At 70.1% G+C, this 57671-nt stretch carries 50 protein-coding genes (1 of these 50 cut by a window edge); 36 read left to right on the top strand and 14 right to left on the bottom strand.

Annotated elements, in window-relative coordinates; all coding sequences use genetic code 11:
- From ACFWZ2_RS11900 to ACFWZ2_RS11920, 5 genes are all read right to left on the bottom strand, one after another.
- Window positions 1-624, bottom strand: partial view of an LLM class flavin-dependent oxidoreductase gene (locus ACFWZ2_RS11900; RefSeq protein WP_384544923.1) — the 5' portion only. Its footprint begins 441 nt before the window's first position; 624 of the gene's 1065 nt are visible here — the first part of the coding sequence; the start codon lies at window positions 622-624; its stop codon lies beyond the left edge, outside the window.
- A gap of 117 nt (window positions 625-741) precedes the next feature.
- Complete coding sequence (locus tag ACFWZ2_RS11905) at window positions 742-2352, bottom strand: FAD-dependent oxidoreductase (RefSeq protein WP_384544924.1); 1611 nt, start codon at window positions 2350-2352, stop codon at window positions 742-744.
- Window positions 2353-2356: 4 nt separating this feature from the next.
- Entirely contained in the window at window positions 2357-3901 is a 1545-nt protein-coding gene (gene glpK, locus ACFWZ2_RS11910; protein ID WP_384544925.1) for a glycerol kinase GlpK, read from the bottom strand.
- A 68-nt stretch (window positions 3902-3969) separates the two neighbouring features.
- The gene (locus ACFWZ2_RS11915; RefSeq protein WP_384544926.1) at window positions 3970-4761 is read right to left on the bottom strand and encodes an MIP/aquaporin family protein; all 792 of its coding nucleotides are present in this window, start codon (window positions 4759-4761) and stop codon (window positions 3970-3972) included.
- Window positions 4762-5027: 266 nt separating this feature from the next.
- On the bottom strand, window positions 5028-5792 hold the full coding sequence (locus ACFWZ2_RS11920) for an IclR family transcriptional regulator (RefSeq protein ID WP_384544927.1): 765 nt from the start codon (window positions 5790-5792) through the stop codon (window positions 5028-5030).
- A gap of 267 nt (window positions 5793-6059) precedes the next feature.
- Here ACFWZ2_RS11920 and metH point away from each other — a divergent pair, with 267 nt between their 5' ends.
- The 4 genes from metH to ACFWZ2_RS11940 all read left to right on the top strand — a co-directional run bounded on the left by metH (window position 6060) and on the right by ACFWZ2_RS11940 (window position 14051).
- Window positions 6060-9596 (top strand): methionine synthase, encoded by a 3537-nt coding sequence (metH, locus tag ACFWZ2_RS11925; RefSeq protein ID WP_384544928.1) that lies wholly within the window; start codon window positions 6060-6062, stop codon window positions 9594-9596.
- A 145-nt stretch (window positions 9597-9741) separates the two neighbouring features.
- Window positions 9742-10437, top strand: coding sequence for an HAD-IA family hydrolase (locus ACFWZ2_RS11930; protein WP_384544929.1), 696 nt, complete (start codon window positions 9742-9744; stop codon window positions 10435-10437).
- A gap of 346 nt (window positions 10438-10783) precedes the next feature.
- Window positions 10784-12391, top strand: coding sequence for an ABC transporter substrate-binding protein (locus ACFWZ2_RS11935; protein WP_384544930.1), 1608 nt, complete (start codon window positions 10784-10786; stop codon window positions 12389-12391).
- 73 nt (window positions 12392-12464) lie between these two features.
- Complete coding sequence (locus ACFWZ2_RS11940) at window positions 12465-14051, top strand: ABC transporter substrate-binding protein (protein ID WP_384544931.1); 1587 nt, start codon at window positions 12465-12467, stop codon at window positions 14049-14051.
- 115 nt (window positions 14052-14166) lie between these two features.
- Here ACFWZ2_RS11940 and ACFWZ2_RS11945 read toward each other — a convergent pair whose 3' ends face one another.
- The gene (locus ACFWZ2_RS11945; protein WP_098241447.1) at window positions 14167-14838 is read right to left on the bottom strand and encodes a response regulator transcription factor; all 672 of its coding nucleotides are present in this window, start codon (window positions 14836-14838) and stop codon (window positions 14167-14169) included.
- A gap of 15 nt (window positions 14839-14853) precedes the next feature.
- Complete coding sequence (locus tag ACFWZ2_RS11950) at window positions 14854-15735, bottom strand: RecB family exonuclease (protein WP_384544932.1); 882 nt, start codon at window positions 15733-15735, stop codon at window positions 14854-14856.
- A gap of 129 nt (window positions 15736-15864) precedes the next feature.
- On the opposite strand from ACFWZ2_RS11950, the gene ACFWZ2_RS11955 reads away from it, so the two are divergent.
- From ACFWZ2_RS11955 to ACFWZ2_RS11965, 3 genes are all read left to right on the top strand, one after another.
- Window positions 15865-17430, top strand: a complete 1566-nt coding sequence (locus tag ACFWZ2_RS11955) for a site-2 protease family protein (protein ID WP_384544933.1) — start codon at window positions 15865-15867, stop codon at window positions 17428-17430.
- A 58-nt stretch (window positions 17431-17488) separates the two neighbouring features.
- Entirely contained in the window at window positions 17489-18391 is a 903-nt protein-coding gene (locus ACFWZ2_RS11960; RefSeq protein ID WP_384544934.1) for a tRNA (adenine-N1)-methyltransferase, read from the top strand.
- A gap of 216 nt (window positions 18392-18607) precedes the next feature.
- Complete coding sequence (locus ACFWZ2_RS11965; RefSeq protein WP_384544935.1) at window positions 18608-19186, top strand: hypothetical protein; 579 nt, start codon at window positions 18608-18610, stop codon at window positions 19184-19186.
- A 19-nt stretch (window positions 19187-19205) separates the two neighbouring features.
- Here ACFWZ2_RS11965 and ACFWZ2_RS11970 read toward each other — a convergent pair whose 3' ends face one another.
- A complete protein-coding gene (locus tag ACFWZ2_RS11970) occupies window positions 19206-19520 on the bottom strand; it encodes a ferredoxin (RefSeq protein WP_384544936.1) in 315 nt (104 codons plus the stop codon).
- A gap of 254 nt (window positions 19521-19774) precedes the next feature.
- Here ACFWZ2_RS11970 and arc point away from each other — a divergent pair, with 254 nt between their 5' ends.
- From arc to prcA, 5 genes are all read left to right on the top strand, one after another.
- Window positions 19775-21541: a proteasome ATPase gene (arc, locus tag ACFWZ2_RS11975; protein ID WP_384544937.1), complete on the top strand. Its 1767-nt coding sequence runs from the start codon at window positions 19775-19777 to the stop codon at window positions 21539-21541.
- Between the two features lie 213 nt (window positions 21542-21754).
- Window positions 21755-23266 carry a depupylase/deamidase Dop gene (gene dop, locus ACFWZ2_RS11980; protein ID WP_384544938.1) on the top strand — a complete coding sequence of 504 codons (1512 nt, stop codon included), beginning with the start codon at window positions 21755-21757 and terminating at the stop codon, window positions 23264-23266.
- Between the two features lie 119 nt (window positions 23267-23385).
- Window positions 23386-23604: a ubiquitin-like protein Pup gene (locus ACFWZ2_RS11985; protein WP_384544939.1), complete on the top strand. Its 219-nt coding sequence runs from the start codon at window positions 23386-23388 to the stop codon at window positions 23602-23604.
- 147 nt (window positions 23605-23751) lie between these two features.
- Window positions 23752-24597: a proteasome subunit beta gene (prcB, locus tag ACFWZ2_RS11990; RefSeq protein ID WP_384544940.1), complete on the top strand. Its 846-nt coding sequence runs from the start codon at window positions 23752-23754 to the stop codon at window positions 24595-24597.
- A gap of 53 nt (window positions 24598-24650) precedes the next feature.
- A complete protein-coding gene (prcA, locus tag ACFWZ2_RS11995; protein WP_384544941.1) occupies window positions 24651-25406 on the top strand; it encodes a proteasome subunit alpha in 756 nt (251 codons plus the stop codon).
- A gap of 89 nt (window positions 25407-25495) precedes the next feature.
- On the opposite strand, the gene ACFWZ2_RS12000 is transcribed toward prcA, so the two are convergent.
- Window positions 25496-26521, bottom strand: coding sequence for a LacI family DNA-binding transcriptional regulator (locus ACFWZ2_RS12000; RefSeq protein ID WP_384544942.1), 1026 nt, complete (start codon window positions 26519-26521; stop codon window positions 25496-25498).
- Between the two features lie 129 nt (window positions 26522-26650).
- On the opposite strand from ACFWZ2_RS12000, the gene ACFWZ2_RS12005 reads away from it, so the two are divergent.
- The 12 genes from ACFWZ2_RS12005 to ACFWZ2_RS12060 all read left to right on the top strand — a co-directional run bounded on the left by ACFWZ2_RS12005 (window position 26651) and on the right by ACFWZ2_RS12060 (window position 38706).
- On the top strand, window positions 26651-27910 hold the full coding sequence (locus ACFWZ2_RS12005; RefSeq protein WP_384544943.1) for an MFS transporter: 1260 nt from the start codon (window positions 26651-26653) through the stop codon (window positions 27908-27910).
- 9 nt (window positions 27911-27919) lie between these two features.
- On the top strand, window positions 27920-29281 hold the full coding sequence (pafA, locus tag ACFWZ2_RS12010; RefSeq protein WP_384544944.1) for a Pup--protein ligase: 1362 nt from the start codon (window positions 27920-27922) through the stop codon (window positions 29279-29281).
- A 139-nt stretch (window positions 29282-29420) separates the two neighbouring features.
- Window positions 29421-30419, top strand: a complete 999-nt coding sequence (locus ACFWZ2_RS12015) for an FKBP-type peptidyl-prolyl cis-trans isomerase (RefSeq protein ID WP_384544945.1) — start codon at window positions 29421-29423, stop codon at window positions 30417-30419.
- 58 nt (window positions 30420-30477) lie between these two features.
- On the top strand, window positions 30478-30852 hold the full coding sequence (locus ACFWZ2_RS12020; protein ID WP_055567247.1) for an FKBP-type peptidyl-prolyl cis-trans isomerase: 375 nt from the start codon (window positions 30478-30480) through the stop codon (window positions 30850-30852).
- A 137-nt stretch (window positions 30853-30989) separates the two neighbouring features.
- Complete coding sequence (locus ACFWZ2_RS12025) at window positions 30990-31967, top strand: helix-turn-helix transcriptional regulator (protein ID WP_384544946.1); 978 nt, start codon at window positions 30990-30992, stop codon at window positions 31965-31967.
- A 17-nt stretch (window positions 31968-31984) separates the two neighbouring features.
- A complete protein-coding gene (locus ACFWZ2_RS12030; RefSeq protein WP_384544947.1) occupies window positions 31985-32971 on the top strand; it encodes a helix-turn-helix transcriptional regulator in 987 nt (328 codons plus the stop codon).
- 11 nt (window positions 32972-32982) lie between these two features.
- Window positions 32983-33246: a hypothetical protein gene (locus tag ACFWZ2_RS12035; RefSeq protein ID WP_384545051.1), complete on the top strand. Its 264-nt coding sequence runs from the start codon at window positions 32983-32985 to the stop codon at window positions 33244-33246.
- A 9-nt stretch (window positions 33247-33255) separates the two neighbouring features.
- Window positions 33256-33453 (top strand): hypothetical protein, encoded by a 198-nt coding sequence (locus ACFWZ2_RS12040; RefSeq protein WP_384544948.1) that lies wholly within the window; start codon window positions 33256-33258, stop codon window positions 33451-33453.
- A gap of 209 nt (window positions 33454-33662) precedes the next feature.
- Window positions 33663-33947: a Sec-independent protein translocase subunit TatA gene (tatA, locus tag ACFWZ2_RS12045; protein WP_384544949.1), complete on the top strand. Its 285-nt coding sequence runs from the start codon at window positions 33663-33665 to the stop codon at window positions 33945-33947.
- Between the two features lie 92 nt (window positions 33948-34039).
- The gene (tatC, locus tag ACFWZ2_RS12050; protein WP_384545052.1) at window positions 34040-34933 is read left to right on the top strand and encodes a twin-arginine translocase subunit TatC; all 894 of its coding nucleotides are present in this window, start codon (window positions 34040-34042) and stop codon (window positions 34931-34933) included.
- Between the two features lie 17 nt (window positions 34934-34950).
- Window positions 34951-35841 carry a diacylglycerol kinase gene (locus tag ACFWZ2_RS12055; protein WP_384544950.1) on the top strand — a complete coding sequence of 297 codons (891 nt, stop codon included), beginning with the start codon at window positions 34951-34953 and terminating at the stop codon, window positions 35839-35841.
- A gap of 54 nt (window positions 35842-35895) precedes the next feature.
- Window positions 35896-38706, top strand: coding sequence for a DEAD/DEAH box helicase (locus ACFWZ2_RS12060; RefSeq protein ID WP_384544951.1), 2811 nt, complete (start codon window positions 35896-35898; stop codon window positions 38704-38706).
- A gap of 130 nt (window positions 38707-38836) precedes the next feature.
- On the opposite strand, the gene ACFWZ2_RS12065 is transcribed toward ACFWZ2_RS12060, so the two are convergent.
- A complete protein-coding gene (locus ACFWZ2_RS12065) occupies window positions 38837-39931 on the bottom strand; it encodes an LLM class flavin-dependent oxidoreductase (RefSeq protein ID WP_384544952.1) in 1095 nt (364 codons plus the stop codon).
- 555 nt (window positions 39932-40486) lie between these two features.
- On the opposite strand from ACFWZ2_RS12065, the gene ACFWZ2_RS12070 reads away from it, so the two are divergent.
- The 5 genes from ACFWZ2_RS12070 (at window position 40487) to ACFWZ2_RS12090 (ending at window position 45088) form a co-directional block, all read left to right on the top strand.
- Window positions 40487-42115 carry an ATP-binding protein gene (locus ACFWZ2_RS12070; protein ID WP_384544953.1) on the top strand — a complete coding sequence of 543 codons (1629 nt, stop codon included), beginning with the start codon at window positions 40487-40489 and terminating at the stop codon, window positions 42113-42115.
- Window positions 42112-42519, top strand: coding sequence for a roadblock/LC7 domain-containing protein (locus ACFWZ2_RS12075; protein WP_098241423.1), 408 nt, complete (start codon window positions 42112-42114; stop codon window positions 42517-42519). Before ACFWZ2_RS12070 ends, ACFWZ2_RS12075 begins: the two co-directional genes overlap by 4 nt.
- The gene (locus ACFWZ2_RS12080) at window positions 42516-42944 is read left to right on the top strand and encodes a DUF742 domain-containing protein (protein ID WP_384544954.1); all 429 of its coding nucleotides are present in this window, start codon (window positions 42516-42518) and stop codon (window positions 42942-42944) included. The genes ACFWZ2_RS12075 and ACFWZ2_RS12080 overlap by 4 nt, the downstream gene beginning before the upstream one ends.
- Window positions 42925-43548 carry an ATP/GTP-binding protein gene (locus tag ACFWZ2_RS12085; RefSeq protein ID WP_384544955.1) on the top strand — a complete coding sequence of 208 codons (624 nt, stop codon included), beginning with the start codon at window positions 42925-42927 and terminating at the stop codon, window positions 43546-43548. Before ACFWZ2_RS12080 ends, ACFWZ2_RS12085 begins: the two co-directional genes overlap by 20 nt.
- Window positions 43549-43609: 61 nt before the next feature.
- Entirely contained in the window at window positions 43610-45088 is a 1479-nt protein-coding gene (locus ACFWZ2_RS12090) for a cytochrome P450 (protein ID WP_384544956.1), read from the top strand.
- Here ACFWZ2_RS12090 and ACFWZ2_RS12095 read toward each other — a convergent pair.
- Window positions 45082-46056 carry an RluA family pseudouridine synthase gene (locus ACFWZ2_RS12095; RefSeq protein WP_384544957.1) on the bottom strand — a complete coding sequence of 325 codons (975 nt, stop codon included), beginning with the start codon at window positions 46054-46056 and terminating at the stop codon, window positions 45082-45084. The two genes, ACFWZ2_RS12090 and ACFWZ2_RS12095, sit on opposite strands and share 7 nt — an antisense overlap.
- Window positions 46057-46185: 129 nt before the next feature.
- Between ACFWZ2_RS12095 and ACFWZ2_RS12100 the strand changes: the two genes are divergently transcribed.
- Window positions 46186-46785, top strand: coding sequence for a GNAT family N-acetyltransferase (locus ACFWZ2_RS12100; RefSeq protein WP_384544958.1), 600 nt, complete (start codon window positions 46186-46188; stop codon window positions 46783-46785).
- An 82-nt stretch (window positions 46786-46867) separates the two neighbouring features.
- On the opposite strand, the gene ACFWZ2_RS12105 is transcribed toward ACFWZ2_RS12100, so the two are convergent.
- Both ACFWZ2_RS12105 and ACFWZ2_RS12110 read right to left on the bottom strand, forming a co-directional pair.
- Entirely contained in the window at window positions 46868-47704 is an 837-nt protein-coding gene (locus ACFWZ2_RS12105; RefSeq protein ID WP_384544959.1) for a siderophore-interacting protein, read from the bottom strand.
- Window positions 47705-47756: 52 nt separating this feature from the next.
- The gene (locus ACFWZ2_RS12110; RefSeq protein WP_384545053.1) at window positions 47757-48695 is read right to left on the bottom strand and encodes a 5'-3' exonuclease H3TH domain-containing protein; all 939 of its coding nucleotides are present in this window, start codon (window positions 48693-48695) and stop codon (window positions 47757-47759) included.
- 299 nt (window positions 48696-48994) lie between these two features.
- On the opposite strand from ACFWZ2_RS12110, the gene ACFWZ2_RS12115 reads away from it, so the two are divergent.
- The 5 genes from ACFWZ2_RS12115 to ACFWZ2_RS12135 all read left to right on the top strand — a co-directional run bounded on the left by ACFWZ2_RS12115 (window position 48995) and on the right by ACFWZ2_RS12135 (window position 55259).
- Window positions 48995-50110, top strand: a complete 1116-nt coding sequence (locus ACFWZ2_RS12115) for a glycine betaine/L-proline ABC transporter ATP-binding protein (protein WP_384544960.1) — start codon at window positions 48995-48997, stop codon at window positions 50108-50110.
- Window positions 50103-52712, top strand: coding sequence for an ABC transporter permease/substrate binding protein (locus ACFWZ2_RS12120; protein ID WP_384544961.1), 2610 nt, complete (start codon window positions 50103-50105; stop codon window positions 52710-52712). Before ACFWZ2_RS12115 ends, ACFWZ2_RS12120 begins: the two co-directional genes overlap by 8 nt.
- Window positions 52713-52852: 140 nt before the next feature.
- Window positions 52853-53842: a hypothetical protein gene (locus ACFWZ2_RS12125; RefSeq protein ID WP_384544962.1), complete on the top strand. Its 990-nt coding sequence runs from the start codon at window positions 52853-52855 to the stop codon at window positions 53840-53842.
- A gap of 105 nt (window positions 53843-53947) precedes the next feature.
- Entirely contained in the window at window positions 53948-54523 is a 576-nt protein-coding gene (locus tag ACFWZ2_RS12130; protein WP_384544963.1) for a helix-turn-helix domain-containing protein, read from the top strand.
- A 1-nt stretch (window position 54524) separates the two neighbouring features.
- Complete coding sequence (locus ACFWZ2_RS12135; RefSeq protein WP_384544964.1) at window positions 54525-55259, top strand: helical backbone metal receptor; 735 nt, start codon at window positions 54525-54527, stop codon at window positions 55257-55259.
- Between the two features lie 14 nt (window positions 55260-55273).
- On the opposite strand, the gene ACFWZ2_RS12140 is transcribed toward ACFWZ2_RS12135, so the two are convergent.
- Entirely contained in the window at window positions 55274-56398 is a 1125-nt protein-coding gene (locus ACFWZ2_RS12140; protein ID WP_384544965.1) for a TDT family transporter, read from the bottom strand.
- Between the two features lie 70 nt (window positions 56399-56468).
- Between ACFWZ2_RS12140 and ACFWZ2_RS12145 the strand changes: the two genes are divergently transcribed.
- Window positions 56469-57464, top strand: a complete 996-nt coding sequence (locus ACFWZ2_RS12145) for a LysR family transcriptional regulator (protein WP_384544966.1) — start codon at window positions 56469-56471, stop codon at window positions 57462-57464.
- Window positions 57465-57671 lie beyond the last annotated feature (207 nt).

Here is a 57671-nt window from a genome sequence, read left to right on the forward strand (position 1 = left end):
GTACGCCGAGCGCGGCTGGATGGCGTTGGCCGTGAACAGCGGATCACCGTGCTTCGCCGCGAGTTCGGGCGAGTTGAGGGAGGTCGCGGAGCCGTGCCAGACGCGCGGCGCCCCGGCGTACGGCCGCGGCACCGTCGTCACGTTCTTCAGCGGCGGCCTGAACTCGCCCTCCCAGTCGACGTTCTCCTCGCGCCACAGTCGGCGAAGCAGCTCGTACTTCTCGCGCTGGAGGTCCCACTGCCGCTCCTCGTCGAGCCCGAAGAGATCGAAGTGCCCGGCCTCCGCGCCCTTGCCGACGACGAGTTCGACGCGGCCGCGCGAGATCTGGTCGAGTGTCGCGTAGTCCTCGGCGACCCGCACCGGGTCGAGGATCGCGACGACGGTGACGCCGGTGAGGAGCCTGATCCGGGTGGTGCGCGCGGCCACGGCGCCGAGCACGACCGTGGGGCTCGACGACAGGAACGCGCCCGCGTGCCGCTCGCCCACGGCGTACGCGTCGTAGCCGAGCCACTCCGCCGCCACACCGACCTCGATGACCTCCTCGAACCGGTCGGCGGGGGAGGGGAGTCGTCCTGTCAGCGGGTGCGGGGCGTGGGAAATGAGGGAAAGCACCTGAAACTTCATGCCTTCAAATGTGCGCGCGGAACATTGCGGCGCTGTGGCGGCGGTGTGGCGCCCCGCACCGCGCACGCGTGAGGGGCGGCCCCCAACGGGAGCCGCCCCTCAGCCACTTCAGACGTGTCAGGCCTTCTTGCCCAGCAGGTCCTCGACCTTGCCGCGGACCTCGTCCGTGGCGAGACCGCGGATCGTCAGCGTCGTACGGCGGCGCAGCACGTCGTCGGCCGTCTCGGCCCACTCGTTGTCCCGCGCGTAGACGACCTGCGCCCAGATCTCCGGGGCGTCCGGGTGGACGCGCTCGGCCAGCTCCGGGTTCTCGTTCGCCAGACGGGCGATGTCGAAGGAGAGCGAGCCGTAGTGCGTCGCCAGGTGCTTGGCGGTGTCGGCCGACATGCGCGGCCCGGGCGCCGGGCCGTCCACCAGAAGGCGGTGGGCGACGGCGCGCGGGTTGGCGATGCCGGGCAGCGGCAGCTTCTTCGGCAGCGAGGAGACCGGCTCGTAGTCGTCGCCGAGCGGGTGGCCCGGCAGCGCCTCGAGCTTCTTCATGATCGTCCGGCCGATGTGGCGGAACGTCGTCCACTTGCCGCCCGCGACCGACAGCATGCCGCCCGCGCCCTCGGTGACGACCGTCTCGCGCTTGGCCTTCGAGGTGTCGCCGGGACCGCCGGGCAGCACGCGCAGACCCGCGAAGGAGTACGTGATCAGATCGCGCGACAGCTGCTGGTCGCGGATGGAGAACGCGGCCTCGTCCAGGATCTGCGCGGTGTCCGCCTCGGTGACGCGCACGTCCGCCGGGTCGCCCTCGAACTCCTCGTCCGTCGTACCGAGCAGGAGCATGTCCTCCCACGGCAGGGCGAACGTGATGCGGTACTTGTCGATCGGCGTGGCCAGCGCGGCCTTCCACGGGGCGGTGCGCTTGAGGACCAGGTGCGCGCCCTTGGAGAGCCGGATGGAGGGGGCCGCGTCCGGGTTCTCCATCTTGCGCAGGTGGTCGACCCAGGGACCCGTCGCGTTCAGCACCAGGCGGGCGCTGACGCCGAACTCGGTGCCGTCCATGCGGTCCTTGAGCTCCGCGCCCGTGACCCGGCCCTTGGTGAAGCGCAGGCCCGTGACCTCGGCGTGGTTGAGGACGGCGGCACCGGCCTCGACGGCCGCGCGGACCGTCATCAGGGCCATGCGGGAGTCGTTCATCTGGTCGTCGCCGTAGACCGCGACGGCCTTCAGGTTGTCCGTGCGCAGCTCCGGCACGTCCTGCGCGGCCTTCGACGGCGAGAGCAGGTGGCCGACGCCGTCGCCGAACGCGGAGAGCGCGCTGTACGCGAAGACACCCGCGCCCAGCTTGGCCGCGCCGTGCGGGCCGCCCTTGTACACGGGCAGGTAGAAGGTGAGCGGGTTCGCCAGGTGGGGGGCCACCTGACGGGACACCGCGCGACGCTCGAAGTGGTTCTCCGCGACCAGCTTCACCGCGCCGGTCTGCAGGTAGCGCAGACCGCCGTGGAGGAGCTTGGAGGAGGCGGAGGAGGTGGCGCCGGCGAAGTCACCGGCGTCCACCAGGGCCACCCGCAGTCCCGACTGCGCGGCATGCCAGGCGGTGGAGATGCCCAGGATCCCGCCGCCGATCACCAGGAGGTCGTACGTCGCCTTGGAAAGCCGCTCCCGGGTCTCGGCGCGGCTCGGGTTGGAACCGGCAGCCGGATGCGTCCCGAGGGCAGGGACGCTCTGCAGGGTGGTCATTGTCTTACTCCTCGCCACTCTCATCGAGCCAACCCATGGACCGCTCGACGGCCTTGAGCCAGCTCTTGTACTCACGGTCGCGGGTGCCCGCGTCCATGTGGGGGGTCCATTCCGCGGCCCGGCGCCAGTTGGCGCGCAGCTCGTCGGTGGAAGACCAGAAGCCGACGGCGAGACCGGCGGCGTAGGCGGCGCCGAGGCAGGTCGTCTCGGCCACCATCGGGCGCACCACGGGCGCGTCGAGGAAGTCCGAGAGGGTCTGCATCAGCAGGTTGTTGGAGGTCATGCCGCCGTCGACCTTGAGGGCCGCGAGCTCGACGCCGGAGTCCTTCGTCATGGCGTCGGTGATCTCACGGGTCTGCCAGGCCGTGGCCTCCAGGACGGCGCGCGCGATGTGCGCCTTGGTCACGTACCGGGTGAGGCCCGCGATCACACCGCGGGCGTCGGAGCGCCAGTACGGGGCGAACAGGCCGGAGAAGGCCGGCACGAAGTAGGCGCCGCCGTTGTCCTCGACCGACGACGCGAGGGTCTCGATCTCCGCGGCGGAGTTGATCAGGCCCATCTGGTCGCGCATCCACTGCACCAGCGAACCGGTGACGGCGATGGAACCCTCCAGGGCGTAGACCGGCTTCTGGTCGCCGATCTGGTAGCCGACCGTGGTCAGCAGGCCCGAGTAGGAGTTGATGGCCTTGTCACCGGTGTTCATCAGCATGAAGGTGCCGGTGCCGTAGGTGGACTTGGCCTCGCCCTCGTCGAAGCAGGTCTGGCCGAACAGGGCCGCCTGCTGGTCGCCGAGCGCGGAGGCGACGGGGATGCCGCCGAGCAGGTCGCCGAGCTTGCCGCCGGAGACCTCGCCGTAGACCTCGGCGGAGGAGCGGATCTCGGGGAGCATCGCCGTGGGGACGCCGATGGACTCGCAGATCTTCTCGTCCCACTGCATGGTGTGCAGGTTCATGAGCATGGTGCGCGAGGCGTTGGTGACGTCGGTGACGTGCTTGCCGCCGTTGACACCACCCGTCAGGTTCCAGATGACCCAGGAGTCCATCGTGCCGAAGACGATGTCGCCCGCCTCGGCGCGCTCGCGCAGGCCCTCGACGTTGTCGAGCAGCCAGCGGGCCTTGGGCCCGGCGAAGTAGGAGGCCAGCGGGAGGCCGGTCTCGCGGCGGAAGCGGTCCTGGCCGACGTTGCGCCCGAGCTCCTTGCAGAGCGCGTCGGTGCGGGTGTCCTGCCAGACGATGGCGTTGTGCACCGGCTCGCCGGTGTTCTTGTCCCACAGCAGCGTGGTCTCACGCTGGTTGGTGATGCCGATCGCCTTGATGTCGTCGCGGGTGATGCCGGCCTTGGAGACGGCCCCGGCGACGACCTGCTGGACATTGGTCCAGATCTCGGTCGCGTCGTGCTCGACCCAGCCCGGCTTCGGGAAGATCTGCTCGTGCTCCTTCTGGTCGACGGAGACGATCCGGCCGTCCTTGTCGAAGACGATGCAGCGGCTCGAGGTGGTGCCCTGGTCGATGGCCGCGATGAAGGGGCCTGCGGTGTGTGCGTCGGTCACGGTGTGCTCCAGAAGTTCTTGCTTGGCGGTCTCGGCGTCTGAGGCGGTCATCGGTCGCTGTCGCGGATCTACTTGAACGCGACGTTGTACAGACCGCCGGCGATGGCGCCGCCGATCAGCGGACCGACGACCGGCACCCAGGCGTACGACCAGTCCGAGCTGCCCTTGTTCGGCAGCGGGAGCACGGAGTGGATGATGCGCGGACCGAGGTCACGGACGGGGTTGATCGCGTAGCCCGTGGGGCCACCGAGCGAGAGGCCGATGCCGACCACGACGAGCGCGGTGATCAGGGCGCCGAGCACGCCGAGGCCGTTGCCGCCGTCGTTCAGGCCCTGGGTCAGGATCGCGAGGACCAGGACGACCGTGGCGATGACCTCGGTGAGCACGTTCTGCACGGCGTTCCGGATCTCGGGGCCGGTCGAGAAGATGCCGAGCACGGGGCCCGCCTTGGGCGCGGACTTCTGGTCGACCATGCCCTCCTCCGCCGGCTGCGCCGCGAGGATCTCGGGGTCGGTCAGGTGGGCCTTGAACTGGCCCATGTAGGTGACCCACACCAGGAAGGCGCCGATCATCGCGCCGAGCAGCTGCGAGCCCAGGTAGAGCGGTACGTCGCTCCACTTGGTGCCGCCCTCGATCGCGAGGCCGAGCGTCACCGCCGGGTTGAGGTGGGCGCCGGAGACGCCACCCGCGAGATAGGCGCCGGTCAGCACGGCGAAGCCCCACCCGAAGGTGATGGCGAGCCAGCCGGCGTCCTTGGCCTTTGAGCGCTTGAGCGTGACGGCGGCGCACACGCCACCACCAAGCAGGATGAGCACGGCGGTACCGATGGTCTCGCCGATGAAGATGTCGGAGCTGGACACCCGCGACTCCTTTGTCCTTCGTCCAGGGGAAGGCGAACCCCGGGTCCCTCCGGTGGTCCGCGACCTCAGGTGAGGTCGTTGCCGGCCCTTGGCCTTGCCACACTCTAGCGCGTAATGCCGGTAGGTGTTCGACAATGCCGACCGATGGACGCGAGTCTCGCCCTGGTGTTACTTGCCCGTCAAGACTTCTGTTATTGAAAACACGATCGTTATTGATCGTTCCGGGTTATTGACGATCTCGCAGCCCGAGAGGGCACGGCCGCAGGTCAGAAACGTCCCGCGCCCAGATCCCTGGAGACGGCGCGCGCGCAGTCCCGCACGGCGGCGATCAGCTCCGGCCGCAGCTCCCCGTCCTTGCAGACGCGCTCCACGGCGCCGGTGACACCGACCGCGCCGACCGGCATGCGGCGCCGGTCGTGGATGGGGGCCGCGACGGAGGCGATGCCCTCCCAGGTCTCCTCGACGTCGGCCGCGTACCCGCGCGCGCGGGTCAGATCGAGAACGCCCTCGAACCCATCGGCGTCGGTGACGGTGCGCGTGGTGAAGGTCTTGCGCTCGGCCTCGACGGCTTCGTTGTGCGCGACCGGGTCGTAGGCGGAGAGGACCTTTCCCAGGGCGGTGGAGTGCAGCGGCTGCATGGCCCCCACCTCCAGGACCTGGCGGCTGTCGTCGGGCCGGAAGACATGGTGGACGATGAGTACGCCCTGCTGGTGCAGTACGCCGAGGTGCACGCTCTCGCCGCTGGAGCGGGCCAGGTCGTCGGTCCACACCAGGGCGCGGGCCCGCAGCTCGTGCACGTCCAGATAGCTGTTGCCCAGGCGGAGCAGCTCGGCGCCCAGCTGGTAGCGGCCCGACGCGGAGTCCTGCTCGACGAAGCCCTCGGCCTGGAGGGTGCGCAGGATGCCGTGGGCCGTGCCCTTGGCCAGGCCGAGCGCGGAGGCGATCTCCGAGAGGCCGAGCCGTCGCTCGCCGCCCGCGAGCAGCCGCAGCATCGCCGCGGCACGTTCGAGCGACTGGATGTTGCGTGCCATCGCAGTCCCGACCTCCGTCCCCTCGCACCACATTCGTCGTTCGACAATGCTGAACACTATCGGTCGTTGTCGACCTCCCGCTAATGCGCGGACGGCCCGTGTTGCACCCCTCTCCCTTGTCAAGAGCGCACTTGAGCCAGACTCGACCCGCACGTCCGTCCCGTGGACGACTTCACAACGGGACCTTGGTCCCGGCTACCCTGGCCGAGTGCGCCCTCCAACAGAAGGCGCAAAGCCGACAGCCGTCGCACTCCAGGGAGCTCTTTCATGGCCTCGTTGCCAACCCCGTCGTCGCAGTCCACGCCCTTCCCGCCCGAGAGCAGGGCCCGAGTCGACGCCTTCCGCGAGGCCCTCGCCACCCGCGTGGTGGTGGCCGACGGCGCGATGGGCACGATGCTCCAGGCGCAGGACCCCACGCTCGAGGACTTCCAGAACCTCGAAGGCTGCAACGAAGTCCTGAACATCACCCGCCCGGACATCGTCCGCTCGGTGCACGAGGAGTACTTCGCGGTCGGCGTCGACTGCGTGGAGACCAATACGTTCGGCGCGAACTTCGCGGCCCTGAGCGAGTACGACATCCCGGAGCGCAACTTCGAGCTCTCCGAGGCCGGCGCCCGCATCGCCCGCGAGGTCGCCGACGAGTTCACGGCGAGCACCGGGCAGCAGCGCTGGGTGCTCGGCTCGATGGGCCCGGGCACCAAGCTGCCGACCCTCGGCCACGCCCCCTACACCGTGCTGCGCGACGCCTACCAGACCAACGCCGAAGGCATGATCGCGGGCGGCGCCGACGCCCTCCTGGTGGAGACCACCCAGGACCTCCTGCAGACCAAGGCCGCCATCCTCGGCGCCCGCCGCGCCCTGGACGCCACCGGCGCGAACCTCCCGCTGATCTGCTCGGTCACCGTCGAGACCACCGGCACGATGCTCCTCGGCTCCGAGATCGGCGCGGCGCTGACCGCCCTGGAGCCGCTCGGCATCGACATGATCGGCCTGAACTGCGCCACCGGACCCGCCGAGATGAGCGAGCACCTGCGCTATCTCGCCCGCCACTCGCGCGTCCCGATCTCCTGCATGCCCAACGCGGGACTGCCCGTCCTCGGCAAGAACGGCGCGCACTACCCCCTGACGGCGCCCGAGCTGGCCGACGCCCAGGAGACCTTCGTCCGCGAATACGGCCTGTCCCTGGTGGGCGGCTGCTGCGGTACGACCCCCGAGCATCTGCGCCAGGTCGTCGAGCGGGTGCGCGGCGTCGAGACGGCCGCCCGCGAGCCGCGCCCCGAGCCCGGTGCCGCCTCGCTCTACCAGACCGTGCCGTTCCGCCAGGACACCTCGTACATGGCGATCGGCGAGCGCACGAACGCCAACGGCTCCAAGAAGTTCCGCGAGGCCATGCTGGAGGGCCGCTGGGACGACTGCGTGGAGATGGCGCGCGACCAGATCCGCGAGGGCGCGCACATGCTCGACCTCTGCGTCGACTACGTGGGCCGCGACGGCGTCAAGGACATGGAGGAGCTGGCGGGCCGCTTCGCCACCGCCTCCACCCTGCCCATCGTCCTGGACTCCACCGAACTCCCCGTCCTCCAGGCCGGGTTGGAGAAGCTGGGCGGCCGCGCCGTCATCAACTCCGTCAACTACGAGGACGGCGACGGCCCCGAGTCGCGCTTCACCAAGGTCACCGCGCTCGCCAAGGAGCACGGCGCCGCGCTGATCGCGCTGACCATCGACGAGGAGGGCCAGGCCCGCACCGCCGAGAACAAGGTCGCCATCGCCGAACGCCTCATCGAGGACCTGACCGGCAACTGGGGCATCCACGAGTCGGACATCCTCATCGACACCCTGACCTTCACCATCTGCACCGGTCAGGAGGAGTCCCGCGGCGACGGCATCGCCACCATCGAGGCGATCCGCGAACTCAAGCGCCGCCGCCCCGACGTGCAGACCACGCTCGGTCTCTCCAACATCTCCTTCGGCCTCAACCCGGCCGCCCGCGTGCTGCTCAACTCCGTCTTCCTGGACGAGTGCGTCAAGGCGGGCCTCGACTCGGCGATCGTGCACGCCTCCAAGATCCTGCCGATCGCGCGCTTCGACGACGAGCAGGTCACCGTCGCCCGCGACCTGATCTACGACCGCCGGGCCGAAGGCTACGACCCCCTGCAGAAGCTCATGGAGCTCTTCGAGGGCGTCTCCACCAAGTCGATGAAGGCGGGCAAGGCCGAGGAGCTGCTCGCCCTGCCGCTGGACGAGCGCCTGCAGCGCCGCATCATCGACGGCGAGAAGAACGGCCTGGAGGCCGACCTCGACGAGGCACTCCAGGACACGCCCGCCCTCGACATCGTCAACAACACCCTCCTTGAGGGCATGAAGGTCGTCGGCGAGCTCTTCGGCTCCGGCCAGATGCAGCTGCCGTTCGTGCTCCAGTCCGCCGAGGTCATGAAGACCGCGGTGGCGCACCTGGAGCCGCACATGGAGAAGTCCGACGCCGAGGGCAAGGGCACCATCGTCCTCGCCACGGTCCGCGGCGACGTCCACGACATCGGCAAGAACCTCGTCGACATCATCCTGTCCAACAACGGCTACAACGTGGTCAACCTCGGCATCAAGCAGCCCGTGGCCGCGATCCTGGACGCCGCCGAGGAGCACCGCGCCGACGTCATCGGCATGTCGGGCCTCCTGGTCAAGTCCACCGTGATCATGAAGGAGAACCTGGAGGAGCTCAACCAGCGCGGCATGTCCGCCGACTTCCCGGTGATCCTCGGCGGCGCCGCCCTCACCCGTGCGTATGTCGAGCAGGACCTGCACGAGATCTACGAGGGCGAAGTGCGCTACGCCCGCGACGCGTTCGAGGGCCTGCGCCTGATGGACGCCCTCATCGCCGTCAAGCGCGGCGTGCCCGGCGCGACCCTGCCCGAGCTGAAGCAGCGCCGCGTGCCCAGCAAGGCCTCCGCCGCCGTCCTCGAGGTCAACGAGGAGGAGGGGCCCGCCCGTTCGGACGTCTCCACCGACAACCCGGTCCCCACGCCGCCGTTCTGGGGCACCCGTGTCGTCAAGGGCATCCAGCTCAAGGAGTACGCCTCCTGGCTCGACGAGGGCGCGCTCTTCAAGGGCCAGTGGGGCCTCAAGCAGGCGCGGACCGGCGACGGACCCTCGTACGAGGAACTCGTCGAGACCGAGGGCCGCCCACGCCTTCGCGGCTGGCTGGACGAGCTGCACACCAAGAACATGCTCGAAGCGGCCGTCGTGCACGGCTACTTCCCCTGTGTGTCCAAGGGCGACGACCTGATCATCCTGAACGACGACGGCTCGGAGCGGACCCGCTTCTCCTTCCCGCGCCAGCGCCGCGGCCGCCGCCTGTGCCTCGCGGACTTCTTCCGCCCCGAGGAGTCCGGCGAGACCGATGTCGTCGGCCTCCAGGTCGTCACCGTCGGCTCGAGGATCGGCGAGGCCACCGCCGAGCTCTTCGCCGCCGACTCCTACCGCGACTACCTCGAACTGCACGGCCTGTCCGTGCAGTTGGCCGAGGCCCTCGCCGAGTACTGGCACGCGCGCGTGCGCTCCGAACTCGGCTTCGGCGGCGAGGACCCCTCCGACGTCGAGGACATGTTCGCCCTGAAGTACCGCGGCGCCCGCTTCTCGCTCGGCTACGGCGCCTGCCCCGACCTGGAGGACCGCGCGAAGATCGCCGAGCTGCTCCAGCCGGAGCGGATCGGCGTGCAGCTCTCCGAGGAATTCCAGCTGCACCCCGAGCAGTCCACGGACGCGATTGTCATCCACCACCCCGAGGCGAAGTACTTCAACGCCCGCTAACGGCGCGTACAGGTACGGCAACGCCTGCTAAGGCCGCGTTTAACTGAAGCGCGCGTTCCTGGGACGAGTCGTACACTGGTCGGTCCAGCTCAGGCCGGTTCCCTTCGGGGAACCGGCCTTCTCGTCCCTCATGGAGGTGTGTCGGATGACCAGTACGGTCCCCGCGCTCGGTACACGTACGGCCGAAGGGTCCGCCCTTCAGGGCGTCCTCCTGGACATGGACGGCACGCTCGTCGACACCGAGGGCTTCTGGTGGGACGCCGAGGTCGAGGTCTTCGCGTCGCTCGGCCACGCCCTCGACGAGGCCTGGCGCGACGTGGTCGTCGGCGGACCCATGACGCGCAGCGCGGGCTTCCTCATCGAGGCCACCGGCGCCGACATCACCCTGCCCGAGCTGACCGTGCTGCTCAACGACGGCTTCGAGGACCGCATCAGCCGCTCCCTGCCGCTGATGCCGGGCGCCGCGCGCCTGCTCGCCGAACTCGCCGCGCAGCGCGTGCCGATGGCCCTCGTCTCCGCCTCGCACCGGCGCATCATCGACCGCGTCCTCGGCTCGATCGGCGCCCACCACTTCGAACTCACCGTCGCGGGCGACGAGGTGACCCGCACCAAGCCGCACCCCGACCCCTACCTCCTCGCGGCCGCGGGCATCGGCGCGGACCCGGCCAGATGCGCCGTCATCGAGGACACCGCCACCGGTGTGGCCGCCGCGGAGGCCGCGGGCTGCCGGGTGGTGGCCGTGCCGTCCGTCGCCCCCATCGCACCGGCCGCGGGCCGCACCGTCGTGCCCTCCCTCGAACACGTCAACCTGCCTTTCCTGCAAGGGCTGATGAGTTTCTGAGGTTCCGCCAGTTCCCTCATCGACCCCGTTGAAGGTGTGACGTTTCCCACTTCAAGTGGGGTCGACAGTGGGGCCCGTGTGTGCCCTGACCCCTCTTGGGGGGTGTGGGGGCGTGACGTTGTGTCCCGATTGATGGGAGCGTGCACGAAACCTTCCACTGTTGGGTTATCGGTGCGTCCGCGCCCGGTTTCGCAGCGTGATTGGCGACCGGGTCCCACCCTCTCCGGCGCCCGACTGGTGCGGACTAATCTCGTCGCGAGAACATCGCCCCACCCCCCGTGCCCCATCAACCCTCACCCCGCGTTGCGGGATTCACGGGATTCAAGAGCTCTGGAGAACGTCGAGCATGAACCGCAAGATTTTGGTGCTGCCGGCTGTCATAGGTCTGCTCGCCCCCGCGCTCGCCGCGTGCGGTGGTTCGGGCAGCGGAGACGGCGATGACGCGATCACTGTCGGCACCACGGACGCGTTCGCCATCTCGAAGGAGGTCCCGGCGCCCTTCGACCCGGCGTACGCCTACGACGCCGGCTCCTGGAACATCCTGCGCCAGACCGTGCAGACGCTGATGGCCCTGCCGCGCGGCGACGGTGAGCCGCAGCCCGAGGCCGCCGAGCAGTGCGGCTTCACCGACACGGGCAACGAGCGCTACGCCTGCACCCTGCGCAAGGGGCTGAAGTTCTCCGACGGTTCGTCGCTGACGGCCGCCGATGTGAAGTTCTCCATCGAGCGGGTCCGTGACATCAAGATCAAGGACCCCAGCGGTTCGGACGGTCTGGTGTCGAACGTGGAGGAGATCGAGACGCAGGGCGACCGCGAGGTCGTCTTCCACCTCAAGACCCCCGACGCGACGTTCCCGTACAAGCTGGCCACGCCCACCGCCGGCATCATCAGCAAGGACCACTACAGCAAGAACAAGCTGCGCGACGGCTTCGAGGTGTCGGGCTCCGGCCCGTACACGGCCAAGCCGGAGGTCAAGGGTGACCGCCTGGTCAAGACGGTGTTCACCAAGAACCCCGAGTACAAGGGGCAGTTCAAGCCGCAGAGCGACAAGGTTGAGCTGCGCAACTTCGCGGACACCGACGCCATGGGCGCGGCGCTCAAGGACGGCGACATCGACCTGATGACGCGCACCATGTCGCCCCAGCAGGTCAAGCAGCTCGACACGGACCCGGACAAGAAGATCGACCTGGTCGAGATGCAGGGTCTGGAGATCCGCTACCTCGCCTTCAACACCGACGCCCCGACGGCCAAGAACAAGGCCGTCCGCCAGGCCATGGCGCAGATCGTCGACCGCGGCGCGCTGGCCTCCCAGGTGTACGGCTCGACGGCCGACCCGCTCTTCTCCCTGGTGCCGACCACCATCACCGGCCACGCCAACTCGTTCTTCAACAAGTACGGCAACCCCAGCCCGGCCAAGGCCCGCAGCGTGCTGGAGAAGGCCAACATCACCACCCCGGTGAAGCTGACGCTGCACTACACCACCGACCACTACGGCCCGGCCACCAAGAAGGAGTTCGAGATCCTGCAGAAGCAGCTCAACGACTCCGGCCTGTTCGACGTGTCGATCAAGGGCGTGCCGTGGAGCACCTTCCGCGCGGCCGAGCGCGACGGCAAGTACGCGGTGTACGGCATGGGCTGGTTCCCCGACTTCCCGGACGCCGACAACTTCCTCGCGCCGTTCCTCGACAAGGACAACTTCCTCGGCTCGCCGTACGTCAACCGCACCATCAACGACCAGCTGATCCCCACCTCGCGCCGCGAGGCCGACCGGCTCGCCGCCTCCAAGAGCATCCGCAGGATCCAGGACATCGTCGCCGACGAGGTCCCGGTGCTCCCGCTCTGGCAGGGCAAGCAGTACATCGCCGCGCGCGACGACATCACGGGCGTCGAGTGGGCCCTCAACTCGTCGTCGAACCTCCAGCTGTGGGAGCTCGGCCGCGGCGTCAGCGGCTGACGTTCCCGTGAGGGGGCGGCCGACTTCCGCCCCCTCGGTTCCACCGAACGTCCACAACAACAAAGGCACGTACGTGAAATGTCGTAACCAGTGGCTTGCCCTCCCGCTCACCGGAGGACTCGCCGCCGCCCTGCTGACCGGCTGCGGCACGGAGTCGGGCGGTGCGGGGGACACGGGCGACGCGGTCGTGATGGGGATGTCCGACGACGTCCTGGCCACCGACCCCGCGGCCGGCTACGACCCCGGGTCGTGGCTCCTGTTCAACAACGTCTTCCAGTCCCTCCTGAGCTTCCCCAAGGGCGCCACGGAGCCGGAGCCGGAGGCCGCCAAGTCGTGCGGCTTCACGGACACGGAGGCGAAGGTCTTCAAGTGCGAGCTGCGCGACGGGCTGAAGTTCAGCAACGGCAACGCGCTCACCTCGAAGGACGTCAAGTTCTCCTTCGACCGCATGCGGGCCATCAAGGATGACGCGGGCCCGGCGATCATGTTCCCGATGCTGGACCGGGTGCAGACTCCGGACGCCAAGACCGTCGTCTTCCAGCTGAAGTACCCCGACGCGACCTTCCCGAGCAAGATCGCCTCGGGTGCGGGCTCGATCGTGGACCATCGCGAGTACGACATGAACAAGCTGCGTACGGACGGCAAGGCCGTCGGCTCCGGCCCGTACAAGCTCGACTCCTTCGGCGAGGAGCAGGCGACCTTCTCGGTCAACTCCGGCTACACGGGCACCGCGAAGACCAAGAACGACGGCGTGGCCATCAAGTTCTTCCACGGTGACCAGAAGGGCCTGAAGAAGGCCCTGATGGACGGCGAGGTCGACCTGGCCTACCGAGGACTCGCCGCGGCCGACATCGCCGACATCGAGCGCGACACCTCCAAGGCCGGGCAGGACGTCGACATCGTCGAGGGCACCAGCGCCGAGGTGCAGCACCTGGTCTTCAACATGAAGGACCCGGTGGCGGGCAAGCTCGGCGTGCGCAAGGCCATCGCGTACCTGCTCGACCGGGACGCCCTGGTCAAGGAGGTCTACCAGGACACGGCCACGCCGCTGTACTCGATCGTCCCCGCGGGCATCGGCGGTCACAACACCGCGTTCTTCGACACCTACGGCGACCGTCCGCAGCGTGCCAAGGCCGCGTCCGCCCTGCGTGGCGACGGCATCGAGGGCAAGGTCAAGCTCACGCTCTGGTCGACGCCCTCGCGCTACGGCCCGGCCACGGACCAGGAGCTGCGCGCCATCGCCAAGCAGCTCAACGCCTCGGGTCTCTTCGAGGCCGACGTGCAGTCCGTCGGGTTCGACCAGTACGAGAAGGACATCGCGGCGGGCAAGTACGGCGTGTACGTGAAGGGCTGGGTGCCGGACTACCCGGACCCCGACAACTTCACCCAGCCGTTCTTCGGCAAGGGCAACGTCCTCGGCAACCACTTCGAGAACCGCGACATCACCGGGAAGATCATCCCCGGCACGGCGACCGAGAGCGACCGCACCAAGACCGACAAGCAGTACGCCGAGCTGCAGGACATCGTGGCCGACCAGCTGCCGGTCCTGCCGGTCTGGCAGGCCAAGCAGTACGCGGTCGTGCGCGACAGCGTCTACGGCCTGGAGTCCTGCCTGGACGCGTCGACGGTGTTCCGATTCTGGGAGATCAGCAAGGGCTGAGGCACCGGCCGACACACGCACAAAGGGTGGCCGTCCCCTCGGGGGCGGCCACCCTTCGCGCGTGGAACGCGGAACTCCGTCGCGTGCGGAACTCCGTCGCGTGCGGAACGCGGAACTACTGCGCGCCGGGGCGCACCAGACCGCTCTCGTACGCATACACCGCGGCCTGCACCCGGTCGCGCAGGCCCAACTTGGTGAGCACATGCCCGACATGGGTCTTCACGGTCGTCTCGCTCACGAAGAGGTCCGCCGCGATCTCGGCGTTCGACAGGCCGCGGGCCACCAGCTTCAGGACCTCGACCTCGCGCTCGGTGAGCGTGTGCAGGGTGTCCGGCACCGGCTCGTCGCCGGACGGCAGATGCGCGGAGTACTTGTCGAGCAGCCGGCGCGTGATGCTCGGCGCGAGCATCGCCTCGCCCGCGGCGACCACGCGGATCGCCTGCACCAGCTCGTTCGCCGGGGCGTCCTTCAGGAGGAAGCCGCTGGCTCCGGCGCGCAGGGCCTCCACCACGTACTCGTCGAGGTCGAAGGTGGTCAGCACCAGGACCTTCGCGGGACCGTCCCTGCCGGGTCCGGTGATCTGCCGGGTCGCCTCGACCCCGTCCATCCGCGGCATGCGGATGTCCATGAGGACCACATCGGGCTGCAGCGCCCGCACCTGGTCGAGAGCCTGCAGGCCGTCTCCGGCCTCGCCGACGACCGCGATGTCCTGCTCGGCCTCCAGAATCATCCGGAACCCGGTGCGCAACAGCGGCTGGTCGTCGACCAGTAGGACGCGGATCGCCACGTGTCTCTCCTTCAGCTAGCCCGGGCCCATTCTGCCCTGCTCGCCCGCCATGGACTCGGGCGCCCTCACCGGAAGCGGATACGGCGGGGGAGTCCCCCCGAATTCCGGGCAAACCGCCTGATGGTCGCACCAACCGCACAATTTGGTCGGCCGCGGTCGCCAGTCGCCGGTCTCCGTGGCGAGCTCGATCGCCTCCCAGAGCGCAAGGAGCTTGCGCTCGACGCGCTCCAGATCGGCCACCACCGGGTCGTACGTGATGACGTCGCCGCTGCCGAGATAGACCAGCTGCAGTCGGCGCGGCACGACGCCCTTGAGGCGCCACACCACCAGTGCGTAGAACTTCATCTGGAACAGGGCGCCCTCCGCGTACTCCGGACGCGGGGCCTTGCCCGTCTTGTAGTCGACGATGCGGACCTCACCCGAAGGGGCCACGTCCACGCGGTCGATGATGCCGCGCAGCTTGAGCCCCGACTCCAGCTCGGCCTGCACGAACAGCTCGCGCTCGGCGGGCTCCAGGCGGGTGGGGTCCTCCAGGGTGAACCAGCGCTCGACGAGCTTCTCGGCGTCCGTCAGCCAGCGCGCCATGCGCTCGCCCTCCGGGTCGTCCGCGAACAGCTCGGTCAGCTCCGGCTTCGCCTCGCGCAGCCGGTCCCACTGGCCGGGGATCAGCGACTTGGCGCGCGGCGCGGTGCGCTCGCTCGCGGGCGCGTCGAAGAGCCGCTCGAGGACCGCGTGCACCAGGGTGCCCCGGGTCGCCGCCTCGCTCGGCTTCTCGGGCAGCTTGTCGATCACCCGGAACCGGTAGAGCAGCGGGCACTGCATGAAGTCACCCGCGCGCGAGGGCGACAGGGATGCCGGGCGCACGGCCGCCGCGGCACCGTCGGTGCTGGTTTCCATGAGGACAGACCCTACGACCCGCCACTGACAACAGCCGCATACCATCGACGACAGACCCTCTCGCCCTGCATGATCGTGCGGGTAACCGCGCCATACCGGGGCGAGGGACGCTTCGAACGAGGGGACATCGTGGACGAAAGCGGCGGGAGCGGCAGGCCGCGGTCCGACGGCGGCGAAGGCCTGCGGCCGAGCGGAACAGAAGGCTCCGCGGAGCCGACGCATCCGGTCGACACGGCAGGACCACGTCCCGCCGACCCGGACGCACCCTCGCCCGCACCCAGAAACACCCCTCCACCCGAGGCCTTGACCCCCGAGACCCCGGAACCCCACGCGCCCACCGCCCCGGCCCCCGACGACCAGGCTCCGGCCGACGGCCAGGCCCCGGCGGATCCTCAGGGTCCGGCCGACCGCCTGACCAAGGCCACGCCGCAGGACGCACCCCCCGGGACGCCTCCCGGCGACGCGGACAGCGGAGCCGGGCGCGCCCGGGCCGCCCACGGCCCGGTGGGCGGTAAGGGGGTGCAGCCGCCCAAGGCGCAGCGGGGGCCCGGTGGCGGGCTGCTCATGGGGCGGCCCTTCGGTGTGCCCGTGTATGTCGCGCCCAGCTGGTTCCTCGTCGCCGCCCTCATCACGTGGGTCTTCGGCGGCCAGCTCGACCGCGTCCTGCCGGAGCTCGGTGGCGCCCGCTACCTCGTCTCGCTCTTCTTCGCCGTCGCCTTCTACGCCTCCGTGCTGGTCCACGAGCTGGCCCACACCGTCGCGGCCCTGCGCTTCAAGCTGCCGGTGCGCCGGATCCAGCTGCAGTTCTTCGGCGGGGTCTCGGAGATCGAGAAGGAGTCGGAGACCCCGGGACGGGAGTTCGTCCTGGCCTTCGTCGGACCGCTCCTGTCACTCGTGCTCGCCGGGGTGTTCTACGCGGGCATGCGCGCCGTCGAGCCCGGCACCGTCCCCGGCGTCCTGCTCGCGGGCCTGATGATCTCCAACCTCATCGTGGCCGCCTTCAACCTCCTGCCGGGCCTGCCCCTGGACGGCGGCCGCATGCTGCGCGCCGTCGTCTGGAAGATCACCGGCAAGCCGATGAGCGGCACGGTCGCCGCCGCCTGGGTCGGCCGCGCCCTCGCCATCTCCGTACTGATCGGGCTGCCCCTGCTCAACCAGTCCGGCGCACTCGGTGGCGAGCCGCAGGACATCGGCGGCATGGACACCGTCACCGACGCCCTGCTCGCCGCGATCCTCGCCGCGATCATCTGGACCGGCGCGGGAAACAGCCTGCGCATGGCCCGCCTGCGCGAGCACCTGCCCGAGCTGCGCGCCCGCACCCTGACCCGTCGGGCGGTCCCCGTGGAGAGCGGCACCCCTCTCTCCGAGGCGCTGCGCCGCGCCAACGACGCCGGTGCCCGTGCCCTCGTCGTGGTCGACCCCGACGGCGACCCCATGGCCGTCGTCCGGGAGGCCGCGATCGTCTCCGTGCCCGAGCACCGCCGTCCCTGGGTCACGGTCAGCGGCCTCGCCCAGGACATCACCGAGGGCATGCGGATCTCCGCCGAGCTCGCGGGCGAGGAGCTCCTGGACACCCTGCGGGCCACGCCCGCCACGGAGTACCTCGTCGTCGAGGCGTCCGGTGAGATCTACGGAGTGCTGTCCGCCGCGGACGTGGAGCGCGCCTTCGTCAAGGCGATGGCGAGGCCCAGCTGAGCACCGCCACCGCACGGCCGTGGTCTGCGGGCTCCGCCGCGGCCGGTAGGCTGGTCACATGTCCGAACCGACCGGTGCCGCCCGCCGTCGCGGGCCCTTCAAGGTCGGGGACCAGGTCCAGCTCACCGACCCCAAGGGACGCCACTACACGTTCACGCTCGAGGCCGGGAAGAACTTCCACACCCACAAGGGTTCCTTCCCCCACGACGAGCTGATCGGCGCTCCCGAGGGCAGTGTTGTCCGTACCACGGGAAACGTCGCCTACCTGGCGCTGCGACCCCTGCTCCCCGACTACGTCCTGTCCATGCCCCGCGGCGCCGCCGTGGTCTACCCCAAGGACGCGGGGCAGATCCTGGCCTTCGCCGACATCTTCCCCGGCGCGCGCGTCGTGGAGGCGGGCGTGGGCTCCGGCTCGCTCAGCAGCTTCCTGCTGCGCGCCATCGGTGACCAGGGAATGCTGCACTCGTACGAGCGCCGCGAGGACTTCGCCGAGATCGCCCAGCAGAACGTGGAGCGCTACTTCGGCGGCCCGCACCCCGCCTGGCAGCTCACCGTCGGCGACCTCCAGGACAACCTCAGCGACACCGAGGTCGACCGCGTCATCCTCGACATGCTCGCCCCCTGGGAGTGCCTGGACGTCGTCTCCAAGGCGCTCGTCCCCGGCGGCATCCTGTGCTGCTACGTCGCGACCACCACCCAGCTCGCGCGGACCGTCGAGTCCATCCGTGAGATCGGCGGCTTCAACGAGCCGACCGCCTGGGAGTCGATGATCCGCAACTGGCACATCGAGGGCCTCGCGGTCCGTCCCGACCACCGCATGATCGGCCACACCGGCTTCCTGCTCACCGCCCGCCGCCTCGCGGACGGCGTCGAGCCCCCCATGCGCCGCCGCCGCCCCGCCAAGGGCGCGTACGGCGAGGACTACTCGGGACCGAACGCCGACGGCGGCTCGCCGCGCTGACCCGCGCGCGGGCACCCCAAAAAGCAGGCGCCGCCGCCGAGTTCCCTGACCGACCAGGGAACTCGGCGGCGGCGCCGTTTCGTTGACAGGGCACCAGCGGCGTACCAAACGAATCAACCGACCCACCGGACCCCGGTGTTCCACCTCACTGTGAGGTATGGCACGATGCTGGCCACCTCCCCCACCGGCACAGCCCTCACAGGAGACACTTCTCTCGTGCAGCACCCCGCCGTCCCGGAACTGGCACACACCACCACGCGCCCCATCCACTGGCTGGCCACCGCGGCCGCGCTCGCCGCCGTCATCGGGGGCTCGGCCTTCCTCCAGCCCGACCCGGCGAACGCCGCGCAGTCCGGCTCGAAGCCGCACAGCAGAGCCGCCGCGGGCCCAGCCCCGGCACCCGACCCCGCATCCGTCGACTTCCCCCTCGACTGCGGCACCGTGAAGCCCGTCGTGAAGAAGAAGGCATCGGGGGACCTCGACGGGGACGGCAGGCCGGAATCGGTCGCCGTGGTGCACTGCCAGGCAGGCTCGGGCACCCCGCCCGACGGGGTCTATGTGATCACCAGGCCCGAGGCGGGCAAGCCCCGCGTGGTCGCCACCCTGGTCGACCCGAAGGACCGGCTCAACGTGAGCGACTTCGCCGTACGTGATGGCGCGATCACGGCGACCCTGCTCGGCTACTCCTCGCCCGACGTGCCGCGCTGCTGCCCCGACCGCGAGGACGAGGCCCAATGGCGCTGGCAGGACGGCACGTTCGCGCGCACGAACCCCGCGGAGGCGCGCAGCGTCTGATGCCCCTGGGGGCGGTGGTTCACTCCGCGTCGGGCCCGTAGACCTCGACGCTGTCCGAAACGCGGCGCACGTGAATGCAGTCGCCCGGGCACTCCTTCGCGGAGTCCACGACATCCCGCAGGAGCGGCAGCGGCACGGGCGTTGTGGCCCCGGGGGCCTGCAACAGTTCGTCGTCGCTGCTCTTCACATAGGCCAGTCCGTCGATGTCCAGCTCGAAGACCTCGGGCGCGTACTGCGCACAGATGCCGTCTCCTGTGCAGAGGTCCTGGTCGATCCAGACCTCCAGCAGATCGTGGCCCTCACTGCCGGTCTCGGCGTCGTGCCGCACGGTCATCTCTCCTGCCGTTTGCTGCGCCGAGCGGCCCGTTTCATGTGCAAGTCGGGCCAGCCCTGACGGGTGTTGAACACTTCGACGATACAACCGCCCGCTTTCCGATGTTGTTGGGTGGGTATTCCCCTGACGTGAGGGAGAGCGCAAGGGTGAAGATCGGACACACCCCCATCGTCTTTGTGATCTAGGGGTTTCAATCGACACCCACCCAGGTAGGGTCTGGAAGCGTCCAGCTCCCCTTGGAGGAGGTGAGGACCGTGGCAGCCCACGACGACGACATCAACCGCGGCATCCGGCCCGGGCGAGGGTCTGAAGACCCTGCCGGTCAGGTTGCCTATCTCGAGCAGGAAATCGCCGTCCTGCGACGCAAGCTCGCCGACTCTCCGCGTCATACGAGGATTCTCGAAGAGCGGATCGTCGAGCTGCAGACCAACCTGGCCGGCGTGTCCGCGCAGAACGAGCGGCTCGCCAACACGCTCCGCGAGGCCCGCGACCAGATCGTGGCCCTCAAGGAAGAGGTCGACCGGCTGGCACAGCCACCGGCCGGCTTCGGGGTCTTCCTCGTGGCGAACGAGGACGGCACGGCGGACATCTTCACCGGGGGCCGCAAGCTCCGGGTGAACGTCAGCCCGGGCGTGGAGCTCGAAGAGCTCAAGCGCGGCCAGGAAGTAATGCTCAACGAAGCGCTCAACGTGGTCGAGGCCATGGAGTACGAGAGCGTCGGCGACATCGTCACCCTCAAGGAGATCCTCGAGGACGGCGATCGAGCCCTGGTGGTCGGACACACCGACGAAGAACGGGTGGTGCGGCTCGCCGAACCCCTCCTCGACGTCACCATCCGCCCCGGCGACGCCCTCCTGCTCGAACCGCGCTCCGGCTATGTCTACGAGGTCGTTCCCAAGAGCGAGGTCGAGGAACTCGTCCTCGAAGAAGTCCCCGACATCAGTTACGAGAAGATCGGCGGCCTCGGCGGCCAGATCGAGATGATCCGGGACGCGGTGGAGCTTCCGTATCTCTACCCCGACCTCTTCAAGGAGCACGAACTGCGGCCGCCCAAGGGCGTGCTGCTGTACGGGCCTCCCGGCTGCGGCAAGACGCTGATCGCGAAGGCCGTCGCCAACTCCCTTGCCAAGAAGGTCGCCGAGGTGACCGGGCAGCCCGCGGGGAAGAGCTACTTCCTCAACATCAAGGGTCCCGAGCTCCTGAACAAGTACGTCGGCGAGACCGAGCGGCACATCCGCCTGGTCTTCCAGCGTGCGCGGGAGAAGGCGAGCGAGGGCACCCCCGTCATCGTCTTCTTCGACGAGATGGAGTCCCTCTTCCGCACCCGTGGATCCGGTGTCAGCTCCGACGTGGAGAACACCATCGTCCCGCAGCTGCTGGCCGAGATCGACGGCGTGGAAGGCCTGGAGAACGTCATCGTCATCGGCGCCTCCAACCGCGAGGACATGATCGACCCCGCGATCCTGCGGCCCGGACGACTCGATGTGAAGATCAAGATCGAGCGCCCGGACGCCGAGGCGGCGAAGGACATCTTCGCCAAGTACCTCACCGAGCGGCTCCCGCTGCACGCGGACGACCTCGCCGAGCACAGCGCCGACCGGCGCGCCACGGTGCACGGCATGATCCAGTCCGTCGTCGAGCAGATGTACGCGGAGTCCGAGGAGAACCGCTTCCTCGAAGTGACGTACGCCAACGGCGACAAGGAAGTCCTGTACTTCAAGGACTTCAACTCCGGCGCCATGATCGAGAACATCGTGGGCCGCGCCAAGAAGATGGCCATCAAGGCCTTCCTCGAGGCGAACCAGAAGGGCCTCCGGGTCGCTCACCTCCTCCAGGCTTGCATCGACGAGTTCAAGGAGAACGAGGACCTGCCCAACACCACCAACCCGGACGACTGGGCCAGGATCTCCGGAAAGAAGGGCGAACGGATCGTGTACATCCGCACCCTTGTCACCGGAAAGCAGGGCGCGGACACCGGACGCTCCATCGACACGGTGGCCAACACCGGTCAGTACCTGTAGAACACAGGGCGGCTGCGGGTGTCCTTCACGGGTACCCGCAGCCGTCTGTTTTTCAATGACAGCAATGATCTCCCCACCAGCGCAAAGGCGTTCTAGGCTCTTCGGTACCGCCGAGTCGCGCAGTGCGGGGACGGGCACCGCACACGCACCGGAGAACCAGCGGTACTTGAGCGCCGTTCCCGAACGGGAGCGCCGCCGGGCAAGGAGGGCCGCATGACCGTACGGCGAGTAATGGGCATCGAGACGGAGTACGGCATCTCCGTCCCCGGCCACCCCAACGCCAATGCCATGCTCACCTCGTCCCAGATCGTCAACGCCTATGCCGCGGCGATGCACCGGGCGCGACGCGCCCGCTGGGACTTCGAGGAGGAGAACCCGCTGCGGGACGCGCGGGGTTTTGACCTCGCCCGCGAGGCCGCCGACGCCAGCCAGCTGACCGACGAGGACATCGGCCTCGCCAACGTCATCCTGACCAACGGCGCACGCCTGTACGTCGACCACGCACACCCCGAGTACAGCTCGCCGGAGATCACCAACCCCTGGGACGCGGTCCTGTGGGACAAGGCCGGTGAACGCATCATGGCCGAGGCCGCCGAGCGCGCGGCACAGCTCCCCGGCGCCCAGCCGATCCACCTCTACAAGAACAACACCGACAACAAGGGCGCCTCGTACGGCACGCACGAGAACTACCTGATGAAGCGGGAGACCCCCTTCTCGGACATCGTGCGGCACCTGACGCCGTTCTTCGTCTCCCGGCAGGTCGTCACCGGGGCGGGCCGCGTCGGCATCGGCCAGGACGGCCACGAGCACGGCTTCCAGCTGAGCCAGCGCGCGGACTACTTCGAGGTCGAGGTGGGCCTGGAGACGACGCTCAAGCGGCCCATCATCAACACCCGCGACGAACCGCACTCCGACGCCGAGAAGTACCGCAGGCTGCACGTGATCATCGGGGACGCGAACCTCTCCGAGATCTCGACGTACCTCAAGCTGGGCACGACCTCGCTCGTCCTCGCGATGATCGAGGACGGCTTCATCGCGGTGGACCTGGCGGTGGACCAGCCGGTGCGCACCCTCCACCAGGTCTCGCACGACCCCACGCTCAAGCACCTCGTCACGCTCCGCAGCGGCCGCTCACTCACCGCTGTCCAGCTGCAGATGGAGTACTTCGAGCTGGCCCGCAAGTACGTCGAGGAGCGCTACGGCGCGGACGCGGACGAGCAGACCAAGGACGTGCTCGCCCGCTGGGAGGACGTGCTCGGCCGTCTGGAGAGCGACCCGATGAGCCTCTCCGGAGAGCTCGACTGGGTCGCCAAGAGGGAGCTCATGGAGGGCTACCGCCGCCGTGACAGCCTCGACTGGGACGCCGCGCGGCTCCACCTGGTCGACCTCCAGTACGCCGATGTGCGGGCCGAGAAGGGTCTGTACAACCGTCTGGTGGCCCGGGGCAAGATGAAGCGGCTCCTCGACGAGGCGGACGTCGAGCGGGCCAGGAGCAAGCCGCCGGAGGACACGCGCGCGTACTTCCGCGGGCGCTGCCTGGAGCAGTACGCGGACGACGTGGCCGCGGCCTCCTGGGATTCGGTCATCTTCGACCTGCCGGGCCGCGACTCGCTGCAAAGGGTCCCCACGCTGGAGCCCCTGCGCGGCACGCGGAACCACGTCAAGGAACTTCTGGACCGCTGCCGTACCGCCGAAGACCTGGTACGGGTGCTGTCCGGGGGCTGAAAAGCTCCTCGTCCGGGAATCATCGAGGTGGTCCCCGGACGTTGAGGTAAGTGCGGGGCCGATGTCGGACCCTGCTTGTAGGGTCTGATCTTGTACGTCAACCGAGCGGGGTGAGGGATATGGCGACCAAGGACACCGGCGGCGGACAGCAGAAGGCGACGCGTTCCACCGAGGAGACCGAGGAGCAGGCGCAGGACGCGCAGGGTTCCGAGGACCTCAAGGAGCGCCAGGAAAAGCTGTCGGACGACGTCGACTCCGTGCTGGACGAGATCGACGACGTCCTCGAGGAGAACGCAGAGGACTTCGTGCGGTCCTTCGTCCAAAAGGGCGGAGAGTAAAGCCTGTTGACCGTTCCGATGCCGGCCGTCCCCGGGCGGTCGGCACCGGGACGGATGACAGGCCGGTGCACGGGTATGGTCCGTGCACAGTTCAAATGATCGGTCCGACCCATCGAGGCGGGCCGCCGCCAATCCGGAAGGAATCGCGTGGAAGCCAACCCTCGTAGCACCGGGCGTCTGCCGTCAGCCTTCCTGACGCCCGGCTCGTCCTCGTTCATGGACTTCCTGTCCGAGCACCAGCCGGAGCTGCTGCCGGGCAAGCGGACGCTGCCGCCCACCCAGGGCGTGATCGAGGCTCCGCACGGCACCACCATCGTGGCCGTGACGTTCCCCGGCGGCGTGGTGCTCGCCGGTGACCGGCGGGCGACGATGGGCAATGTCATCGCGCAGCGCGACATCGAGAAGGTGTTCCCGGCCGACGAGTACTCCGCCGTGGGCATCGCGGGCACGGCCGGTCTGGCCGTGGAGATGGTCAAGCTCTTCCAGCTGGAGCTGGAGCACTTCGAGAAGGTGGAGGGTGCCACGCTCTCCTTGGAGGGCAAGGCGAACCGTCTGTCCACGATGATCCGCAGCAACCTCGGCATGGCCATGCAGGGCCTCGCCGTGGTGCCGCTCTTCGCGGGGTACGACGTGGACCGCGAGAAGGGGCGCATCTTCTCGTACGACGTCACGGGCGGACGTTCCGAGGAGCACGGCTTCGCGGCGACCGGTTCGGGTTCGGTCTTCGCGCGCGGTGCGATGAAGAAGCTCTACCACGACGGTCTGACGGAGGAGCAGGCGACGACGCTGGTCGTCCAGGCGCTGTACGACGCGGCCGACGACGACTCGGCGACCGGTGGCCCCGATGTGGCCCGCCGGATCTATCCGATCGTCACCGTCATCTCCGACGAGGGCTTCCGGCGGCTGACGGAGGAGGAGTCCTCCGCGATCGCGCGCTCGATCCTGGAGAAGCGTCTGGAACAGCCCGACGGCCCGCGGGCCGCGCTGCTCTGATCGCTCCGAATTCGCCACTGACTGAAGTTTTTTGACAGAAAGGGACGGATCCGGTGTCGACGCCGTTCTATGTCTCACCCCAGCAGGCCATGGCCGACCGGGCGGAATACGCCCGCAAGGGCATCGCCCGCGGCCGAAGCCTTGTCGTGATGCAATATGCCGACGGCATTGTGTTCGTCGGCGAGAACCCGTCCCGTGCGCTGCACAAGTTCAGCGAGATCTATGACCGGATCGGCTTCGCGGCCGCCGGAAAGTACAACGAGTACGAGAATCTTCGGATCGGCGGCGTCCGTTACGCCGACCTTCGTGGATACACGTACGACCGTGACGATGTGACGGCCCGTGGCCTCGCCAACGTCTATGCCCAGACGCTCGGCACGATCTTCTCCAGCAATGCCGAGAAGCCGTACGAGGTCGAGCTGGTCGTGGCCGAAGTCGGTGCCACGCCGGACGGCGACCAGATCTACCGCCTGCCGCACGACGGTTCGATCGTGGACGAGCACGGTTCGGTCGCGGTCGGTGGTAATGCCGAACAGATCAGCACCTATCTCGATCAGCGCCATCAGGACGGCATGACGCTCGCCGAGGCGCTCAAGCTCGCGGTGCAGTCGCTGTCCCGGGACACCAACGGCAGCGAGCGGGAGATCCCCGCGGAGCGGCTCGAGGTGGCGGTCCTGGACCGGACGCGGCCGCAGCAGCGGAAGTTCAAGCGGATCGTGGGCCGCCAGCTGTCCCGCCTCCTCGAAGAGGGCGGCGCGACGGACGCGGCCACGGACACCGAGCCGGAGTCCGGCACCGAAGGCGAGTAGTCCGGCTTCCGGCCCACACCTTCACGCGCCCCGCGTTTCGGCCAGACGGCCGGGACGCGGGGCGTTCGCGTGCGCGGGGCACGGGAGAGCTAGCGCGCGGCCGGGCCCGTCGAGGCGCGGACGACCAGGTCGACGGGGAGCGGGGCGGCCTCCGGGGTGCGGCCTTCGAGGACGGCCACCAGGGTCTCCATGCCGCGCTCCCCGAAGCGCTCGGCGGGCAGACGCACGGTCGTCAGCTCCGGCTCCACCGCGGTCGCCAGGGTCAGGTCGTCGAAACCGGTCACCGAGACGTCCTCGGGGACGCGCAGACCGAGCCGTCGCACCGCCTTGCAGACGCCCGCGGCGAGGAAGTCGTCGTCGCAGATGACCGCCGTGGGGCGGGAGCCGGGGGCGGACAGGGCGGCCTCTGCCGCGATGCGGGCGCCGTCGACGCTGATGGGTGCAGCCACCTTGCGTACGGCCGTGTCCGTCCCGCTCAGGGCCGCGGCGAGGGCGTCGGCGCGCACGTCGAAGGTCCAGGAGTCCACGCCCGCCGCCAGATGCAGGAAGTCGCGGTGGCCGAGGCTCAGCAGATGCTCCGTCACCTGGCGCATGCCGTCGGCCAGATCGAGGTTGACGGTGGCCGCGCCCAGGCTCCCCGCCGGGTCGCTGTCGAGCATCACCAGGGGCAGCTCGTCGCCGCGGATGGTGCCGAGGACGTCCGACGCCATGGAGGAGGCGAGCACGCCGTCCAGTGAGGCGCGCGCGGAGTCGAAGGGGTCGCGGGCGGGGCCGATGCCGTCGGGGGAGGGGTACAGGAGCACTCCGAAGCCGTGCCGCGCGGCGACGCGGGCGGCTCCGGTGTAGACGTGCGCGAAGAACTCGTTGGTGAGCGCGGGGACGACGAGCAGCGCCGTCCTGGTCCTGCCCAGGCGCAGATTGCGGGCCGCGAGGTTGGGGCGGTAGCCCAGCTCCCGGGCGGCCGACCGCACCCGCTCGGCGGTCGGCTCCGCCACCCGGCCGCGCCACTTGTCGCCGAGCACCAGGGAGACCGTGGCCTGGGAGACCCCGGCCACGCGCGCGACGTCGCGGCTCGTGGGGCGCGGCGCCCCGGTTTCCTGCTGTGGCCCGGCCACTGACACCTCCCAGGTCGTGCCCGCGAGGTGACATCGGGTGGACCCACGGACAGCGCACATGGTACGTATGACGCTCGACGTTATACGTAAAACCTCGGCCGTGGCGGCGCGGGGGAGGGGCGGGAGAGTATGGCTGCCGGATACGCGGAGATCCTCCGGACGCGCTACGCGACACGGCTGCTCGCCGGGACGCTGGTGGGCCGGCTGCCCAATGCCACGGCCGCGATCGCGATCGTGCTGTTCATCCGGGCCGAGGGCGGCACCTACAGCCTGGCCGGCGCGCTCGCCGCGGTGTACGGCGTGGCCAACGCCGTGGGCCAGCCGCTGCTCGGGCGCCTCGTCGACCTGCACGGCCAGCCGCGCGTGCAGCTGCCCGCCGCGCTCGTCTCGGCCCTCGGCATGGCGGCCTTCGCCTTCACCGGACCCGACCAGCTCGCCCTCGCCTATGTCGCGGTGGGCGTCGCGGGACTGTTCACACCTCCCCTGGAGGGCGGTCTGCGGGCTCTGTGGCCCAGCGTCCTCGGCAAGGAGGAGCAGGTGCACACGGCGTACGCCATGGACGCCATCGCGCAGGAAGTCATGTTCACCGTCGGACCTCTGCTCGTCACCGGCTGCGTCGCGCTCTGGTCGGAGCAGGCGGCGCTGCTCGTCGTCAATGCCGTGGGTGTGCTCGGTGCCCTCTCCGTAGTGGTGTCACCGCCCTCGCGCGCGTGGCGCTCGGCGCCCCGCGAGGCACACTGGCTCGGCGCGCTGCGCTCGCCCGGACTGCTCGCGATCCTGGGCGCGTTCCTCTTCGTCGGCATCGCCCTCGGCTCGATCACCGTGGCCGGTGTGTCGTACGCGGACGCCCACGGCGGCGACGGGGTGTACGGCTGGATGATGGCGGCCCTCGGCCTCGGCGCCCTGATCGGCGGCTCGCTGTACGGGGCGCGGCAGTGGACCGGCGTCCCGGAGAAGCGGCTGAGCATTCTGGTCGCCCTGCTGGCCCTGTGCTACTGGCCGTTGACGCTGACACCGGGGCCGGCGGCCATGAGCGCGCTCGCCGCGCTCGCCGGAGTCTTCCTCGCGCCCGCGCTCGCGTGCTCCTTCATCATCGTCGACCGGCACGCCCCGCGGGGCACCGTCACCGAGGCGTTCTCCTGGCTCGTGACCACCTTCACGGTCGGGGCCTCCCTCGGAACGGCCGTCGCGGGACCCGTCGTCGAGTGGGGCGGGACGGTGTGGGGCTTCGCCGTCCCCGGGCTCGCCGGAGCGGCCGCGCTGCTCGTGCTGCTCGGCACGGCGCGGGTGCTCGCCGTCCCCGTGGATTCGGGGGTCGTTGCGGGTTCATCGGAAAATGATCGAAACGGTGCCGTCGAACCCGGTTTCAGTGCAGGGCATCAGGCGTAATGTTCAGTCATGGACCGCCGCATTTTCGGGCTGGAGAACGAGTACGGCGTCACGTGCACGTTCAGGGGACAGCGCCGCCTGTCGCCTGACGAGGTGGCGCGCTACCTCTTCCGCCGTGTTGTGTCATGGGGCCGCAGCAGCAACGTCTTTCTGCGGAACGGCGCCCGCCTCTATCTTGACGTGGGATCACATCCGGAATACGCAACACCGGAATGTGACAACGTGACCGAGCTGGTCACCCACGACAAAGCAGGCGAGCGCATTCTGGAAGGCCTGCTCGTCGACGCCGAACGCCGCCTGCACGAGGAGGGAATCGCAGGCGACGTCTATCTCTTCAAGAACAACACCGACTCGGCGGGAAACTCCTATGGTTGCCACGAGAACTATCTGGTGGCCCGTCACGGAGAGTTCTCCCGGCTCGCGGACATCCTCATTCCGTTCCTCGTCACACGGCAGCTGCTGTGCGGCGCAGGCAAGGTGCTGCAGACTCCGCGCGGTGCCGTGTACTGCGTCAGTCAGCGTGCCGAGCACATCTGGGAGGGCGTGTCCTCGGCGACGACGCGCTCCCGGCCGATCATCAACACCCGCGACGAACCGCACGCCGACGCCGAGCGCTACCGCAGGCTCCATGTCATCGTCGGCGACTCGAACATGTCCGAGACGACCATGCTCCTCAAGGTCGGCGCCACCGACCTCGTCCTGCGCATGATCGAGGCGGGCACGGTCATGCGCGACCTCACCCTGGAGAACCCGATCCGGGCCATCCGCGAGGTCAGCCACGACATCACGGGCCGCCGCAAGGTGCGCCTGGCCAGCGGCCGCGAGGCCTCCGCCCTCGAAGTCCAGCGCGAGTACTACGAGAAGGCCGTGGACTTCGTCGACCGCCGGGGCATCCGCACCGGCACCGTCGAGCAGGTCCTGGAGCTGTGGGGCCGCACGCTCGACGCGATCGAGGCCGAGGACCTCGACCGGATCGGCACCGAGATCGACTGGGTGATGAAGTACAAGCTCATCGAGCGGTACCGCGCCAAGAACAACATGACCATGTCGCACCCCCGGGTCGCCCAGATAGACCTCGCCTACCACGACATCCACCGTCGCCGCGGGCTCTACTACCTCCTGGAGAAGAAGGGCCAAGCCACCCGCATCTGCAACGACTTGAAGATCTTCGAGGGCAAGTCGGTGCCGCCGCAGACCACTCGCGCGCGGCTGCGCGGCGACTTCATCCGACGCGCCCAGGAGCAGCGCCGTGACTTCACGGTCGACTGGGTGCACCTCAAGCTCAATGACCAGGCACAGCGCACCGTGTTGTGCAAGGACCCCTTCCGGTCGGTCGACGACCGCGTGGAGAAACTCATCGCCGGTATGTGAGCCGCTGTGGGACCGGTGAAACGAGTGGTGTTGCGGGAACGCAACGCGGGCGCCGTACGTTCCTCGTACGGCGCCCTTCTCACGCCGTAGAGTTGCGCGCACGCCAACCCACAAGATCGACCGATACGAGGCCCCCACCGTGCGCCGACGTTCCCTGCTCCTTGCCGTCCCGGCCGGCCTGCTCACGCTGGCAGGCTGTGGTGACGACAAGGCCGACAAGGCCAAGTCCAAGCCCAGCGACAGCCCGACCAACTCCGCGTCGGCCCCGCCGACGGCGAAGATCGTGGACGGACCGCTGCCCGAGATCACCAAGGGCACCAAGTTCGGCCAGAAGCCGACCGTTGCCAAGGGTCCCGGCAAGCCGTCCTCCGACCTCGCCGTCAAGACCCTGATCGAGGGCAAGGGCAAGGAGGTCGTCAAGGGCGACTACCTGCAGGCCAATTACCTCGGCCAGATCTGGGCCACGGCCAAGGTCTTCGACAACTCCTACGACCGCGGCAACCCCACGGTCTTCCCGATCGGCGTCGGCCAGGTCATCCCCGGCTGGGACCAGGCCCTGGTCGGCAAGAAGCTGGACAGCCGCGTGGAGCTCGCCATCCCCCCGAAGATGGGGTACGGCGAGGAGGGCAACAAGCAGGCGGGCATCAAGGGCACGGACACCCTCGTGTTCGTCGTCGACCTCGTGAGCACCTTCAACGACAAGAGCTCGGCGAAGGGCAAGGAGGTCGCGCAGTCGAACAAGGACCTGCCCAAGGTCGGTACGAACACCGACGGCAAGGCCCCCTCGATCGACGTCCCGAAGACCGACGCCCCGAAGAAGCTCGTCGCCTCGTACATCCTGGAGGGCGACGGCGACGAGGTGAAGGAGACCGACAGCCTCCTGTGCCAGTACGAGGGTGTGCTCTGGGCGGACGGCAAGGAGTTCGACTCCTCGTACAAGCGCAAGCAGCTCGCCTCGTTCCAGCTGGCGCAGGTCGTCAAGGGCTGGGCGCAGGGCCTGACCGGCAAGAAGGTCGGCAGCCGCGTCCTCATCGTGATCCCGCCGGAGCTGGGGTACGGCGACCAGCCGCCGCAGGGCAGCTCCATCAAGAAGGACTCCACGCTGGTCTTCTCCGTGGACATCCTCGCGAAGATGTGACGCTCCGGGGATGCAAGACTGTCCGAGCTGACCTTTCGTATCAAGCAGGAGCATTTTCGTGAGCATTGACAAGCCCGAGGTCGACTTCCCCGTCGGCGAGCCGCCGGCCGATCTGCAGATCAAGGACATCTGGGAGGGTGACGGGGCGGTCGCCAAGGCGGGCGACTTCGTCAAGGTCCACTACGTGGGCGTCGCCTTCAGCACGGGCGAGGAGTTCGACGCCAGCTGGAACCGCGGCAACCCGCTGGAGTTCCAGCTGGGCGCCGGCCAGGTCATCTCCGGCTGGGACCAGGGCGTGCAGGGCATGAAGGTCGGTGGCCGGCGCGAGCTGACCATCCCGGCCCACCTGGCGTACGGCGACCGCGGCGCCGGCGGCGGCCGCATCGCCCCGGGCGAGACGCTGATCTTCGTCTGCGACCTGGTCTCCGTCTGAGGACGTCTGTGACCTGATCTGTTCGTCAAGGGTCCATGCCTGTCTGGCATGGACCCTTGGCTTTTGCCACGACACCCCGGGGCGGTACGGTCATCGGTCGGAAGCACTGTCTGTTGTAAGGCCGAGAAAGGGCGTCGATGGCCATTGCCAAGGCCGAGCGGCTGATGAATCTGGCGCTGTGCCTGCTCGGGACCCGGCGGCCGCTCAGCAAGCGGGAACTGCGCGATTCCATCGAGGCGTATGTCGAGGCCTTCGGGCCGGGCGGCCGAGCGGCGGGCTCCGACGACTCGTTCAACCGGATGTTCGAGCGCGACAAGGACGATCTGCGCGAGCTCGGCCTGGTCATCGAGACCGTGGAGAACCTCGACGGGGACGTCGGCTATCTCGCACGGCGCGACAGCAACCGTCTGCCGCCCATCACCATCGATGCCGAGGAGGCCGCCGCCCTCGGCCTCGCCGCGAAGGTCTGGCAGCAGGCCCGCCTCGCCGGAGCGGCCAGTGGCGCCCTGCAGAAGCTGCGCGCGGCCGGGCTGCCCGAGGACGTCGACCCGTACGAGGCGCACGGCGCCCTTGAGCCGCGCATCCCCGCGCACGACGCGTCCTTCGAGCCGCTGATGCTGGCCTGCCGCGACCGCCGCCCCGTCGTGTTCGACTACCGCAAGGCCACCGCGGCGCGCCCCGAGCAGCGCCATGTCGAGCCCTGGGCGCTCGAATGCTGGCGCGGCCACTGGTACCTCGCGGGCTGGGACCGCGACCGGGGCGCCGAGCGGGTCTTCCGGCTCTCCCGGATCACCGGCAAGGTGCGCGCCCGCGCGGGCAAGTACACCGCCGACGTCCCGGACGTCGTCACGGTGCGCGAGACCGTCGCGAGCTGGGCGGGCGAGACCGCCGACCGCACCGCCCTGATCCGGCTGCGTACGGGTGCCGGGTATCCGCTGCGGGCCAAGGCGGGCTCGGTGCGGGAACTGGGCGACGGGTGGGACGAGTTGGAGATTCCGTACGGCCATGGGCTCGATGCCTGGCTGGTGGAGTTCGGGCCCGACGTGGTGGTCCTGGAGCCCGCCGAGCTGCGGGCCGACGTCGTGGACCGGCTGCGCGCCGTGGCCAAGGGCTGAGGGGGAACGGAAAGACCATGGCCTCGAACGCCATCGACCAGACCCGGCGGATGCTGTCCCTGGTGACCTATCTGCGCGAGCGCCCCGGCGCCCACGTCGGGGACGTCGCCCGCGCCTTCGGCATCACCCCGGACGAGCTGATCTCCGACCTCGACGTACTGCCGCTGTGCGGGACCAGCTTCCGCGGCGGCGACCTGCTCGACATCGACACCGACGGCGACCGCATCTGGTGGCACAACCCCGACGACGTCGCGGCGCCGCTGCGGCTGGCCGCCGACGAGGCGACCGCGCTGCTCGTGGCCGCCCGCGCGGTGGCCACGCTGCCCGGCCTGCGCGAGAGCGACCGGCTCGCGCTGCTGCGCGCCACCGCGAAGCTGGAGACCGCGGCCGGTGAGGCGGCGGGCGCCAGCTCGCGTCTTTCGGTCACCTTCGAGTCCGAGGGCGGCGTCTTCGCCGACGTCGACCGGGCGATCTCCGAGCGGCGCAGGCTCTGGATCCGCTACTACTCGCCCGCCCGCGACGAGCTCAGCGAGCGCGAGATCGACCCGATCCGCCTGGTGAGCGTCGGCCACACCTATGTGGAGGCGTGGTGCCGCCGCTCCGAGGCGCGCCGCACCTTCCGGCTCGACCGGGTCGCCGAGATCAAGATCCTCGACGAGCCCTCCGCGCCGCCCGAGGTCGAGCTGCGCGACCTCTCCGAAGGACTCGTGCAGCCCGCCGCCGAGGACCCCGAGGTCGTCGTGGAGGTCGGGCCGGGCGGGCGCTGGGTCGCCGAGTACTACCCGCACGACAGCGCCGACGAGCTGCCCGACGGCGGCCTGCGGATCACGCTGCGCACCCCCGACCCGGCCTCGCTGCGCCGCCTCGCGCTGCGGCTCGGCGGGGACGGGCGGATCGTCTCTCCCGCGCAGCTCGCCGACAGCGCGCGGCAGGCGGCGCGCGAGGCTCTTGAGGCGTACGAGAGGGACTACGAGCCGCACGACGGGCAGGAGCAAGGGCGTTGAGCACACCGACCATGTCCGGATTGCCGGGAGTTCCGGCGCAGCCCAGGCCCGCCACCCCTGTCTTCTTCACCGCCGCCTGCCCCGACTGCCGTGCCCGCTTCGAGCTCTCCGCGGGGGCGCTGCGCCTGGCGATCGGCGCCAGCCGCCGTACGACCTTCTACTCCTTCACCTGCCCCGAGTGCGGGGCCGCGGTGCGCAAGCCCGCGGGCGAGCGCATCGTCGAACTCCTCACCGGTGGTGGGGTGCGGACGCTGCGCCTGCACTCGACCGTCTAGGCTCGGCACATGTTCTGGGCGATGCTCGCGATCGCGGCGGGCTTCTTGGGTCTGGCCGTTCTCGGCGTACTGGCGATCAAGGTGTTCGTCGAGGCGCAGCGTCTCGGGCGTCAAGTGAGTGAGACCACACGGAAGATCAACCAGGCCGCCGAGGACCTGGAGAAGGCGGCGGCCGGTGTGGCCCGTGCGGGGAGAGAGGCTCTTTAGCCTCCGTGACCTGTCAACTCCCCAGGGAGGGCGGGTACCCTGCGAAGGCGGCCCGGGATCGAGGCGGGGGGCCGTACTCGGAGTATGCGCGGGGATTGCCGCGCGTTTACCCCGGGGGGTTACGATCGCTGACAGCGCGGAGGTCGGATGAATGTCCGATCTGCGAGCAAACCAGACTCCTGTCGCCTCGGTGAAGAAGGTAATCAGCTATGGGTAGGCTCGGCCCCACCGAGATCATTCTCATCCTCGTCGTCATCGTCCTGCTGTTCGGAGCCAAGAAGCTGCCCGACATGGCGCGCTCCCTCGGCAAGTCGGCCCGCATCCTCAAGAGCGAGGCCAAGGCCATGAAGACCGAAGGCAAGAAGGACGAGGCCGCGCCGGCGGACCCGCCGAGCGACCCGGCCGTCCAGCAGCGCACCATCCAGGCGGCCCCCGGCGACGTGACCAGCTCGCGCCCGGTCACCGAGCCGACCGACCGTACGACGCAGCGCTGATCCAAGGTCGGTGACGACCGGCCTGCCGCACGAGATGAGGACGTGGGTTGCTCAAGTCTGCCCGCAAGCAGGAGAAGGACCCCGAGGGGCGGATGCCCCTCGCCGAGCACTTGCGCGAGCTCCGCAACCGGCTCGCCAAGGGGCTCCTCGCGATCACGGTCGTGTCGATCGTGGCAGCGTTCTACAGCCAGCAGCTGATGGAGTTCCTGGCTGATCCCGTGCCGCGCTGCGAGCCCGGCATGGACGTGACCGGCGGGCACTGCGCGAAGGTCACGTTCAACGACCTGCTGTCGCCCTTCACCACCACGGTGAAGGTCAGCCTCATGGTCGGCATCATCGTGTCCAGCCCGGTCTGGCTGTACCAGCTGTGGGCGTTCGTCGCGCCCGGCCTGCACAAGAACGAGCGCAAGTACACCTACTGGTTCGTCGCCGCGGCCGTGCCGCTCTTCCTGGGCGGCGGCTGGCTGGCGTACACGATCCTCCCGGTCAGCATGCGCGTCCTGCTCGGCATCACGCCGGAAGGGGCCGAGAACCTTCTTCCGATGGACACGATCCTCGACTTCACCGTCAGGATGGTCCTCGTCTTCGGTGCCTCGTTCGAGCTCCCGCTGCTCCTGGTGATGCTCAACATGACGGGCATGGTCACCGGGCGCCGCATGATGACCTGGTGGCGGGGCGTCGTCATGGGCGTCTTCATCTTCGGCGCGGTGGCGACCCCGACCACCGACCCCGTCGGCATGATCGCCCTCGCGGGGCCGATCGTCGTCCTCTACTTCATGGCGGTCGGCGTCTCTCTGCTGAACGACAAGCGCCGCCGCAGCAACAACCCCGACGCCGATCTCGACGACGACGAGGCGTCCGACATCGACCTCACGCCCGAGGACATCGGTGACGTCGAATCGGTGCGGCCGCCCAGGGCGCTGCCCGAGCAGGCGGGCACCGGACGCTCCGATCAACGCGTAAACGGTTTCGACGACGTGACCTGACCTTGTAGGGTCCGGCCGTGACCAGCGAGATCACCCTCTTCGTCAATCCCACCGCGGGCCGCGGCCGGGGCGCTCACGCAGCGCAGCCGGCCGCTTCCGCGCTCCGGGCCCGCGGCTTCTCCGTACGTACGGTCATCGGGGAGGACGCCCCGGACGCGCTGCGGCGGGCCCGCGAGGCCGTCGACGGCGGCACCGGGGCGCTGATAGCCGTCGGCGGCGACGGCATGCTGAGCCTCGCGCTGCAGGCCGTCGCCGGGACGCGCACCCCGCTCGGCGTGATCGCCGTGGGCACCGGCAACGACTTCGCACGGTCCCTGGGCCTGCCGGTGCGCGAGCCGGCCGCGGCGGGCGAGATCGTCGCCGAGGCGCTCAAGGGGGCGCACACCCGCGACATCGATCTGGGGCGGGTCGACGGGACCTGGTTCGGGACCGTGCTCGCCTCCGGCTTCGACTCCCGGGTCAACGACCGGGGCAACCGGATGCGCTGGCCCACCGGGCGCTTCAAGTACGACCTGGCGATGGTCGCCGAACTGGCCGCGTTCAAGCCGATCCCGTACCGCATCACGCTGGACGACGGCGACGTCCACGAGGTCGAGGCCACGCTCGTCGCGGTCGGCAACGGATCGTCGTACGGCGGCGGCATGAAGATCTGCGCCGCGGCCGACATGAGCGACGGGCTCTTCGACGTCACCGTGGTCGGGGACTGCAGCCGCACGACGCTGCTCAAGGTCTTTCCGCGGGTCTACAAGGGCACGCATCTCGACCATCCGAAGGTCACCGTGCACCGGGCCGCCAAGGTGGAGCTTGCCGCGCCGGGGATCACCGGGTACGCGGACGGGGAGCCGCTCGGCGCGCTGCCGCTGACCGCCGAGTGCGTGCCGGGGGCGGTACGGGTCCTGACACCGTGAGCTCCCGATAATGATCGTCCGTTGTCAGTGGTGCCCGGTAGTCTCGAAAGCACGATGACAGAGGACCTCTCACCGGCCGAGCGGTACGCGGCGGCGCGCAAGCGCGCTGTCGAGCAGGCCACCGCACTCGCGTCCTTCCGCGAGATGTACGAATTCGGCCTCGACCCCTTCCAGATCGAGGCCTGCCAGGCGCTCGAGGCGGGCAAGGGCGTGCTCGTGGCCGCCCCCACGGGCTCGGGCAAGACGATCGTCGGCGAATTCGCCGTGCACCTCGCCCTTCTGCAGGGCAAGAAGTGTTTCTACACCACGCCCATCAAGGCGCTCTCCAACCAGAAGTACGCCGACCTCGCCAAGCGGTACGGCGCCGACAAGGTGGGCCTGCTCACCGGTGACAACAGCGTCAACTCCGATGCCCCGGTGGTCGTCATGACCACCGAGGTCCTGCGGAACATGCTGTATTCGGGCTCGCAGTCGCTGCTCAACCTCGGCTATGTGGTCATGGACGAGGTGCACTACCTCTCCGACCGCTTCCGCGGTGCCGTCTGGGAGGAAGTGATCATCCACCTCCAGGAGTCGGTCACGCTCGTCTCCCTGTCGGCCACCGTGTCGAACGCGGAGGAGTTCGGCGACTGGCTCGACACCGTGCGCGGCGACACCGAGGTGATCGTCTCCGAGCACCGGCCCGTGCCGCTCTTCCAGCACGTGCTCGCGGGTCGTCGGATGTATGACCTCTTCGAGGAGGGCGAGGGCCAGAAGAAGGCGGTCAACCCCGACCTCACGCGCATGGCGCGGATGGAGGCCAGCCGTTCGTACAACCCGCGCGAGCGCCGCAAGGGCAAGATGATCCGCGAGGCCGACCGCGAGCGCGAGCGCAGACAGCGGTCGCGGATCTGGACGCCGGGCCGCCCCGAGGTCATCGAACGGCTCGACGCCGAGGGCCTGTTGCCCGCCATCACGTTCATCTTCAGCCGCGCCGCCTGCGAGGCCGCCGTCCAGCAGTGCCTGTACGCAGGCCTCCGGCTGAACGACGACGAGGCGCGGATGAAGGTCCGCGAGATCGTCGAGGAGCGCACCGGATCGATCCCGAACGAGGACCTCCATGTCCTTGGCTACTACGAGTGGTTGGAGGGCCTGGAGCGCGGCATCGCGGCGCACCACGCGGGCATGCTGCCCACCTTCAAGGAGGTCGTCGAGGAGCTGTTCGTGCGCGGCCTGGTCAAGGCCGTCTTCGCCACCGAGACGCTCGCCCTCGGCATCAACATGCCCGCGCGCAGCGTGGTGTTGGAGAAGCTCGTCAAGTGGAACGGCGAGCAGCACGCCGACATCACCCCCGGTGAGTACACGCAGTTGACCGGCCGTGCCGGGCGCCGCGGCATCGACATCGAGGGCCATGCGGTGGTGCTCTGGCAGCGCGCCATGAGCCCCGAGCACCTGGCCGGGCTCGCGGGCACGCGCACGTACCCGCTGCGGTCCAGCTTCAAGCCGTCGTACAACATGGCGGTGAACCTCGTGGAGCAGTTCGGGCGGCACCGCTCGCGCGAGCTCCTGGAGACGTCCTTCGCGCAGTTCCAGGCCGACAAGTCGGTCGTCGGGATCTCCCGGCAGGTGCAGAAGAACGAGGAGGGCCTGGAAGGCTACAAGGCCTCCATGACCTGCCACCTGGGCGACTTCGAGGAGTACGCGCGACTGCGCCGCGAGCTCAAGGACCGCGAGACCGAGCTCGCCAAGCAGGGCGCGGCCCAGCGCAGGGCCGCCGCTGCCGCCGCCCTGGAGAAGCTCAAGCCGGGCGACGTCATCCACGTCCCCACGGGGAAGTACGCGGGCCTCGCGCTCGTACTCGACCCCGGACTGCCCGCCGGACGGGCCAACGGCCACCGCGGCTTCGACCACGTCGACGGGCCGCGCCCGCTCGTCCTCACCGCCGAGCGGCAGGTCAAGCGGCTCGCGTCGATGGACTTCCCGGTGCCCGTCGAGGCATTGGAGCGGATGCGCATCCCGAAGTCCTTCAACGCCCGCTCCCCGCAGTCCCGGCGCGATCTGGCCTCCGCGCTGCGCACCAAGGCCGGGCACATCGTCCCCGACCGGCATCGCAAGGGGCGCGCGGCGGCCGCCGACGACCAGGAGATCGCCCGGCTCCGTACGGAGCTGCGCGCCCACCCCTGCCACGGCTGCGACGAGCGCGAGGACCACGCGCGCTGGGCCGAGCGCTACTACCGGCTCAAGCGCGACACCTCGCAGCTGGAGCGGCGCATCGAGGGGCGGACGAACACCATCGCCCGCACCTTCGACCGCATCGTCGCCCTGCTCACCGAGCTCGACTATCTGCGGGGCAACGAGGTCACCGAGCACGGCAAGCGCCTCGCCCGGCTCTACGGAGAGCTCGATCTGCTCGCCAGCGAGTGCCTGCGCGCCGGGGTCTGGGAGGGGCTCAGCCCCGCCGAACTGGCCGCGTGCGTATCGGCGTTGGTGTACGAGGCGAGGGTCGGCGACGACGCGCTCGCGCCGAAGCTGCCGTCCGGGGCCGCCAAGGCGGCGCTCGGCGAGATGGTGCGGATCTGGGGTCGCCTCGACGGTCTCGAGGAAGAGTTCAAGATCAGCCAGACCGAGGGGGTCGGGCAGCGCGAGCCCGACCTGGGCTTCGCCTGGGCGGCGTACATGTGGGCCAACGACAAGGGGCTCGACGAGGTCCTGCGCGAGGCGGAGATGCCGGCCGGTGACTTCGTGCGGTGGTGCAAGCAGGTCATCGACGTGCTCGGGCAGATCTCGGCGGCGGCGCCGCGGGAGGGCAGCACGGTCGCGAAGAACGCCCGCAAGGCGGTTGATCAGTTGTTGCGGGGGGTCGTGGCGTACAGCTCTGTCGGCTAGTGCGTGAGCCTCTCGGCCTTGAGCGGGTCCGGCCCTGTCGGGCCGGGCCCGCTCGTGCGTCTGTGTCGGGAGGCTGCGGGTGCTTCGTGGCTGGTCGCGCAGTTCCCCGCGCCCCTTTGGGGCGCGTCCCTCAGGAGCGCGCCGCGTCCCGCTTCGCCACCTCCTCACGCACGATCGGGATCACATGGCGTCCGAAGTCGATCGCGTCGTCCAGCAGGTCGTAGCCGCGGGCGGAGAGGATCTCCACGCCCAGGTCGTAGTAGTCGAGCAGGGCCTGGGCGACCGTCTCCGGAGTGCCCACGAGGGCCGTGGAGTTGCCCGCGCCGCCGGTCTCCGCGGCGGTCGGCGTCCAGAGGGCGCGGTCGTGGCGGTCGCCGGAAGCGGCCACCGCGAGGAGCCGCTGCGAGCCGGAGTTCTGCGGCGCGCCGAGCGGGCGGCGCCGGGAGAGCGGGACGCCGGCCTTGCGGGCCTTGATGCGGTCCAGGGTCGCGTACGCCTTCTCCCAGGCCAGTTCCTCGGTCGGCGCGATGATCGGGCGGAACGCCACCTGGATCTTCGGCACGTCGGTGCGGCCCGCCGCCTTCGCCGCCGCCTTCACCGACGCGATCTGCTCGGCGGTCTGCGCCAGGGGCTCGCCCCACAGGCAGTAGATGTCGGCCTCGGCGCCGCCCGCTGCGTACGCGGCGGGTGAGGAGCCCCCGAACGAGACGCGCGGATGCGGCTGTTGGACCGGGAAGGTGTCGCTGACGAAGTCGTTGAAGCGGTAGTGCGTGCCCTCGTGGTCGAAGGGCTCGTGCGACGTCCAGGCCTTCTTGATGATCTGGATGGCCTCGCGGGTGCGGTCGTACCGCTCGTCCTTGGTGAGGAAGTCGCCCTCGCGTTGCTGCTCGTGGTCGTTGCCGCCGGTGATGAAGTGCACCGCGAGGCGGCCGTCGCTGATCCGGTCGAGCGTCGCGAAGGTCTTCGCGGCGAACGTGGGGTACGAGACGTTGGGGCGGTGCGCGACCAGGATCTGCAGCCGGTCGGTGCGGGCGGCGATGTACGCGGCGGCGGGGGAGGGGTCGGGGGAGTCCGAGCCGTAGGCGAACAGGACCCGGTCCCAGCCGTGGTCCTCGTGGGCCCTGGCGAGCCTGAGGGTGTAGTCCTTGTCGAAGGAGGCGCCGGAGCGCACGGTGACTTCGGAGCCTTCGTTGGTGGCGGCGATGCCGAGGAACTCGACGGGCATGGCGGAGCCTCATCTCTTGCTGCTCTGGCTGCGGTCAACTGGTCGGTGGTGCGCGGTCGTCGAGGCTGTGGAGGAGCCGTCAGAGACAACACGCGGCGGACCACACGCGACCGAAGTCGATGTGGTCGCGGGTGACCAGACGCGGCTGAGGGCGCATGCGCGCGGCGGAGCAGTCGTCCATACGGGGCATCAACCACGGTGCGGCGGCGGGCATTCCCGGCTGCGCCGTCCGGCCGGTCCTTCCCGTGCCGCCCGTCCGTTCCCCTCGTTCGAAGAGGTCACCGCTGGTGTTCGAATGATCGCCAAGCGTGTAAATGGGGTGAGTGTATGCCCCTTGATGAGGCGTCTGCAGGGGGTTGCCGAATATGACTCGGCGATGATTCCGGCGGACTAAGCTCGCCCGGAGCGCGGCGAGTTGAAACGAGTTGCGACAAATTCGCGCGCTTGTTCATAGATCTTTCGAAAGTTCGTTTTGCTCCACCGCTCAACCACCCCCCATTCCCCCCCAGAGTCCACCCCCCGATTACCCCCAAGACGAGTGTTCAGAGGGCATACATGGTGAGTGTTCAATCGCCTCCCGGTGGCCGAGAAGTCCCTTACGCGCGTGTGCTGTTGCTGCCTGCCATGCTGATGGCGGCGGCGACCGGAGCCGCCGTCGCCGCGGTGGCGGAACCAGCGCGCCCCGCCGTGGCCTTGTGCGGCGCCGTCGCGACCCTCATGGTCGTCGTGGTCGGCACCGAAGCCGTGCGGCGCGGCCGGGCCATCCGGGGGTTGCGCGCGCAGTACGCACAGCGGCTCGCCTTCCTCGAACGGCGCATCGCATCCCATGACGACGAGACCATCCGCCTGGGCCGGGAGATCCTGCCCGAGGCGCTCTGGCGGCTGCGCCAGGGCGAATCGCCCGTCGAAGTGGTCCGCAACGTCGTCGACAGCGACGAGACCTACCGCGAACTCCCCGACGCACAGCGCGAACTGCTGCGCTCCGTGCTCGACACCCTGGACCGCGAGGAAGCCATGCGCGAGTCCGCGCAGCGTGCCTTCGTCAACATCGCGCGGCGCGTCCAGTCCATCGTCCACCAACAGGCCGCGGAACTGCGCGACATGGAGGAGTTCCACGGACGCAACCCCGAGGTCTTCGACGACCTGCTGCGCATCGACCACGGCACCGCGCTGATCGGCCGCCTCGCCGACTCCATCGCCGTGCTCGGCGGCGCCCGGCCGGGCCGCCAGTGGCCCAAGCCCGTGCCGCTGTTCAGCGTGCTGCGCGGCGCGATGTCCCGGATCCTCGACTACCCGCGCGTCGAACTGCACTCGATCGCGAACGTCGCCATCCACGGCACCTCCGTCGAACCGCTCATCCACGCCTGCGCCGAACTCCTCGACAACGCCACCCGCTACTCGCCGCCGCAGACCAAGGTGCACGTCACCGCGGTCGAGGTGCAGACCGGCATCGCCGTCGAGATCGAGGACGGCGGCGTGAGCCTCAGCGAGGAGGCGCGGGCCAGGGCCGAGCGCATGCTGGAGCAGGCGCAGGCCGGCATCGACCTCAACGACCTCGGTGAGACGCCCCGCCTTGGCATGGCCGTGGTCGGCAGGCTCTCGCAGATGTACAACATGCAGGTCTCCCTGCGGCAGTCCGCCTACGGCGGCGTCCGCGCGGTGCTCATCGTGCCGCGCGAGATGCTCACCACCGGGCCCGCCCCCGGCCTCGCCCACGGCATCGGCGCCTCCGCCGTGCCGCGCGTGGACAACGGCGGACGCATCATCGAGGAGCCCGCCCGCAACATCCGGCGCAAGAAGCCCCGCGTCGTCACCGCGGGCCCGCCGCTGCGCTCCCCGCTCACCGCGACCATGCAGGACGACGTCCCCGAAGTCACCGAATGGACGCCGAACGGCCTGCCGCAGCGCCGCAGCCGCGTCAAGATCTCCCTGAGCGAGCGGTACGCCCAGGAGGCCGAGGCCCAGCGGGCCGCGGAGGCACACGCCGCCGCGACCGCAACGCCCCCGGCACCCGCGCCCAAGCGCGAAGAACCAGAACCGGGCCTGTGGATCGAGGCGTTCATGAAGGGCGTCAAGGGCGAGGAGCCCACCGATCCCGACCCGTCCGCCCCGCAGGGAAACAGCCCTCCGCAGGGAACCACCCAGAACGACCACGGCAATACCGATGAGGGGGGCTGGAAGTGATCCAGCAACGCGCGAATTTCGACTGGATGCTCAAGGAGCTCGCCGACGGCGTGCCGCAGACGCGGCAGATCGTGGTGCTTTCCGCCGACGGTCTGCGCATTGCGCGCTACGGCGGCGACCCGGACGCGGCCGACCGCATCGCCGCGGCCTGCGCGGGACTGCAGAGCCTGGCCGCCGCCGTCGCCACGGAGATCCCGCACAGCGACGGCAACATGAAGATGGTCATCATCGAGATCAACGGCGGCTACTTCTATCTGATGGCCGCCGGAGCGGGCGCCTATCTCGCGGTGCTCGCCGACGAGACCGTCGACGCAGGCCTCATCGGCACCCGCATGCGGGACCTCGTCGTGCGCATCGGCGCCCACCTGACGAGCCCCCCGCGGCGTGACGGGCAGGCCGTATGACTCTTCCGCAAGGCTCCTCGCAAGGCCCCCCACCCGGCGACATCCCTCCGCAACGCGACGGACCCGCCCCCGATGCCCCGCCCCAGCGTGCACGCCGCAGCCCGGAGAACCCCGAGCGGCTGTACATCCTCACGGGTGAGGACACCGAACGCGCGCCGCTCGATCTGGTCACCCTGATCGTCGCGGCGGGCGAGGCGGCTCCGACGGCACAGCCGGAGCACTCCACGATTCTGCGGCTGTGCACGACGCCGCTGTCCGTCGCCGAGCTATCGGCCTACATGGGGCTGCCTTTCAGTGTCGTGACCGTAGTCCTGACGGAGTTACTGGCGACCGAGCTCATTCAGGCGCGCGCGCCCATCGTCCGCTCCGCGCTCCCCGACCGGTCCCTTCTCGAAGCGGTGATGCATGGACTTCAGAAACTCTAAGAACACCGACACGATCACCGGCCCCCGCAGCGAGGACGTCCTGCCGCACACGGCCGCGGCCGCCGTGAAGGTCGTGATCGTGGGCGGGTTCGGGGTCGGCAAGACGACCATGGTCGGCTCGGTCAGCGAGATCCGCCCGCTGACCACCGAGGAGACCATGACGCAGGCGGGCATCGGCGTCGACGACAACTACGGCTCCGAGACCAAGACGGCCACCACCGTGGCCATGGACTTCGGCCGGATCAGCATCTCCGACGAGCTGGTCCTCTACCTCTTCGGCACCCCGGGCCAGGAACGCTTCTGGTTCCTGTGGAACGGCCTCTTCGAAGGCGCGCTCGGCGCGGTCGTGCTCATCGACACCCGCCGCCTCGAAGTCAGCTTCGACGTGATCGGCCGCCTAGAGGAGCGCGGCGTGCCGTTCGTCGTCGCCGTCAACTCCTTCCCGGACGCGCCGGACCACCCGATCGAGACCCTGCGCAGGGCCCTCGACCTGGAACCCACCGTGCCGATCCTGACCTGCGACGCCCGCCGCAAGGAGTCGAGCAGGGACGCCCTGATGACGCTGATGCGCTACCTCCACTCCCTGACCGTGGCCCGCGTCTGAGCGCGGCCAGGACCCACCCCAGCAACCCCGGAACCCCTTCCGCGAACCCGGAGCGACGAACGTGACGACTCCTCCCTCCCCCTCCTGGCCCGGCACCGACAGCGCGGCCGCGCCACCGCCGGGCTGCCCCGCCCACGGCCTCGGCCCCGGCGGCCTGCGCCGCCTCTACGGCCCCGAGGCCGACACCGATCTGGCGGGCCTCTACGAAAAGCTGCGCGCCGAGCACGGCCCGGTCGCACCCGTCCTGATCCACAACGACGTGCCGATCTGGGCGGTGCTCGGCCACAGCGAGAACCTCCACATGGTCCGCACCCCCTCGCAGTACACCCGCGACTCGCGCATCTGGCGGGCCGTGAAGGACGGCACCGCGGGCCCGGACAATCCGCTCGCGCCCGTCTTCACCTGGCAGCCGATGGCCACCTTCGCCGAGGGCGACGAGCACCAGCGGCTGCGCGGCGCGGTCACCGGGGCCATGTCGGGCATCGACCACCGCGGCGTCCGCCGCTATATCAACCGCTATACGAACCACCTGCTCAACGACATCTGCCAGGACGGCAGGGCCGACCTCGTCAGCCAGTTCGCCGAGCATCTGCCGATGATGGTGATGTGCCATGTCCTCGGCATGCCCGAGGAGTACAACGAGCGCATGGTGCAGTCGGCCCGCGACATGATCAAGGGCACCGAGACCGCCATCGCCAGCAACGCGTACATCATGGAAGTCCTGATGAGGCTGGTGGCCCGGCGGCGCGCCCACCCCGAGGAGGACTTCACCAGCAATCTCATCGCGCACCCCGCCCAGCTCACCGACGACGAGGTCGGCGCGCACCTGCGCCTGGTGCTCATCGCCGCGTACGAGGCCACCGCCAACCTCATCGCCAATGTGCTGCGGATGGTCCTCACCGACCCGCGCTTCCGCGCCCAGCTCAGCGGCGGCCAGATGACGGTCCCCGAGGCGGTCGAGCAGTCCCTGTGGGACGAGCCGCCGTTCAGTGCCATGGTCGGCTACTTCGCCAAGCAGGACACCCAGCTCGGCGGCCAGCGGATCAGGGCGGGCGACGGCCTGATCCTCGGCATCGCGCCCGGCAACGTCGACCCGGTGGTCCGCCCCGACCTCGCCGCCAACATGCAGGGCAACCGCTCGCACCTCGCCTTCAGCGGCGGACCGCACGAGTGCCCGGGACAGGACATCGGGCGCGCCATCGCCGACACCGGTGTCGACGCGCTCCTGATGCGCCTGCCGGACGTCGAACTCGACGTGGACGAGCGCGAGTTGCGCTGGACGTCGTCGATCCTCTCGCGGCACCTGGTGCAGCTGCCCGTGCGTTTCGCGCCGCGGCCGCCGCAGGACGTGATGGCCCGTCCTTCGGCGCAGCTGCCGGGGCCGCGCAGGGACTGGCATGTGTCGTCCCCGCCGCGCAGGCCGGAGCCCGTGGTCCCGGCACCGCCGCAGCAGGCGGCACCCCCGCCCGCGCCCGTGGCCGAGCCCGTCCGTCCCAAGGGGGCCTGGCGGCGCTTCCTGACCTGGTGGCGGGGTTACTGATCCCGGGGGTCACAGGTGTCGGGGCCCGTACGCCAGGTCTCGTACGCCGACCAGGCCTCCAGCGTCCGGCCGCTCACGAAGCGGTGTGCGGCGCCGGTGACCGGATCCGTGAACTCCAGGACGCGTGACAGGAGTTGCAGGGGCCGCCGGAAGTCGTCCGGCGGCACGGGTCCCGTCACCACCGGGTAGACCGGGTCGCCGAGGATCGGCAGGCCCAACGCGTTCATGTGGACGCGCAGTTGATGGGTGCGCCCGGTGTGCGGGGTCAGGCGGTAGCGGCCGAGTCCCGCGCGGTGCTCGACGAGTTCGATCAGGCTCTCGCTGTTCGGCTCGGCGTCCGCGACCTCGTATGCGGCGATGACCCCGAGGTCCTTCTCGATGTGGCTGCGCACGGTGCGCGGGAGCGGTACGCCCGGGTCGTGCGCGGCCACTGCCTCGTACTCCTTGTGCACGAGGCGGTCCCGGAACAGCGTCTGGTAGGCGCCGCGTTCGGCGGGCCGGACGGTGAACAGGAGCAGCCCCGCGGTGAGCCGGTCCAGGCGGTGGGCCGCGCCGAGCGTGGGGATGCCGAGTTCCACGCGCAGCCGGGCGAGCGCGGTCTGGGTGACGTGGCTGCCGCGCGGCATCGTCGCGAGGAAGTGCGGCTTGTCGACGACGACGATGTGCTCGTCGCGGTGGACGACGTCGAGGGAGAAGGGGACCGGGACCTCCGCCGGCAGGTCCCGGTGGAACCACACGAAGGCGCTTGGTTCGTACGGCGTGTCCGGTGCCACCGGCGTCCCGTCCGCGCCGACGATCCTGCCCGCCCGCAGCATCGCGTCGATGACCTCGGGCCCGGGCGCGAGCCGTTCCACGAGATGGTCCCGCACGGTCCGCCACGGGCCCTCGGGCGGCAGCTTGACCCGGACGGGGTCGACGCCGTCGCGCTGGGGAAGCGGTGCGGGGGGAATGCGGGGCTTTCGTCTCATCAGGGGGCCAGCGTACGGGGCGGTGCAGGTCAGGGTGGTGTCGGCGGCGGGGCGGTGGCGGTCCTGCGCCGGTTCTGCGCCGGGGGAAATTCAGTGCCGTCGGCCGCGCGGCGCTGCCACCATGAGGCCATGCCCTTCAAGATCCCAGACGTAGTCGAGTCCGGCGCGCTCGCCGGACAGGAGCAGCCGGTGATCCCCGTCCCCGGCGGTCTCGTCATACGCCCCTGGTCGGTCGCCGACGCGCCCGCCGTGTACGAGGCGTTCCAGGACCCCGTGATCCAGCGCTGGCACGCGCGCGTGGCCGTGTCCGAGAGCGAGGCGCTCGGCTGGATCGAGGAGTGGCGCGCGAGCTGGGCCGAGGAACGGGACGCGTACTGGGCGGTCGCCGACGCGGCTACGGACGAGCTGGTGGGCCGGATCGCCCTGAAGCTCATGGTGCTCGCCGACGGGCAGGCCGAAATCGCCTACTGGACCATGCCGTCGGCGCGCGGCAAGGGCGTCGCCTCGCGCGCCGTCACCGCGCTCGTGGACTGGGCCTTCGACGAAGTGGGTCTGCACCGCATCGAGTTGACCCACTCGATGGCCAACGAGGCGTCCTGCAAGGTCGCCCTGAGGACCGGCTTCGCGGTGGAGGGCACCAAGCGCGGTGCGGGGCTGCACGAGGACGGCTGGCACGACATGCATCTGCACGCGCGACTCAAGGACGACGGGCCTGTCGCTTCGGCGTGACGCCGGGGCGGCGCGGGAGCCTGCGGGCCGTCCGCGGCCGGTCGTGCGGCGCCCGCGCCCCTCGCGGGGCGCGGGGCGGGGGCTACGCTGCCTGCTCCTGCTCCGCCTCCACCTGGGCGTTCCACTCGCGCTTGGAGGCCTGCCAGCCGTCCTCGTTGTGGCCGAGGCGCCAGTACCCGGAGATGGAGAGGCGCTCGCGCGGTACCTCGCGCTCGACGCGCAGATAGCGGCGCAGCTCCTTCACGAAGCCCGCCTCGCCGTGCACGAAGGCCTGCAGGTCGCCGGCCGGGAACTCCAGGGAGCGCACGGCCTCGACGAGCAGCTGGCCGGCCGGCCGGTCGCCGCGGTGCAGCCAGACGACCTCGGCGTCCGTCGCGATCTTCTGCTCCTCGTCGGGCCCCTCCACCTCCACGAAGACATGGGCGACCGCGCCCTGCGGGAGCGCCTCCGCCGCGGCGGCGATGGCGGGCAGGGCGCTCTCGTCACCGGCGAGCAGATGCCAGTCGGCGTCCGCGCCGGGGGCGTAGGCGCCGCCGGGGCCGAGGAAGCGGATGGTGTCGCCGAGCCGGGCGTCGCGCGCCCAGGGGCCCGCGAGGCCCTGGTCGCCGTGGATCACGAAGTCGAGGGCGAGCTCGCGGGCCTCGGGGTCCCACCAGCGCACCGTGTACGTCCGGGTCACCGGCCACTGATCGCGCGGGAACTCCTCGCGGATCCGCTGCATGTCGAAGGGCTCCGGGTACGTCACGCCCTCGGCGTCGAAGAGCAGCTTCACGTAGTGATCGGTGCAGTCGCCCGCCGTGAACCCGGCGAGCCCCTCACCCCCGAGCACCACGCGCTGCATGTGCGGGGTCAGCCGCTCCGTGCGCACCACGCGCCCGACGTGGGCCTTCGGTGCTGTGCGTGCAGGACGTTCTGCCATGGCGACGGCCTCCCCTGATCCATAAGTACTTAGGCAAGCCTAAGTTAACACCTCAGGCGTGAAGAGTGGAGAGCAGCCGCTGCAGGGAGCCGCCCAGATTCCACTGCGCCGCCAGCTCGTCGAGCGCCGCCGGGTCGCGCGGCTCCCGCGGAAGCGCGAGGTCCACATCGGGCAGCGGCACGTCGCCCGCGACCCGCACGACCTTCGGCGCGACCGCCACATACGCGCGCGCCTCGTCGAGCCGCTTGCGCTGCGACGGGGTGAGCTTCGCCTTGGGGTCGTCGACCGCCGCCATGATCCCGGCCAGATCGCCGAAGGCGTCCAGGAGCTTGGCCGCCGTCTTCTCGCCGATGCCGGGGACGCCGGGCAGGCCGTCGCTCGGGTCGCCGCGCAGCAGGGCGAGGTCGACATAGCCGGGGCCGTCCACGCCGTACTTCTCGCGCAGCCAGCTCTCGTCCGTGATCTGGAGGGAGCCGACCCCCTTCAAGGGGTAGAGGATGCGAATGCCGCGCTCGTCGTCCACCAGCTGGTAGAGATCGCGGTCGCCGGTGACGACGTCGACCGGGCCGCTCGCGCGGGCCGCGAAGGTGCCGATCACGTCGTCGGCCTCGTACGTGGGCACGCCCACGCGCGCGATGCCCACCGCGTCGAGCACGTCCTCGATGATCGGGACCTGCGGCGCGAGCGTGTCCGGGGTCTCCTCGGCGTCCGGGCCCTCGGGGACCTCCTCGGCCACGCGGTGCGCCTTGTACGAGGGGATGAGCTCGACCCGCCAGTGCGGGCGCCAGTCCGCGTCCATGCAGGCGACCAGGTCGTCGGGGCGGTGGTCCTGGACGAGGCGGGTGATGAAGTCGAGGAGTCCGCGCACGGCGTTGACCGGGGTGCCGTCGGGGGCCTTCATCGACTCCGGGACCCCGAAGTAGGCCCGGTAGTAGAGGGACGCCGTGTCGAGAAGCATGAGCCGTCGTGTTCGCTGAGTCACGTTGCGCATCATGCCGCACGGCACCGACAGCCGAGCCGTACGGCACCGGGGGAGCGCGCCCGCAGCGGAGCCGTACGGCACCGGAGGAGCGCACCCGTTGCGCATCGCGCCGAACGGTGCCGAGAGTGCAACACATGTGAACTGGGACACTCCTGGGTTTGGTTTGTGTAAGCCCGGGAAGGCGCGCACCCGGAGCGAACCCGGTCGAGGATTCAACATTTCGATCGGGCAAGTGGGCAGAAGCCACTGCGTTCCACGGCCCGCCGGCGGGGGAGGCGGGCCGTCTTGGTTCGACCCGAGAGGTGTATGTGTCCAGGCTGCAGGCCGAGCACTTGTACAAAGTGTTCGGCAGACGACCCGATGACGCGGTGGAGAAACTCCGCCACGGAGCCGACCGAGAGGAGCTGCGCGCCGACGGCACCACCGCCGCCGTGATCGACGCCTCCTTCGAGGTCGAGCCGGGCCAGATCTTCGTCGTCATGGGTCTCTCCGGATCCGGCAAGTCCACGTTGCTGCGCATGCTCAACGGGCTGTCGGAGCCGACGGCCGGTCACGTCCGCTTCGACGGCCAGGACCTCACCGAGCTGAGCGCCCGCGAGATGCGCGAGGTGCGCTCCAAGAAGATCAGCATGGTGTTCCAGCACTTCGCGCTCTTCCCCCACAGGAGCGTGCTCGAGAACGCCGGTTACGGCCTCGAAGTGCAGGGCGTCCCGCGCGCCGAGCGCGAGAAGCGCGCCACCGAGGCGCTCGAGCTCGCCGGGCTCAAGGGCTGGGAGAAGTCCTGGCCCGACGAGCTGTCCGGCGGCATGCAGCAGCGCGTGGGCCTGGCCCGCGCGCTCGCCACCGACGCCGACCTGCTCCTCATGGACGAGTCGTTCAGCGCCCTCGACCCGCTGATCCGCCGCGACATGCAGGACCAGCTCCTGGTGCTCCAGAAGCGGCTGAAGAAGACCATCGTCTTCATCACCCACGACCTGAACGAGGCCATGCGCCTGGGCGACCAGATCGCCGTCATGCGCGACGGCCGCATCGTCCAGATCGGCACCTCCGAGGACATCCTGGTCACCCCGGCCAACGACTACGTCGCCTCCTTCACGCAGGACGTCGACCGCTCCCGGGTGCTCACCGCGGGCGCGATCATGGCCGACGCCCCGGAGGACTTCGATCTGGCGGACGCCCCGGCGACCGTCACCGCCGAGACCCCGATCATCGAGCTGTTCACGCCCTGCTCCACCAGCGACGTGGCGGTCGCCGTGACCGACGGGAAGGGCGCGCTCATCGGCGTCGTGCCCAGGGGACGGCTGCTGGCCGTGCTCGGGGAGCCGGCGCCGCGCGAGGACGGGCCGCAGGACGCGGCCGTGCCCGCGCAGCAGGCCAAGGACAACGGCGGCAAGAGCGTGGGCAAGGTGAGCAGCGGTGCCTAGGATTCCCTTCGGCGACTGGGTCAATGACTCGGTCGAATGGCTCAGAACCCATATGGACTGGCTGTTCGACTTCATCAAGACGATCTTCCAGAACATGTGGGACGGCGTCTACGACGTCCTCTCCGCGCCCGAGCCGCTCCTGATGGCGGGCATCCTCGCCGTCATCGCCTTCTGGCTGCGCGGCCTGCTCGGCGGTGTGCTCTCCTTCGTCGGCTTCGCCTTCATCGTGTCCCTGGAGCTGTGGGACAACGCGATGATGACGCTGTCCCTGGTGCTCGTCTCGACCTTCGTGGCGCTGGTCATAGCCGTGCCCGTGGGCATCTGGGCGGCCCGTTCCAAGACGGTCAGCGGCATCGTGCGCCCCGTCCTGGACTTCATGCAGACGCTGCCCGCGATGATCTACCTCATCCCGGCGCTGCTGTTCTTCCGCATGGGCGCCCCCGCGGGCATCGTCGCCACGATCGTCTTCGCGCTCGCCCCCGGCGTCCGCATGACCGAGCTCGGCATCCGCCAGGTCGACAAGGAACTGGTCGAGGCCGCCGACGCGTTCGGCACCACGCCCCGCAACACCCTGTTCCGCGTCCAGCTGCCGCTCGCGCTGCCGACGATCATGGCCGGTGTCAACCAGGTCATCATGCTCGGCCTGTCCATGGCGGCCCTGACCGGCATGGTCGGCACGCCGGGTCTCGGCGCCGACGTGAACGCGGCCATCGGCCAGCTCGACGTCGGTCTCGGCGCCGAGGCGGGCGTCTCCATCGTGATCCTCGCCATCTACCTGGACCGCGTCACCAGCGGCCTGGGCGGCCAGGTCTCGCCGCTGGGCCGTCGCGCGCTCGCCAAGCTGCGGGCCGCGCAGGGCCTGAACATCTGGAACTACCGCCCCCGGCCCGTCGTCGCGATGGTCGGCGTCGTCGTCCTCGCGCTCGTCGCGGGCGGCATGGGCATCTTCGGCGGCACCAAGTCCGAGTCCGTGGCCGACGCCAAGAACGTCGGCCAGGGCAAGGAAGTCAAGATCGGCTACATCCCCTGGGACGAGGGCGTCGCCTCCACCTTCCTCTGGAAGGAAGTCCTGGAGCAGCGCGGCTTCAAGGTGACCACCAGCCAGCTGGAGGCCGGTCCGCTGTACACCTCCCTGGCGCAGGGCGACATCGACTTCCAGACCGACTCCTGGCTGCCGACGACGCACGCCTCGTACTGGAAGAAGTACGGCAAGGACCTCGAGGACCTGGGCGACTGGTTCGGCCCGACGTCCCTCGAACTGACCGTCCCGGCCTACATGAAGGACATCAACTCCCTCGAGGACCTCAAGGGCAAGTCCGACCTGTTCAAGGGCAAGATCACCGGCATCGAGTCGAGCGCCGGAATGATGGGCCTGCTCAAGGACAAGGTCCTCGGCGAGTACGGCCTGGACAAGGAGTACAAGGTCGTCGACGGCTCGACGCCCGCGATGCTGGCCGAGCTGAAGGCCGCGTACTCCAAGAAGGAGCCCATCGTCACCACCCTGTGGTCGCCGCACTGGGCGTACAGCGACTTCGAGCTGAAGAAGCTCAAGGACCCGAAGGGCGCCTGGGGCAAGGGCGACGGCGTGCACACGCTGGCGCGCAAGGGCTTCTCGAAGGAGAACCCCGAGGTCGGCAAGTGGCTGAAGAACTTCAAGATGAGCGAGAAGCAGCTCACGAGTCTTGAGGCGGAGATCAACAAGGCCGGCAAGGGCCAGCAGCAGGAGGCCGTGCGCACCTGGCTGAAGAAGAACCCGGGCGTCGTCGACAAGCTGGCGCCGCTGCCGAAGAACTCCGGCAGCGACGAGGGCAAGCGTCCGCTGAAGGCCGCGTACTTCGCGTGGGACGAGAACATCGCCGTCACCAACCTGTGGAAGCGCGTCCTGGAGAAGCGCGGCTACACGATGGACCTGACGCCGGCCGACGTGGGCCCGGTCTACACCGGTCTCGCGCAGGGCGACCTCGACCTCAACCTGGACGCCTGGCTGCCCACGACCCAGAAGACGTACTGGGACAAGAACAAGGCCAACCTCAAGGACCTCGGCTCCTGGTACAGCCCGACCTCCCTGGAGGTCGCCGTCCCGTCCTACGTCAAGGACGTGAAGTCCCTGGAGGACCTCAAGGGCAAGGGCGACAAGTTCAAGGGCAAGATCATCGGCATCGAGCCGGGCACGGGCGTCATGACGGCGCTCAAGGACAAGGTCCTGCCGCAGTACGGCCTCGACAAGGAGTACGAGATCGCCGCCGGGTCGACCCCGGCGATGCTCACCGAGCTGAAGGCCGCGTACGCCAAGAAGGAGCCGATCGCGGTCCTGCTCTGGTCGCCGCACTGGGCGTACAACGAGTACGACCTCACCAAACTGAAGGACCCCAAGGGCGCCTTCGGCAAGGGCGACACGATCCGCACGCTCTCCAGCAAGGACTTCCCGAACCAGTACCCGCAGCTCACGAAGTGGCTCAAGGACTTCAAGATGAGCGAGGAGCAGCTGGCAGGCCTTGAGAACGAGATCAACAAGGCGGGCAAGGGCAATGAGCCCAAGGCCGTCGACGCCTGGCTGAAGAAGAACCCGGGCTTCGAGGAGAAGATGACCGCCGCGAAGTAGCCGTACGCGGTCGGCACTCCCGAGGGGTGGGCCTCGCCTTGTGGCGAAGCCCACCCCTTCCGGCGTTCCTGCGGGGGCCGCCGAGTCCTTAACCTCGACGGGGCCCGCACTTCTGAACACCCGAACGTGAGACCCCACCCGTGACCGCAAGGCAGCCGAGGACGGCGCTCTTCTCCGTCGCCGCCGTCCTGGCCCTGGCCGTGGCCCTGCTCGTCGCGCAGCTGGCACGGGCGGACGCCACCCCCGCCTCCGCGGGCACCGCGCGCCTCGCCGCGCTCGCCGAGGACGTCACCGCCGCCGCGGGACACCGCTACGACGCGCGGGACCACACCGGCCGCACCATGGACGCGGCCCAGATCGAGCAGGCCCAGGACGGCACGTACCTCGCCGTCTACCACACGCTCCTGGCCGACGGCCGCTTCCACGCGGCCGTCGCCACCTCCACCGATCTGCGCCACTGGCAGCGCCGCCACGACTTCGGCCCCGGCACCCACCAGGCCTCGCTCGCGCACGACGGCCGCGGGGGCTTCGTCCTCGCGTACGAGAAGGATCCCCGCAACCACATCGCGATCCGTGCGTACGAGGATCTGCCGGCGCTCCTCGAAGGCCGCTCCCACCGGGCCTTCGACGCGCCGCTCACCCTCTCCCGCTGCGCCGAGGGCACCCCGAGCATCACCGCCGTACGCGGCGCCACGATCCACCTCACCGGGCACTACCGCGCGGGCTGCGAGACCGACCGCCAGCTGCGCGCCACGCTCACCGGCTTCCGGGACTGGCACGCCGAGCCCGACCGGCGTCTCGACCGTGCCGTGCGGACCTGGGGCAACGGCGGCAACATCGGGGACCGGGCGCCCGTCGAGCTCGGCGGGCGCCGCGTGGTGCTCATCGAGGGGCAGGGGCGGCGGGGCGACTTCGGGAGTTGGGGCACGTACGCCTACGACCCCTCAAGCGGCCGTGCGGACCGGCTCGACATCCGTACGCACGGCGGCAGCGGCGCCTTCGCCAATCCCTCGGCGACCCTGCTGACCGACCCGGAGGGCCAACCCGCCCTGCTGGTGAGCCTGTTCATACCCGCCGAAGGTTCCGCGCCCGGAGAGGCCGGGCAGCTGCTTTATTGGCACAAGCTGTAGCCGTCGGTCCGGGCAACGGGGCAAAACCGTTTGGCGAACATGCGTAGGGTGCAGAAAACCCCTCAGGGTTGAGAGTGGACCGATGCGCTGAAGGGAGCCGAGGCGATGGACGAGCACAAGGAGACCCTCCGGGTGGGCTCGGCCGTGCGGCGGCGCCGCCGGCAGCTGGAGCTCACCCTGGCCGTCGTCGCCGAGCGCAGCGGCCTTTCGGTGCCGTTCCTCAGCCAGATCGAGAACGAGCGCGCCCGCCCCAGCATGCGCTCCCTGCAGCGCGTCGCCGACGCCCTGTGCACCACCGACGTGGAACTGCTCGCCGCGGCCGATCCGGCCCGCACCGTCGAGGTGGTGCGCGCCGACGACGACACGGATCTGGACACCTCCAAGCCGGACGCGCGGGTACGCGAGCTGGCGCGCGGTCACCATCAGCTGCACGCCCTGGAATTCATCGGGGACCACGACGAGGGCCGCGAATTCCAGCACCGCAACGACGAGTTGATGTACGTCGTCGAGGGGGCCGTCGAGATGGAGGCCGAGGGCCGCGCCTACCGCCTCGGACGCGGCGACAGCCTCTTCCTCACCGGCGGGGTCCGGCACCGCTGGCGGGCCACCGTGCCGGACACCCGGGTCCTGGTGGTCGCCGTGGGGGACCACATCGAGGCGGTGGACGACGGGGGGCGCTGACATGCGCCCGGCCCCCGTGCGGGTCGTCTCGCTGGTCCCCTCGCTGACCGAGGCGGTCGCCGTGACCGTGCCGGGAGCGCTGGTCGGTGCGACCGACTGGTGCAGCCACCCGGCGGACCTCGACGTCACCCGGGTGGGCGGCACCAAGAACCCCGACGTGCCGCGCATCGTCGCGCTCGCCCCGGACCTGGTGATCGCCAACGAGGAGGAGAACCGCGCGCCCGACCTGGCCGCCCTGCGCGCGGCGGGGCTCCAGGTGCTCGTCACGGAGATACGCGACCTCGACCAGGCGTTCCGCGAGCTGGCCCGGGTCCTCGCGGCGTGCGGCGCGGACCGGCCACGGTGGCTGGGGGAGGCCGAGGCCGCGTGGCGGGGCCTGCCCCGTCCCGACATCCGCCGGCGCGCGGCGATCCCGATCTGGCGGCGCCCGTGGATGGTCGTCGGGCGTGACACCTTCGCGGGGGACCTTCTCGCGCGCCTGGGCGTCGACAACGCGTACGCGGACCATGCCGAGCGCTATCCGCGGATCCCCCTGGAAGAACTCCGCGCGGCCGGCCTCGACCTGGTGATCCTGCCCGACGAGCCGTACCGCTTCACCCGCGACGACGGCCCCGAGGCGTTCCTGCCGCACACGCCGGTCGCGCTGGTCGGCGGGCGCCATCTCACCTGGTACGGCCCGTCGTTGGCGGAGGCGCCCGCGGCGCTCGGTGCGGCGCTGCGGGCGACGATCGGCTAGGGCGGGGCCGGACGCTACTTCCGTACGGGCGCCGCGAGCAGCCTGCCGTCGATCACGCCACGCAGGGTGTGGACCAGGGCCACGGCCCAGGCGGCCACGAGGAAGGCGTACAGGCCGGTGGCGAGCCAGTCGAAGGCCGTCAGGCCGGTGTGCTTGCCGAGGCCCTCGGCGCCCGTGACGCAGGTGCCGACGGGGAAGGTGAAGGCCCACCAGGTCATCGCGAAGCCCATGCCGCGGCGGCGGGCGCGGGCCACCATCGCGAGGGCGAGGGCGAGCCACATGAGGGCGAAGCCCATCACGGGCACTCCGTAGAGCACGGCGAAGGCGGTGAAGCCCTGGTCGAGGGGGCCGGGGACGAGGCCGGGGGCGAAGTCGGCGAACTTGTTGGCGGCGGTCGTCGACTGGCCGAGGGGGCCGAGCACCAGGAAGAGGGTCGGGGTGAGGGCCAGGGGCAGCGGGCCTGCCGTCACCAGACGGGCGAAGATCACCGGCAGCATCACCAGGGTGGCCAGCAGGCTCAGGCCGAACATCGCGAAACAGGCGTACAGCATGGTCTGCTGGGCCTGACCGGCGGGCAGGTGCGGGATCAGCAGGGGGCCGACGGCGGCCGACACCATCGGGGCCACCACGGGCAGCAGCCACACGGGTGACGCCTGGTCGGCGGCGATCTTGTGCCGGGCCACCATCAGGTACGGGATGGCGACGGCGGCCGCGAGCCCGATGACCGTACCGGCGGTGAAGAGCACGGTGTCGAGCGCCACCGCCGCGGTCGTGCCGATCCAGTCCTCGCCCACGATCAGGGTGCCGCCGCCGACCGCGAGCAGCGCCATCGAGAGGCAGCCGTAGAAGGGCGCCATGGTCGGGTCGAGGAGGTGCGCGCGGGCCTGGTCGCGGTGGTGGATCCAGTGCGCGGTGCGGGCCACGAGCAGCACGGCGAGCATGACGAAGGACAGTGCCCAGACGACGGTGCAGGCCGTCCGCAGCCCCGTGAACTGGTACGGCAGCGTGGCGCCCGCGTTGGCGATGATGGCGGTGCCCATGACGGAGGCGTACCAGTTGGGGCCGAGGTGACGGACCGCGGTGGCGCGGGCTGCGGTGGCCGCGGTCGCGGTGGGGGCGTGGTGGGCAGTGGTGACCATGTGTCCACGGTCCCGCGCGGGGGCGCCGCCCACCAGGGAGCACTTCTCTATGGGGACATAAGCTGGCTTTATGAGCACTTCTGGGCCCGACGCCTCCGCCGCCGCTGCCGTCCCCGCCGCTGCCGTCCCCGCCGCCTCCGCCCGGCCGCCGGAGGCCACGCTCGCCCACCGCGTCCCTGACCTCGGGGCGCTGCAACTGCTGCTCGCCGTGGCCCGGCTCGGCAGCCTCGGACGGGCCGCGCGGGAGATGGGCATCACCCAGCCCGCCGCCAGCAGCCGCGTCCGCGCGATGGAGCGGCAGCTGGGCGTCGCGCTCGTGGACCGCTCGCCGCGCGGCTCGCGGCTGACCGACGCGGGCGCGCTCGTCACCGACTGGGCGGGGCGGATCGTGGAGGCGGCGGAGGCCTTCGACGCCGGGGCGCAGGCGCTGCGCGACCGGCGGGACTCGCGGCTGCGGGTCGCGGCGAGCATGACGATCGCCGAGTATCTGCTGCCGGGCTGGCTGATCGCGCTGCGCGGCCAGCGGCCCGACACGGCCGTGTCGCTGCTCGCGGGCAACTCGGCCGCGGTCGCGGACCGGCTCCTCGCGGGCGACGCGGACCTCGGCTTCGTCGAGGGGCTCGCCGTGCCGGACGCGCTGGACGGCGTGGTCATCGCGCACGACCGGCTCGTGGTGGTGGCGGCGCCCGGACACCCCTGGGCTCGGCGGCGGGAGCCGCTGGGCGCCGCCGAGCTGGCGGCGACGCCGCTGATCCTGCGCGAGGAGGGCTCGGGCACCCGGCAGGTCCTCGACGCGGCGCTCGGCGGCCTGGCCCGGCCGCTGATCGAGCTCTCCTCCACCACGGCGGTGAAGGCGGCGGCGGTCAGCGGCGCGGGCCCCTCGGTCCTCAGCGAACTCGCGGTGGGCGAGGAACTCGCGGCCCGGCGCCTTGTCGAGATCCCCCTGGCGGACGTGCGGCTGCGCAGGGAACTCCGGGCCGTCTGGCCGACGGGGCACCGGCCCGCAGGACCGGGCAGGGACCTGCTGGCGCTGACCCGGGGGGCGGAGGGAGAGCGGGGCGAGTAGTCCCGGGCGACCGCGTCACACCGCCCCGGCGAGGCGGTGCTTTCGCGAGGCGGTGCTTTCGCGAGGCGGTGCTTTCGCGAGGCGGTGCTCCCGCGAGGCGCCGCTTCCCCAAGGCGCCGCCCCCGCAAGGCACCGCCCCCGCAAGGCACCGCCCCGCGTCGCACCACCCCCGCATCACACCCCCCCCGCGTCGCACCGCCCCCCCCG

Origin of the sequence: Streptomyces sp. NPDC059002, from assembly GCF_042740435.1 — a bacterium.
Taxonomy (GTDB): domain Bacteria; phylum Actinomycetota; class Actinomycetes; order Streptomycetales; family Streptomycetaceae; genus Streptomyces.

Bases quoted from the DNA above. Each gene is read 5' to 3' on its own strand.
- ACFWZ2_RS12145 (WP_384544966.1), top strand. From the start codon at position 56,469: ATGAGCACTTCTGGGCCCGACGCCTCCGCCGCCGCTGCCGTCCCCGCC.
- ACFWZ2_RS11920 (WP_384544927.1), bottom strand. From the start codon at position 5,792: ATGGCACGCAACATCCAGTCGCTCGAACGTGCCGCGGCGATGCTGCGG.
- ACFWZ2_RS12095 (WP_384544957.1), bottom strand. From the start codon at position 46,056: ATGAGACGAAAGCCCCGCATTCCCCCCGCACCGCTTCCCCAGCGCGAC.
- ACFWZ2_RS12025 (WP_384544946.1), top strand. From the start codon at position 30,990: ATGGCCATTGCCAAGGCCGAGCGGCTGATGAATCTGGCGCTGTGCCTG.
- ACFWZ2_RS11970 (WP_384544936.1), bottom strand. From the start codon at position 19,520: ATGACCGTGCGGCACGACGCCGAGACCGGCAGTGAGGGCCACGATCTG.
- ACFWZ2_RS12110 (WP_384545053.1), bottom strand. From the start codon at position 48,695: ATGCGCAACGTGACTCAGCGAACACGACGGCTCATGCTTCTCGACACG.
- ACFWZ2_RS12085 (WP_384544955.1), top strand. From the start codon at position 42,925: ATGGACTTCAGAAACTCTAAGAACACCGACACGATCACCGGCCCCCGC.
- ACFWZ2_RS12040 (WP_384544948.1), top strand. From the start codon at position 33,256: ATGTTCTGGGCGATGCTCGCGATCGCGGCGGGCTTCTTGGGTCTGGCC.
- ACFWZ2_RS12070 (WP_384544953.1), top strand. From the start codon at position 40,487: ATGGTGAGTGTTCAATCGCCTCCCGGTGGCCGAGAAGTCCCTTACGCG.
- ACFWZ2_RS11985 (WP_384544939.1), top strand. From the start codon at position 23,386: ATGGCGACCAAGGACACCGGCGGCGGACAGCAGAAGGCGACGCGTTCC.
- ACFWZ2_RS12060 (WP_384544951.1), top strand. From the start codon at position 35,896: ATGACAGAGGACCTCTCACCGGCCGAGCGGTACGCGGCGGCGCGCAAG.
- ACFWZ2_RS12135 (WP_384544964.1), top strand. From the start codon at position 54,525: ATGCGCCCGGCCCCCGTGCGGGTCGTCTCGCTGGTCCCCTCGCTGACC.
- dop (WP_384544938.1), top strand. From the start codon at position 21,755: ATGACCGTACGGCGAGTAATGGGCATCGAGACGGAGTACGGCATCTCC.
- ACFWZ2_RS11950 (WP_384544932.1), bottom strand. From the start codon at position 15,735: ATGGAAACCAGCACCGACGGTGCCGCGGCGGCCGTGCGCCCGGCATCC.
- ACFWZ2_RS12080 (WP_384544954.1), top strand. From the start codon at position 42,516: ATGACTCTTCCGCAAGGCTCCTCGCAAGGCCCCCCACCCGGCGACATC.
- tatC (WP_384545052.1), top strand. From the start codon at position 34,040: ATGCCCCTCGCCGAGCACTTGCGCGAGCTCCGCAACCGGCTCGCCAAG.
- ACFWZ2_RS12130 (WP_384544963.1), top strand. From the start codon at position 53,948: ATGGACGAGCACAAGGAGACCCTCCGGGTGGGCTCGGCCGTGCGGCGG.
- ACFWZ2_RS11960 (WP_384544934.1), top strand. From the start codon at position 17,489: ATGTCCGAACCGACCGGTGCCGCCCGCCGTCGCGGGCCCTTCAAGGTC.
- ACFWZ2_RS11930 (WP_384544929.1), top strand. From the start codon at position 9,742: ATGACCAGTACGGTCCCCGCGCTCGGTACACGTACGGCCGAAGGGTCC.
- ACFWZ2_RS11935 (WP_384544930.1), top strand. From the start codon at position 10,784: ATGAACCGCAAGATTTTGGTGCTGCCGGCTGTCATAGGTCTGCTCGCC.
- ACFWZ2_RS12065 (WP_384544952.1), bottom strand. From the start codon at position 39,931: ATGCCCGTCGAGTTCCTCGGCATCGCCGCCACCAACGAAGGCTCCGAA.
- ACFWZ2_RS12005 (WP_384544943.1), top strand. From the start codon at position 26,651: ATGGCTGCCGGATACGCGGAGATCCTCCGGACGCGCTACGCGACACGG.
- ACFWZ2_RS11905 (WP_384544924.1), bottom strand. From the start codon at position 2,352: ATGACCACCCTGCAGAGCGTCCCTGCCCTCGGGACGCATCCGGCTGCC.
- ACFWZ2_RS12140 (WP_384544965.1), bottom strand. From the start codon at position 56,398: ATGGTCACCACTGCCCACCACGCCCCCACCGCGACCGCGGCCACCGCA.
- tatA (WP_384544949.1), top strand. From the start codon at position 33,663: ATGGGTAGGCTCGGCCCCACCGAGATCATTCTCATCCTCGTCGTCATC.
- metH (WP_384544928.1), top strand. From the start codon at position 6,060: ATGGCCTCGTTGCCAACCCCGTCGTCGCAGTCCACGCCCTTCCCGCCC.
- ACFWZ2_RS12100 (WP_384544958.1), top strand. From the start codon at position 46,186: ATGCCCTTCAAGATCCCAGACGTAGTCGAGTCCGGCGCGCTCGCCGGA.
- ACFWZ2_RS12035 (WP_384545051.1), top strand. From the start codon at position 32,983: ATGTCCGGATTGCCGGGAGTTCCGGCGCAGCCCAGGCCCGCCACCCCT.
- ACFWZ2_RS12105 (WP_384544959.1), bottom strand. From the start codon at position 47,704: ATGGCAGAACGTCCTGCACGCACAGCACCGAAGGCCCACGTCGGGCGC.
- ACFWZ2_RS12030 (WP_384544947.1), top strand. From the start codon at position 31,985: ATGGCCTCGAACGCCATCGACCAGACCCGGCGGATGCTGTCCCTGGTG.
- pafA (WP_384544944.1), top strand. From the start codon at position 27,920: ATGGACCGCCGCATTTTCGGGCTGGAGAACGAGTACGGCGTCACGTGC.